Annotated in this window: 58 protein-coding genes (1 of these 58 running past the window's edge); 15 read left to right on the forward strand and 43 right to left on the reverse strand. The window is 51.3% G+C overall.

All coding sequences use genetic code 11. The features are described 5' to 3' along the window. The 3 genes from Q334_RS0107535 to Q334_RS0107545 all read right to left on the reverse strand — a co-directional run. On the reverse strand, positions 1-2,075 hold a 2,075-nt coding region (locus tag Q334_RS0107535), incomplete at its 3' end, for a retention module-containing protein (RefSeq protein ID WP_027312666.1). A gap of 190 nt (positions 2,076-2,265) precedes the next feature. Further along, entirely contained in the window at positions 2,266-3,633 is a 1,368-nt protein-coding gene (gene ppnN, locus Q334_RS0107540) for a nucleotide 5'-monophosphate nucleosidase PpnN (protein ID WP_027312667.1), read from the reverse strand. A 103-nt stretch (positions 3,634-3,736) separates the two neighbouring features. Further along, entirely contained in the window at positions 3,737-4,555 is an 819-nt protein-coding gene (locus Q334_RS0107545; RefSeq protein ID WP_027312668.1) for an EI24 domain-containing protein, read from the reverse strand. A gap of 554 nt (positions 4,556-5,109) precedes the next feature. Here Q334_RS0107545 and mqo point away from each other — a divergent pair. Then, entirely contained in the window at positions 5,110-6,597 is a 1,488-nt protein-coding gene (mqo, locus tag Q334_RS0107550) for a malate dehydrogenase (quinone) (protein ID WP_027312669.1), read from the forward strand. 86 nt (positions 6,598-6,683) lie between these two features. Here the strand turns inward: mqo and alr are convergent, their stop codons facing one another. From alr to Q334_RS0107565, 3 genes are all read right to left on the reverse strand, one after another. Then, complete coding sequence (alr, locus tag Q334_RS0107555; protein WP_027312670.1) at positions 6,684-7,760, reverse strand: alanine racemase; 1,077 nt, start codon at positions 7,758-7,760, stop codon at positions 6,684-6,686. A gap of 84 nt (positions 7,761-7,844) precedes the next feature. Continuing rightward, positions 7,845-8,228, reverse strand: a complete 384-nt coding sequence (locus Q334_RS0107560) for a RidA family protein (protein ID WP_027312671.1) — start codon at positions 8,226-8,228, stop codon at positions 7,845-7,847. Between the two features lie 60 nt (positions 8,229-8,288). Further along, on the reverse strand, positions 8,289-9,545 hold the full coding sequence (locus tag Q334_RS0107565) for a D-amino acid dehydrogenase (RefSeq protein ID WP_027312672.1): 1,257 nt from the start codon (positions 9,543-9,545) through the stop codon (positions 8,289-8,291). A gap of 159 nt (positions 9,546-9,704) precedes the next feature. On the opposite strand from Q334_RS0107565, the gene Q334_RS0107570 reads away from it, so the two are divergent. Continuing rightward, positions 9,705-10,199 (forward strand): Lrp/AsnC ligand binding domain-containing protein, encoded by a 495-nt coding sequence (locus Q334_RS0107570; protein WP_035461112.1) that lies wholly within the window; start codon positions 9,705-9,707, stop codon positions 10,197-10,199. 67 nt (positions 10,200-10,266) lie between these two features. On the opposite strand, the gene Q334_RS0107575 is transcribed toward Q334_RS0107570, so the two are convergent. Further along, entirely contained in the window at positions 10,267-11,034 is a 768-nt protein-coding gene (locus tag Q334_RS0107575; protein ID WP_027312674.1) for a DODA-type extradiol aromatic ring-opening family dioxygenase, read from the reverse strand. Positions 11,035-11,369: 335 nt separating this feature from the next. Between Q334_RS0107575 and Q334_RS0107580 the strand changes: the two genes are divergently transcribed. The 11 genes from Q334_RS0107580 (at position 11,370) to Q334_RS0107635 (ending at position 22,001) form a co-directional block, all read left to right on the forward strand. Further along, positions 11,370-13,292, forward strand: a complete 1,923-nt coding sequence (locus Q334_RS0107580) for a PrkA family serine protein kinase (protein WP_027312675.1) — start codon at positions 11,370-11,372, stop codon at positions 13,290-13,292. Between the two features lie 144 nt (positions 13,293-13,436). Then, positions 13,437-14,717 carry a YeaH/YhbH family protein gene (locus tag Q334_RS0107590; RefSeq protein WP_027312676.1) on the forward strand — a complete coding sequence of 427 codons (1,281 nt, stop codon included), beginning with the start codon at positions 13,437-13,439 and terminating at the stop codon, positions 14,715-14,717. Further along, on the forward strand, positions 14,714-16,231 hold the full coding sequence (locus tag Q334_RS18415) for a SpoVR family protein (RefSeq protein WP_035461114.1): 1,518 nt from the start codon (positions 14,714-14,716) through the stop codon (positions 16,229-16,231). The genes Q334_RS0107590 and Q334_RS18415 overlap by 4 nt, the downstream gene beginning before the upstream one ends. Positions 16,232-16,575: 344 nt before the next feature. After that, positions 16,576-17,223, forward strand: coding sequence for a TIGR04211 family SH3 domain-containing protein (locus Q334_RS0107600; protein ID WP_027312677.1), 648 nt, complete (start codon positions 16,576-16,578; stop codon positions 17,221-17,223). A gap of 33 nt (positions 17,224-17,256) precedes the next feature. Further along, complete coding sequence (locus tag Q334_RS0107605) at positions 17,257-17,583, forward strand: YqcC family protein (RefSeq protein ID WP_027312678.1); 327 nt, start codon at positions 17,257-17,259, stop codon at positions 17,581-17,583. Between the two features lie 10 nt (positions 17,584-17,593). After that, positions 17,594-18,148, forward strand: a complete 555-nt coding sequence (locus Q334_RS0107610) for a septation protein A (RefSeq protein WP_027312679.1) — start codon at positions 17,594-17,596, stop codon at positions 18,146-18,148. Positions 18,149-18,150: 2 nt separating this feature from the next. Beyond that, positions 18,151-18,450: a YciI family protein gene (locus tag Q334_RS0107615; protein WP_027312680.1), complete on the forward strand. Its 300-nt coding sequence runs from the start codon at positions 18,151-18,153 to the stop codon at positions 18,448-18,450. Beyond that, positions 18,450-18,998, forward strand: a complete 549-nt coding sequence (locus Q334_RS0107620) for a peptidylprolyl isomerase (protein ID WP_035461116.1) — start codon at positions 18,450-18,452, stop codon at positions 18,996-18,998. The genes Q334_RS0107615 and Q334_RS0107620 overlap by 1 nt, the downstream gene beginning before the upstream one ends. Before the next feature lie 71 nt (positions 18,999-19,069). Then, a complete protein-coding gene (locus Q334_RS0107625; protein WP_027312682.1) occupies positions 19,070-19,390 on the forward strand; it encodes a hypothetical protein in 321 nt (106 codons plus the stop codon). Continuing rightward, positions 19,387-21,234, forward strand: coding sequence for a bifunctional tRNA (5-methylaminomethyl-2-thiouridine)(34)-methyltransferase MnmD/FAD-dependent 5-carboxymethylaminomethyl-2-thiouridine(34) oxidoreductase MnmC (mnmC, locus tag Q334_RS0107630; RefSeq protein ID WP_027312683.1), 1,848 nt, complete (start codon positions 19,387-19,389; stop codon positions 21,232-21,234). Before Q334_RS0107625 ends, mnmC begins: the two co-directional genes overlap by 4 nt. Positions 21,235-21,332: 98 nt before the next feature. Further along, a complete protein-coding gene (locus Q334_RS0107635; protein WP_027312684.1) occupies positions 21,333-22,001 on the forward strand; it encodes a CBS domain-containing protein in 669 nt (222 codons plus the stop codon). Positions 22,002-22,022: 21 nt separating this feature from the next. Here Q334_RS0107635 and Q334_RS0107640 read toward each other — a convergent pair whose 3' ends face one another. The 21 genes from Q334_RS0107640 to ccmA all read right to left on the reverse strand — a co-directional run bounded on the left by Q334_RS0107640 (position 22,023) and on the right by ccmA (position 41,934). After that, a complete protein-coding gene (locus Q334_RS0107640; RefSeq protein ID WP_027312685.1) occupies positions 22,023-22,235 on the reverse strand; it encodes a YheU family protein in 213 nt (70 codons plus the stop codon). After that, positions 22,229-23,164, reverse strand: coding sequence for a Nudix family hydrolase (locus tag Q334_RS0107645; protein WP_027312686.1), 936 nt, complete (start codon positions 23,162-23,164; stop codon positions 22,229-22,231). Before Q334_RS0107645 ends, Q334_RS0107640 begins: the two co-directional genes overlap by 7 nt. A gap of 82 nt (positions 23,165-23,246) precedes the next feature. Beyond that, a complete protein-coding gene (argJ, locus tag Q334_RS0107650; RefSeq protein ID WP_027312687.1) occupies positions 23,247-24,464 on the reverse strand; it encodes a bifunctional glutamate N-acetyltransferase/amino-acid acetyltransferase ArgJ in 1,218 nt (405 codons plus the stop codon). Positions 24,465-24,617: 153 nt separating this feature from the next. Then, positions 24,618-25,097, reverse strand: coding sequence for a YbjN domain-containing protein (locus Q334_RS0107655; RefSeq protein ID WP_051527614.1), 480 nt, complete (start codon positions 25,095-25,097; stop codon positions 24,618-24,620). Positions 25,098-25,129: 32 nt separating this feature from the next. Continuing rightward, a complete protein-coding gene (locus tag Q334_RS0107660) occupies positions 25,130-25,918 on the reverse strand; it encodes a replication protein P (protein WP_245593668.1) in 789 nt (262 codons plus the stop codon). After that, a complete protein-coding gene (locus Q334_RS0107665) occupies positions 25,869-26,777 on the reverse strand; it encodes a DnaT-like ssDNA-binding domain-containing protein (RefSeq protein ID WP_027312690.1) in 909 nt (302 codons plus the stop codon). Before Q334_RS0107665 ends, Q334_RS0107660 begins: the two co-directional genes overlap by 50 nt. A 30-nt stretch (positions 26,778-26,807) precedes the next feature. Further along, the gene (locus Q334_RS0107670; protein WP_027312691.1) at positions 26,808-27,215 is read right to left on the reverse strand and encodes a CBS domain-containing protein; all 408 of its coding nucleotides are present in this window, start codon (positions 27,213-27,215) and stop codon (positions 26,808-26,810) included. 118 nt (positions 27,216-27,333) lie between these two features. Then, a complete protein-coding gene (gene purU, locus Q334_RS0107675; RefSeq protein WP_027312692.1) occupies positions 27,334-28,188 on the reverse strand; it encodes a formyltetrahydrofolate deformylase in 855 nt (284 codons plus the stop codon). Between the two features lie 62 nt (positions 28,189-28,250). Next, positions 28,251-29,546 carry a UDP-glucose dehydrogenase family protein gene (locus Q334_RS0107680; protein WP_027312693.1) on the reverse strand — a complete coding sequence of 432 codons (1,296 nt, stop codon included), beginning with the start codon at positions 29,544-29,546 and terminating at the stop codon, positions 28,251-28,253. Next, positions 29,543-31,189 carry a glucose-6-phosphate isomerase gene (gene pgi / locus Q334_RS0107685; RefSeq protein WP_051527615.1) on the reverse strand — a complete coding sequence of 549 codons (1,647 nt, stop codon included), beginning with the start codon at positions 31,187-31,189 and terminating at the stop codon, positions 29,543-29,545. The genes Q334_RS0107680 and pgi overlap by 4 nt, the downstream gene beginning before the upstream one ends. 204 nt (positions 31,190-31,393) lie before the next feature. After that, positions 31,394-33,409 carry an NAD-dependent DNA ligase LigA gene (gene ligA / locus Q334_RS0107690; protein ID WP_027312695.1) on the reverse strand — a complete coding sequence of 672 codons (2,016 nt, stop codon included), beginning with the start codon at positions 33,407-33,409 and terminating at the stop codon, positions 31,394-31,396. A gap of 77 nt (positions 33,410-33,486) precedes the next feature. Continuing rightward, entirely contained in the window at positions 33,487-34,872 is a 1,386-nt protein-coding gene (gene zipA, locus Q334_RS19935) for a cell division protein ZipA (protein WP_162157424.1), read from the reverse strand. 147 nt (positions 34,873-35,019) lie between these two features. After that, positions 35,020-36,237 carry a c-type cytochrome biogenesis protein CcmI gene (gene ccmI, locus Q334_RS0107700; RefSeq protein ID WP_027312696.1) on the reverse strand — a complete coding sequence of 406 codons (1,218 nt, stop codon included), beginning with the start codon at positions 36,235-36,237 and terminating at the stop codon, positions 35,020-35,022. 2 nt (positions 36,238-36,239) lie between these two features. After that, positions 36,240-36,695 carry a cytochrome c-type biogenesis protein gene (locus Q334_RS0107705; protein ID WP_027312697.1) on the reverse strand — a complete coding sequence of 152 codons (456 nt, stop codon included), beginning with the start codon at positions 36,693-36,695 and terminating at the stop codon, positions 36,240-36,242. Next, complete coding sequence (locus tag Q334_RS0107710) at positions 36,695-37,225, reverse strand: DsbE family thiol:disulfide interchange protein (RefSeq protein ID WP_027312698.1); 531 nt, start codon at positions 37,223-37,225, stop codon at positions 36,695-36,697. Before Q334_RS0107710 ends, Q334_RS0107705 begins: the two co-directional genes overlap by 1 nt. Continuing rightward, positions 37,218-39,179, reverse strand: a complete 1,962-nt coding sequence (locus tag Q334_RS0107715) for a heme lyase CcmF/NrfE family subunit (RefSeq protein ID WP_027312699.1) — start codon at positions 39,177-39,179, stop codon at positions 37,218-37,220. The genes Q334_RS0107710 and Q334_RS0107715 overlap by 8 nt, the downstream gene beginning before the upstream one ends. Position 39,180: 1 nt before the next feature. Further along, complete coding sequence (ccmE, locus tag Q334_RS0107720) at positions 39,181-39,630, reverse strand: cytochrome c maturation protein CcmE (protein WP_027312700.1); 450 nt, start codon at positions 39,628-39,630, stop codon at positions 39,181-39,183. Continuing rightward, positions 39,627-39,818 (reverse strand): heme exporter protein CcmD, encoded by a 192-nt coding sequence (ccmD, locus tag Q334_RS0107725; protein WP_027312701.1) that lies wholly within the window; start codon positions 39,816-39,818, stop codon positions 39,627-39,629. The genes ccmE and ccmD overlap by 4 nt, the downstream gene beginning before the upstream one ends. After that, positions 39,818-40,582 (reverse strand): heme ABC transporter permease, encoded by a 765-nt coding sequence (locus tag Q334_RS0107730; RefSeq protein ID WP_027312702.1) that lies wholly within the window; start codon positions 40,580-40,582, stop codon positions 39,818-39,820. The genes ccmD and Q334_RS0107730 overlap by 1 nt, the downstream gene beginning before the upstream one ends. 7 nt (positions 40,583-40,589) lie before the next feature. Continuing rightward, positions 40,590-41,297, reverse strand: a complete 708-nt coding sequence (ccmB, locus tag Q334_RS0107735; protein WP_376836808.1) for a heme exporter protein CcmB — start codon at positions 41,295-41,297, stop codon at positions 40,590-40,592. Continuing rightward, the gene (gene ccmA, locus Q334_RS0107740) at positions 41,290-41,934 is read right to left on the reverse strand and encodes a cytochrome c biogenesis heme-transporting ATPase CcmA (RefSeq protein WP_027312704.1); all 645 of its coding nucleotides are present in this window, start codon (positions 41,932-41,934) and stop codon (positions 41,290-41,292) included. The genes ccmB and ccmA overlap by 8 nt, the downstream gene beginning before the upstream one ends. A 208-nt stretch (positions 41,935-42,142) precedes the next feature. On the opposite strand from ccmA, the gene Q334_RS0107745 reads away from it, so the two are divergent. After that, positions 42,143-43,084: a flagellar hook-length control protein FliK gene (locus tag Q334_RS0107745; RefSeq protein WP_162157425.1), complete on the forward strand. Its 942-nt coding sequence runs from the start codon at positions 42,143-42,145 to the stop codon at positions 43,082-43,084. A 14-nt stretch (positions 43,085-43,098) separates the two neighbouring features. Continuing rightward, a complete protein-coding gene (locus Q334_RS18425; RefSeq protein WP_035461119.1) occupies positions 43,099-43,392 on the forward strand; it encodes an EscU/YscU/HrcU family type III secretion system export apparatus switch protein in 294 nt (97 codons plus the stop codon). Between the two features lie 16 nt (positions 43,393-43,408). On the opposite strand, the gene Q334_RS18430 is transcribed toward Q334_RS18425, so the two are convergent. From Q334_RS18430 to fliP, 15 genes are all read right to left on the reverse strand, one after another. Next, positions 43,409-43,828: a DUF2802 domain-containing protein gene (locus Q334_RS18430; RefSeq protein ID WP_245593669.1), complete on the reverse strand. Its 420-nt coding sequence runs from the start codon at positions 43,826-43,828 to the stop codon at positions 43,409-43,411. A 49-nt stretch (positions 43,829-43,877) separates the two neighbouring features. After that, positions 43,878-44,357, reverse strand: coding sequence for a chemotaxis protein CheW (locus Q334_RS0107760; protein ID WP_027312706.1), 480 nt, complete (start codon positions 44,355-44,357; stop codon positions 43,878-43,880). 37 nt (positions 44,358-44,394) lie between these two features. Continuing rightward, entirely contained in the window at positions 44,395-45,198 is an 804-nt protein-coding gene (locus Q334_RS18435; protein ID WP_051527618.1) for a chemotaxis protein CheW, read from the reverse strand. Further along, positions 45,191-46,000 (reverse strand): ParA family protein, encoded by an 810-nt coding sequence (locus Q334_RS0107770; RefSeq protein ID WP_027312707.1) that lies wholly within the window; start codon positions 45,998-46,000, stop codon positions 45,191-45,193. The genes Q334_RS18435 and Q334_RS0107770 overlap by 8 nt, the downstream gene beginning before the upstream one ends. Before the next feature lie 4 nt (positions 46,001-46,004). Continuing rightward, the gene (locus Q334_RS0107775; RefSeq protein ID WP_027312708.1) at positions 46,005-47,168 is read right to left on the reverse strand and encodes a protein-glutamate methylesterase/protein-glutamine glutaminase; all 1,164 of its coding nucleotides are present in this window, start codon (positions 47,166-47,168) and stop codon (positions 46,005-46,007) included. 38 nt (positions 47,169-47,206) lie between these two features. Next, positions 47,207-49,588: a chemotaxis protein CheA gene (locus Q334_RS0107780; protein WP_027312709.1), complete on the reverse strand. Its 2,382-nt coding sequence runs from the start codon at positions 49,586-49,588 to the stop codon at positions 47,207-47,209. Between the two features lie 11 nt (positions 49,589-49,599). Continuing rightward, positions 49,600-50,406, reverse strand: coding sequence for a protein phosphatase CheZ (locus Q334_RS0107785; RefSeq protein WP_027312710.1), 807 nt, complete (start codon positions 50,404-50,406; stop codon positions 49,600-49,602). A gap of 12 nt (positions 50,407-50,418) precedes the next feature. Then, on the reverse strand, positions 50,419-50,799 hold the full coding sequence (locus Q334_RS0107790; protein WP_439897759.1) for a response regulator: 381 nt from the start codon (positions 50,797-50,799) through the stop codon (positions 50,419-50,421). A 90-nt stretch (positions 50,800-50,889) separates the two neighbouring features. Continuing rightward, positions 50,890-51,609, reverse strand: coding sequence for an RNA polymerase sigma factor FliA (locus Q334_RS0107795; RefSeq protein ID WP_027312712.1), 720 nt, complete (start codon positions 51,607-51,609; stop codon positions 50,890-50,892). Positions 51,610-51,662: 53 nt separating this feature from the next. Then, positions 51,663-53,084, reverse strand: a complete 1,422-nt coding sequence (gene flhF / locus Q334_RS0107800; protein ID WP_162157426.1) for a flagellar biosynthesis protein FlhF — start codon at positions 53,082-53,084, stop codon at positions 51,663-51,665. Positions 53,085-53,231: 147 nt separating this feature from the next. Then, a complete protein-coding gene (gene flhA, locus Q334_RS0107805; protein WP_027312714.1) occupies positions 53,232-55,343 on the reverse strand; it encodes a flagellar biosynthesis protein FlhA in 2,112 nt (703 codons plus the stop codon). A gap of 79 nt (positions 55,344-55,422) precedes the next feature. Continuing rightward, positions 55,423-56,562: a flagellar biosynthesis protein FlhB gene (gene flhB / locus Q334_RS0107810; protein ID WP_027312715.1), complete on the reverse strand. Its 1,140-nt coding sequence runs from the start codon at positions 56,560-56,562 to the stop codon at positions 55,423-55,425. After that, complete coding sequence (gene fliR, locus Q334_RS0107815) at positions 56,555-57,337, reverse strand: flagellar biosynthetic protein FliR (protein ID WP_027312716.1); 783 nt, start codon at positions 57,335-57,337, stop codon at positions 56,555-56,557. Before fliR ends, flhB begins: the two co-directional genes overlap by 8 nt. A 2-nt stretch (positions 57,338-57,339) precedes the next feature. Beyond that, positions 57,340-57,609, reverse strand: coding sequence for a flagellar biosynthetic protein FliQ (locus Q334_RS0107820; RefSeq protein ID WP_027312717.1), 270 nt, complete (start codon positions 57,607-57,609; stop codon positions 57,340-57,342). An 11-nt stretch (positions 57,610-57,620) separates the two neighbouring features. After that, on the reverse strand, positions 57,621-57,671 hold the final stretch of the coding sequence (gene fliP / locus Q334_RS0107825; protein WP_370328974.1) for a flagellar type III secretion system pore protein FliP. It continues 564 nt past the right edge of the window; the window shows 51 of its 615 coding nt (coding positions 565-615); its start codon lies beyond the right edge, outside the window; it ends in the stop codon at positions 57,621-57,623.

Genomic DNA, 57,671 nt, shown 5'->3' on the forward strand with positions numbered 1-57,671 from the left:
TTCAGGGTGCTACCGGTGGCCGCACCGCTAACATTGACGGTAAAGATGGCATATTCGCCTTCTTGGATGGTGCTGCCATTTGGATCTAACGCTTGGCTAACCGTCACTCCACTTTCATCATCATCCAATATCTGAGTAGTAACTTGTGGAGTTCTGATTGATACATTTTCGAATGTTGCAGAAGCATTAACTGAAGTAATTTCAATCGTAAATTGTTCAGGAAGCTCTTTGATAGAGTCATTTAGTGTTTGAATGGTAAATATTTGGCCAGCCTGTCCAGGTTGGATAGTAATAGACCCAATACCATTATAATCTTGCCCATCTGTGGCTGTTCCAAAGTAGCGTAAATTGACTGTGATGGGAGCTGAATCTGTAGGTACGGCATGGCTAAGTGAAATTGTATAGTTTCCACTTTGCCCTTCAGTTAACGTTGATACGCCCGCGATGTCCACAAACACCGTATCTTCAACCCCAGGAGGAGTACCAGGTACATCATCAACGATTTGAGTAACAACGCTGTCATTGATAACCGCAACATTCTCAAAAACAGAACTTAATGAAGAAGATTTCAATGTAACGGTAAAGCTTTCTGCGTTTTCTACATAAGGATCATCGATGGTCGCAATGGAAAACTCAACAGAGCTACTTCCCGGCTGAATGACAACGGTTTTCACCCCAGTAAAATCTACACCATCCTGAGCTTTACCTGAGTATTCCAGCTCCAGGGTAACGGCTTGGCCGTTAGCAGGAACAGCTTGGGAGAGCTCAATTTTGTAGTTGCTGGTGACTTCGCCTTCAATTACCGATGCTGGGCCAGAAAAATCAATGCTTACGGTGTCTTCAGCGCCCGGCGTCCGTAGAGGAACGTCATCAATAATACGGGTAGTGACCGGCTCACCAACCACGGCTGTATTTTCAAAGACGGTAGACGCATCAATAGAACTGATGGCAACCACAAATTGGTCATTCAGCTCGACAAAGGCATCGTCCAAAGTTTGGATATTGAAGGATGCTTCTTGCTGCCCTCCAGGAATGACAATACTGGCTACACCTGTGAAGTCGGCACCGTCAATAGCGGTGCCAGAGTAGCTGAACGAAACCACCACTTCCTTTCCTTCAGGGACAGGCTGGCTGAGCTTCACAGTGTAGGCTGCGGTTAGGTCACTCTCAATGACCTCTGCTGGCCCTTCAAGGGTGAAGGTGACCGTATCTTCTGCACCTGGCTGCACTCCAGTACCTGGCGCAACATCATCGGTAATCGTCGTGGCCACTTGGCTGACTCCGGCCTGACCGCCGGTGGAGACATCAACAATGGAAACGGTGAAAAACTCACCATTCTCTACTAAGGCATCATCAAGGATGGGCAGTGTAAAGGTTGCAGTCAATGAACCTGCAGGTATCACCACAGTGACAAAACTGACACTACTACCATAATCGCTACCCCGTAGTGCGGTATCACCCTCAAGGCCAATGGCGATAGTAACCGTGATATCTCTTGGATTTGCCTGATCCAGTGTCAGGGTGTATTCAACACTACCGATGTCTTCCCGGACTGTAGCTGGTCCAGACATATCAACAGTTGAGATAATATCTATCGTATCTTCAGCACTGCTACCTGAGTTTTGCTGCTGATTAGTAGTATCAAATCCGGCGTTGGGCTCACCCTCTAAGCCTAAACGCTGAATACTAACGCTGGAGATACCGCCACCGCCATCGGGATTAGCTTGCCCTGCTGCTGGGGCATTACCCGCTGCAGTTGCCTCGGCAATCGCTGTCGGGTCCACACCCGCCAAGATCGCCGCCTGGATAGCGTCAACATCCGCTGTTGCATCGGTAATATCAGCGGCGGGAGGAATACCCTGGTAAACCGAGCTATCAATCAATGCGATATCATTGCTGCCCAGATCAAGCCGAGTGCCATCATCAAACTGTACGACAACAGTAGCGCCCTCACCGGTCTGCAGCATGTCGCCGCTGTTAATAACATCCCCCAGTGCCAGCACACGCTCCTGACCATCCGCGCCTTTAGCGGTAACTTGCCCGATAAGGGTAGTAACTCGACCTACTGCAGCCATAATTGTCTCCTTTAGACCTGCTGCAGTGACTCACTTAAGTGAGCAAAATAGAGGGTGCAGCTAGGTCGTTATAAATGATTACCCCTAACTAAAGACACTTAGCCCTTTTCGCTCAAGGTACCAAAGTACCTTTTGCCACAATTAAATAAAAAGGCCGCACAAATGGCGGCCTTCGTCAGCTAAATGAGCTTTAGCGTTTTACTTTATAGCAGGGCACATATTTTTCAGCGTTTAACTTCATTCGACGCTGAGCAACAAAGGACTCCAGCATCGTATCCAAACGCGCCATCAGACTGGCATCCCCACTTAACTCAAAGGGGCCTTTCTCTTTGATCGCCTGGATGCCGTACTCTTTCACATTACCCGCCACAATACCTGACATGGCGCGGCGCAAGTTAGCTGCAAGCAGCCAGGATTCCTGTTCATGATGCAAGTCCAGCGCCGCCATATTTTCATGGCTGGGATCAAAGGGGTGCTGGAACTGCTCATCAATCTTGATGATCCAGTTAAAGTGATAAGCATCACTATGCAGTTTGCGGAAATCCGTTACCTGCTGCATACCTTCACGCATAGCCCGAGCAACGGCTGCGGGGTCATCAATGATAATTTGATAGCGCTTTTGCGCCTCCTTGCCCAAAGTACTACCGATAAAGTCATCAATCTGCTTGAAGTACTCCGCAGCACTGGCTGGTCCGGTAAAGACCAACGGGAAAGGTAAATGTTTGTTCTCGGGGTGCAGCAAAATCCCCAGAATGTAGAGGATCTCTTCCGCTGTGCCCGCCCCCCCAGGGAAGACCACAATACCATGCCCCAAGCGCACAAAGGCCTCTAAGCGCTTTTCAATATCCGGCATGATGATCAATTCATTGACTATCGGATTCGGTGACTCGGCAGCAATAATACCCGGCTCAGAGATACCGATATAACGACCATCAGCAACACGCTGTTTAGCATGAGCGATATTAGCTCCCTTCATTGGCCCTTTCATCGCGCCAGGGCCACAACCCGTGCAGATATTTAAACGCCGCAGGCCAATTTCATAACCGACCTTTTTAGTGTAGTTGTACTCTTCGCGACCAATGGAGTGCCCCCCCCAGCAGACTACTGTGTTCGGTTTGATACGCGGGCGAAAAGCCCCAGCATGGCGCAGAATATGGAATACGGTGTTGGTGATTGCCTGGGAATCCGCCACACTCAGCTGGCTGTTAGAGGCCATTTCACCGTGGATATAAACGATATCGCGCAACACCGAGAAAAGGTTATTACGAATCCCGACTACCATTTCACCATCAACAAACGCATGGGCCGGAGCATTTTCAATCTCCAGCTTGAGCCCGCGATACTTCTGCACCACGCGAATATCAAAGTCGCTAAATAGCTCCAACACCTCTTGGGTGTCATCCATTTCACTACCGCAGTTCAAGACAGCCAGGCTGCACTGGCGAAAAATCTTGTGTAAGCCGCCATCGCTCATATCTTGCAACTGCTGTACTTCATATTGCGACAACACATCCATATTGCCTTCTGGTGTGACGATCGCTTTAGCTACCTTGTCCATTTTCCTTCCCCTTAGCATCTCTCAGGATGCTTGGACCAACACCTCGGCCCTGTTATTTACTTTATTTATCTACGGGCACTACTTAAAAAAGCAAGAAAATCATTTATTTAATTAACTTTGATGAAGCATCCAGATCCCCTATCTGCCAACCCAAGGAGTGCTGCTCACGTAACAATAAGTGGGTTAGCACCACAACCCCGACAATAGGCACAAACAAATTCATTACAGGAATAAAACTAAGTGAGTACACCACCGCTGTAGCCCAGAGCACAGGCATATTCAACAACCCTTTACAGGCGCGATACCCCTGCTCGCTCAAGCAGTTTTCTGCCACATCCTGCAAAAGCAGGCTACGAAAATAGAGAAAAAATACCAGTTTAAACCAAAGCAAATTAAGCAAAGGTATCCATAAAACCGGGAGTGACAGCACTAACACCAGCATTAATAACAGCGTTTTCCCAACCACCTTCATAATCGAATGCAACAAACTGCCGTGCGTCTGCAAGGGCCTGGTGGAGTAGTGGCGGCGATGGATATAGCGCACGATGCCCGGGGTTAAAAAAGCGGTTACCAGCATTGCCATTAGCACCATGCCTTCACCCAAGACAAACACCCCCAAAAAAGAGATCAGTAAACCAAGAATGGCCTTGGCCAAAATCGCTAACAGTACCCCAATAATCGGTATTTGCTCTAACCAAGCCTCAGCGTTAGCAACCACCATTTCCGGATTAGTGCTTTCTCCCAACCAGGTCACGCCAGCTCCCACCAGAATGACACCTCCCCATAACAAGACGATCAGAGTCAGAACCAATCCCAGTAAAAAGGGTAACAGCGCCCTCATCAAAATGGGGCCTGAGAATAGATCCTGCAAAACCACAGGTAACAATGCCGAGGACCGGGTAGTCGTCTGCTCCCACCCCATACCGCTCTCCTTTACTCTCATTAAACTTAAGGGCGCATTTAGCTCAGCCCATTGTGCCCAATGGCTAGATATAAAGCCAAAATCCAGACCATGACAGTTTTACTCCAAAATCAAACCAAAGGCGCCAACTTAGCACAAGCTGTCGACACTCCCGTCGCTTAGTAAGCTGTCATAAGGCTGCCATCTTTTTCTGCATCTGTGCTTCTGAGGGAATCCTTGAAAGCCCCATCAACTAGCTGCAAATACACACTTTCTCTTATGAAATAGTCGTAGAGGTAGTTAATTTTGCAGCGCGACACGCTATAATCGCGCCCCGGCTAACAATAAGGACACTCCTGCCAGGTTTAGCCGAAAGGACAAAAAATTGTAGACAATTTTGTCCTCGCACCTGCAGAGAGATGTTCAATGCATTCCCACCGGGATGCCCTCTTTTATCAGCTTGAGCGTTCGGCTCTCCCTTTATCCCAGGGATTGCCCATAACGTCTGAGTCTGATGCATGCCTCCACAAGAGCATGCAAAATTTTTTTCACACTTCAAAAGAGAGTGGCGAGCAATGGCGCAAAACGAAACCCAAACTGTGGACGTGATGCTGGTAGGCGCCGGTATCATGAGCGCCACATTGGCAGTCCTTCTGAAAGAGCTGGATCCGAGTCTCACCCTGGAGATTGCCGAGTTACGCGAGACAGGCGCAGTGGAAAGCTCCAATCCCTGGAATAATGCCGGGACTGGCCATGCAGGCCTATGTGAGCTCAATTACACCCCCGATAGCGCAGATGGCAAGATCGATATTACCAAGGCACTGCATATCAACACTCAGTTCGAAGTGTCCAAGCAGCTTTGGGCCTATCTATGCCAGAAGGAAGGATTCGGCGCGCCGCGCAACTTTATCAACCAGGTTCCCCATATCAGCTTTGTTCGCGGCGAAAAGGACATTGATTTCCTGAAACGACGCTATGAGGTACTACGCCAACACCACGCCTTTGAGTCCATGGTATTTACAGAGGACAAGGAGACGTTGGCCAAGTGGATGCCGCTAACCATGCCCGGTCGCAATCCTGATGAAAAGGTCGCCGCTACTTATTGCGACAACGGCACGGATGTCAATTTCGGCGCTATCACTCAGATGATGCTGAATTACGTCAGTACTCTGGATGGCACCTTGGTGACATACAACCAAAAAGTGTATGAGATAGAACGTTGCGCAGAGGGTTGGCGCATTGGCATCAAACACACCGGCACAGGTGAACATCGCGAAGTCAAAGCACGCTTTGTCTTCCTCGGTGCAGGCGGAGGCGCCCTGCCCTTGCTGCAAATGTCCGACATCCCCGAAAGCAAAGGCTTTGGTGGTTTCCCGGTCAGTGGCATGTGGCTGCGCTGTGATAATCCAGAAGTCGTCCAGCATCACCAGGCCAAGGTTTATAGCCAGGCCGAAGTAGGGGCGCCACCGATGTCTGTCCCTCACTTGGACACCCGTGTAGTCGATGGGCAAACCTCCTTACTGTTTGGCCCCTTTGCCGGCTTCTCCACCAAGTTCCTGCGTCATGGCTCCTTCTTAGACTTACCCCTGTCAGTGCGCTTCAACAATCTTAAGCCCATGCTTGCCGTTGCCAAAGACAACATGGACCTGACCCGTTACCTTATAAAAGAAGTAATGCAGTCACCCGAAGAGCGCTTGCAGGCATTGCGTAAGTTCTATCCACAAGCGAAGAGCGAAGATTGGCGCCTGGAAGTCGCTGGCCAGCGGGTACAAATCATTAAGAAGGATCCGAAGAAAGGCGGCATTCTGCAGTTCGGTACCGAGCTAGTCTCCTCCCAAGATGGCAGCATCGCAGCCCTACTTGGTGCCTCCCCTGGCGCCTCAGTAGCGGTCTCGGTCATGCTCAATCTATTGGAGCGCTGCTTTAATGAACGCTACCAGAGCAATGAATGGCGCAGCAAACTAGCAGAAATTTTCCCGGCACGAGAAAGTGCACTGAAAGAAGATGCCGAGCTGTATCGCGAAATCAGCACGGCCACCAGCAAAACGCTGCAACTTATCTAGTTGCTCTAGCATTGTCACCGCCAATAAATATCCCCGCCATAGCGGGGATATTTATAAGCAAAACAGATTTTTTACTCGCTGACTTTTTATTCGCTATAGTGCACGGGCACCCGACGGGTCAACTTGGTAACCAATTCATAAGGAATAGTATCGCAATAAGGCGCAACCTGATTGGTGCGCAACTGTTCCCCCCAGAGCACCACCTCATCCCCGACCTTAGCCTCATTCAGATCGGTCAGGTCCACCGTCAACATATCCATCGACACCCGTCCCACCAAACGCGTCAAACACCCGTTCACCAGCACAGGCGTACCATCCTTTGCCTGACGAGGGTAGCCATCACCATACCCCAACGCCACCACACCGATGCGCATTGGCTTATCCGTGACAAAACGGCCACCATAACCCACCGGTTCTCCTACCCCCAACTCACGCACCGCAATCAACTCTGACACCAAGCGCATGGCAGGTTTCAGCTGATCCGCTCGCGGATGGGCGACTTCAAACGGAGAGATGCCATAAAGCATCAAGCCTGGACGTAACCAGTCACCATGGGCTGCAGGCCAGCCTAGTGTACCTGGCGAGTTCGCCAAACTGACCGGCCCTGGTAGCCCCTCACAGACCTGCATAAAACGCTCGATCTGCTTCCGGGTGTAATCATGATCCAACTCATCCGCGCGGGCAAAGTGGGTCATTTTTCCTAGCACCCTGGCCTTACCCGAGGCTTGTAAAGCCTGGAAAGCCTGGCGGTAAGAATGGGGATCAAACCCCAAACGATGCATGCCGGAATCCAACTTCAGCCACATATCGACAGGCTGACTAAAGTCATAAGCGAGAATCCAACTCAGCTGCTCTGGGCAATGTACCGCCATACTGAGCTGATGTTGCTCCACCAAAGCCAATTCATCGGCAGCAAAAATTCCCTCTAGTAACCAGATCGGCTGACTGATACCAGCCTGACGTAATTCCAATGCCTCCTCGATACAGGCCACCCCAAAGGCATCTGCCTCCGCCGCCAAGGCCTGAGCAACTCGTACCGCACCATGGCCATAAGCATTGGCCTTGACCACTGCCACTGCCTTCGACTGTGGCGACTGCGCCTTCGCCAAACGGTAATTATGTCGAATGGCGTTTAAATCCACTTCCGCACGTAACGCACGCATACTCCACCCCTGAAACAACACTGGAGGGCAAGCCCTCCAGTGTTAGATGCTACCTATTCAGCAGCTGTAATCGGGCAATCCCTATTACAGAGACATAATGCCTTCTACTTCTACATCCACACCCTTGGGCAGCTCTTTAACGCCAATAGCCGCACGAGCAGGATAAGGAGCATTGAAGTAGCGCTGCATCACTTCGTTTACCGCAGCAAAGTTAGACAGATCAGTCAGGAAGATATTGACCTTCACCATGTCTGCCAGACTACCACCCGCAGCTTCAGCAACCGCCTGCAGGTTTTCAAATACACGCACAGCCTGGGCTTCGAAAGAGTCTTTAACCACTTCCATAGTGGCAGGATCAAGCGGAATCTGACCAGACAGAAACACCAGATTACCCACTTTCACTGCCTGAGAATAAGGGCCAATCGCTGCAGGTGCCTTGTCAGTAGAGATAATGCTTTTGTTGCTCATGTACTGTCCTATTTATTGTGGGGATGGAAGCGGCATTATAGCCGCTTCGATTCAAGTCCATCACTGCGGATAACGAGTGACGTCTAAACCAGTAGGATCAATGTCGGTTTTCGTTTGGCTGATAATATCTGCCAATAACTTGCCGGAGCCGCAGGACATGGTCCAGCCCAGAGTACCGTGCCCGGTGTTAATAAAGAGGTTGGCAATACCAGTCTTGCCAACAATGGGGGTACCATCGGGAGTCATTGGACGCAATCCGGTCCAGAACTCCGCCTGACTGACATCCCCCCCATCAGGGAAGACATCGCTCACCACCATCGCAATGGTTTCACGGCGAGGCTCACGCAGCTCCAGATTATAACCAGAGAGTTCAGCCGTACCCGCTACCCGGATGCGATCCTCAAAGCGCGTAATCGCCACTTTATAGGTTTCATCCATCACCGTGGATACCGGTGCTGCATCAGCATTGGTAATAGGCACAGTCAAGGAGTACCCCTTCACTGGGTAAACCGGCACCTTCACCCCAACATCTGCCAACAGGAAGGGCGAATAGCTGCCCATTGCAACCACAAAGGCATCAGCCTCAATTGCCCCCTGGCTGGTCTGCACTGCACTGATGCGTCCATCACGCTGTTGTAACGCTTTAATATCGGTGTTGAACAGGTACTTAACCCCTAACCCTTCGGTCAAGGTGGCCAGCTTTTGGGTAAACTCGAAACAGTCACCGGTTTCATCACCAGGCAAGCGCAAACCACCGACAAACTTATTACGCACTCGAGCCAACGCGGGCTCTTTGGCAATACAGGCATCCATATCCAGCACTTCATAAGGAACATTGCAGCGCTCCAGCACCTCAATATCCTTCTTAGAGGCAGCCACCTGTTGCTCAGTACGGAACATCTGCAAGGTGCCCTGCTGACGATCGTTATAACGAATACCCAGCTCAGCGCGCAGATCGATAAAGCAGTCACGGCTATATTCAGCCAACCGCATCATCCGCTCCTTATTCACGGCATAGGCAGCTTCCGAGCAATTTGCCAGCATCTGCACCATCCACTTCCACATGGTGATGTCCATTTGCGGATGCAGTTTCAACGGTGCGTGTTTCTGTGTCAGCCACTTCATTGCTTTGACAGGGATACCTGGAGCGGCCCAGGGAGCAGAATAGCCAGGAGAAATCTGGCCGGCGTTAGCATGGCTGGTTTCCATCGCGGCGGCGGCCTGACGATCAATCACTGTGACTTCATGCCCGGCTTTTGCCAAGTAATAAGCATGAGTAACACCGATCACACCTGCGCCCAGAACGACTACTTTCATTATTCTTTACTCCACTCAGCTGTCGCTGCCCAAAGCGTCATGACATAGGTCAAATTTCGGGCTAGTATAGCCAGAGTGGCAGATGATTTTTTTACGTTTTTGCAAAATATTCAGATATTCATCCTGATATTCACAAATTAGTAGTGGGAAAAACTGTGCATGAGCAGCAAAGCCATAGATCGTAAGCTTGACCGCATTGATCGCAATATTCTCCGTGCCCTGCAGGATGATGCCCGCCTTTCTTATGTTGATCTGGCCAACCAGGTAGGTCTTTCCACCACCCCTTGCATGGAGCGGGTAAAAAAGCTGGAACGGGACGGCATTATTCTGGGTTATCACGCCCACCTGAACCCTCGCGCACTTGATGCCAGCCTGCTGGTCTTTGTCGAAATCAGCCTGACCTATAACAGCCCTACCGTTTTTGAAGACTTCCGTCGCGAAGTGATGCGCCTCCCCCATGTCATGGAGTGTCACCTGGTGTCGGGGAACTTCGATTACCTGATCAAGGCCCGCATTGGCGAGATGTCCGAATACCGCGTACTCCTGGGGGAACTGCTGCAAAAACTACCGGGGGTCAGCCATACCCGTAGTTATGTGGTGATGGAAGAGGTCAAAGAGAGCAGCAGCCTGCATGTGCCTGAGCTGAAGCGCTGACATCCCCAGAAAATAAAAGGCGAGCGCTATGATCTTCACCGCTCGCCTCGCTGCTGGTTGTCAGTAGTTAATCACCAAAACGCCACGCACTCAGACTCAAGCTGCCCATCTGCACACGCTGATGAATACGCCGCCCCTGCCCACCCGCACCGGCGGCAAAAAAGAACGGCCAAAGGTGCTCCGCCGTTGGGTGCTGACTGGTAAAAGCAGGTAGCCGCGGTAACTCATCCAGCATCCCAACTGGATCTGCCATGTCAGCAAAATCCGCTAACCAAGCCTCAAATGCCAGTGTATCTGGCTGTACAGTCTCATCCTTCGCCTGCCAATCCAACGCAGCCAAATTATGGGTAGCGCCGCCACTACCAATAATAAGCACCCCCTGCTGACGCCAAGCCGCTAAGGCCTGCCCCAAGCGATAGTGCCAGGCAGCATCCTGCTGAGGCTGCACAGAGAGCGGGATCACCGGCCAAGACTTACCAACTAAAGCCGTACGTAAGGGCACCCAGATACCATGATCTAAATCCCGCTCTTGGCTTTGCGCAGGAATACCCTGGCGTTGCAAACTTTCCACCAGCGCTTGAGCCAAGAGTGGATCTCCCTGTGCCGTCCATTGCAGCTGATACAACGGCGGCGGAAAACCATAAAAGTCATAAATCAGCTGAGGCTGGACACTGCTCCCTAGCACAGGTTGTCGCGTCGGCCAATGTGCACTCATCACTAACACAGCGCGTACCGCCGGTAACGACTGAAAGAGACTACGCCAGCATGCAGTGGTCACATCCTCCGCCAGCGCCTGCGTTGGCGCGCCATGGGAAATAAAAAAGCTGGGTAACATATCAACCTCACCTGCAAATAACTGTAACCAGCTTAATTCCCCCCATTCACACTGAGAATCAGCAAAAAAACCAAGGCATTCATTCCCATTTAGAAACAATAACCTTCATCCATCCTTCCCTTTGATTGATAAAAAACACCAAAAAAACAGCCTTTTACCGTCAACTGCAGATCCTGCTACGACAAAGCAGCCAAGCATTAAGAATTTATCCCAAGTCGGATTGATAAGCCGCGCGCCAACACCTATAGAAACATCAAGACGAGGACGTCGCCGGGAGCCGCATGTGAAGGCCCTGACGGCTAGAACCGACTTAAATGGAAGGGAAGGGTTAAGTTATGAGCATCTTCAACAGTTACAAACAGCGCTTTGATGCCACCCGCCAGGAAGAGTTCAGCCTGCAGGAATATCTGGATCTATGCAAAAAGGATCCGAGTGTTTATGCCAGCGCGGCTGAACGCATGCTGATGGCGATTGGTGAACCTGAACTGGTGGACACCTCGAAGGATCCCCGCTTATCACGCATTTTCTCCAACAAACTAATCAAACGTTATCCCAGTTTTGATGAGTTCTATGGCATGGAAGAAGCCATTGAGCAGCTGGTGTCCTTTTTCAAACACGCCGCCCAAGGATTGGAAGAGCGCAAACAAATTCTTTATCTGCTCGGGCCTGTCGGTGGGGGTAAATCCTCTCTGGCCGAACGCCTGAAAGCCTTAATGGAGCGTGTCCCTTTTTACGCCATTAAAGGCTCACCAGTGTTCGAGTCACCACTGGGCTTATTTAACCCCGAAGAAGATGGCCCCATCCTTGAAGAGGAATACGGTATTGCCCGCCGCTACGTTAAAGGCATCATGTCGCCTTGGGCAATCAAACGGCTACATGAGTTCGGCGGTGACATTGAACAATTCCGGGTAGTGAAGCTCTACCCCTCAAGACTGAATCAAGTTGCCCTGGCTAAGACCGAGCCAGGGGATGAAAACAACCAGGATATTTCCAGCCTGGTGGGTAAAGTCGACATTCGTAAACTGGAAGAATTTGCCCAGAATGACCCTGATGCCTATAGCTACTCTGGTGCCCTTAACCGAGCCAACCAGGGCATCATGGAATTTGTCGAGATGTTTAAAGCCCCCATTAAGGTGCTACACCCGCTGTTGACCGCCACCCAGGAGGGCAACTACAACGGCACCGAGGCCATTGGTAACCTGCCCTATGAAGGGATCATTCTGGCTCACTCCAATGAATCCGAATGGCAAACCTTCAAAAACAACAAAACCAACGAAGCCTTCATCGATCGGGTTTATATCGTCAAGGTACCCTACTGCACGCGCACCTCAGAAGAGGTCAAAATCTACCAAAAACTGCTGGAACACAGCTCCCTGCGTGAGGCTCCCTGCGCTCCTGACACCCTTGCTATGATGGCTCAGTTCAGCGTGCTATCACGTATCAAAGAACCCGAGAACTCTAGCGTCTTCTCCAAAATGCGCATCTATGATGGGGAGAATCTGAAGGATACCGATCCCAAGGCCAAGTCTTTGCAAGAGTACAAAGATAATGCCGGTGTAGATGAAGGGATGGATGGCTTGTCCACCCGTTTCGCCTTCAAAATTCTGTCTAAGGTGTTTAACTTTGATCCTGCGGAAGTTGCCGCCAACCCAGTGCACCTGCTCTACGTGCTGGAGCAAGAAATTGAACGCCAGCAATTCCCTAAAGACACCCAGGAACGCTACCTGCGCTACATCAAAGAGTATTTGGCTCCCAAATACATAGAATTTCTCGGTAAGGAAATTCAGACCGCATACTTGGAGTCTTACTCCGAATATGGTCAAAACATCTTCGATCGCTATGTCACCTATGCCGACTTCTGGATTCAAGATCAGGAGTATCGCGACCCTGAAACCGGCGACATTCTCGACCGCCAGGCGATTAATGAAGAACTGGAGAAAATTGAAAAACCTGCGGGCATCTCCAATCCGAAGGATTTCCGTAACGAAATCGTCAACTTCGTCCTCCGTGCCCGTGCCAATCACAATGGCCGCAATCCCTCCTGGCTCAGCTATGAGAAGCTGCGCAATGTGATCGAGAAGAAAATGTTCTCCAACACCGAGGATCTGCTGCCAGTCATTTCCTTTAATGCCAAGGCTTCTTCTGAAGATCACAAGAAGCACAACGAGTTTGTCAAACGCATGGTGGAACGTGGCTACACCGAGAAACAGGTACGCCTGCTGTCCGAGTGGTACATCCGCGTTCGTAAATCTCAATGACGGCGGGGGAGCACTTGCTCCCCTCAACCGGCCAGCCCCTTCGCCAGGAATCCCCGGCTGGCCCAGGCAAGATCACCAGAGGCGCTGCATTGGCTCAGCCAGTGCAGCTGGCCATGACACTCCGCCAAGGCATGGAGGACGGGCATGACCTACATTATCGATCGCCGTCTTAATGGCAAAAATAAAAGCACGGTCAATCGCCAGCGCTTTCTACGGCGCTATCGTAAACACATCAAGGAAGCCGTAGCGGATGCTATCAATAGCCGCTCCATCACCGACGTGGATAGCGGCACCGACATTACCATCCCGCGTCGGGACATCTCAGAACCTACCTTCCACCATGGTCAAGGCGGGGTAGAAGATCGGGTATTTCCCGGCAACCGCGAGTTCATTACCGGGGACGAAATTCAACGCCCAGGTGGCGGTGGTGGTGGCGGCTCGGGCCAGGGCCAAGCCAGCAACAGTGGTGAAGGTGAAGACGAATTCACCTTCCATATTAATCGTGATGAGTTTTTAGAGTTTATTTTCGAAGACCTTGAGCTCCCTAACCTGGTGAAAAAGCACCTGAAAGAGTCCCAATCCTTCGAATACCGCAATGCAGGCTTTACCAATGATGGTATGCCCGAGAAACTGCACGTAGTACGCACCCTTAAGTCAGCCTATGCGCGCCGCGTTGCGCTATCCGGTAAAGAACGCCGTCAAATTCGTGAACTCAAGGCCGCAAAGGAGCAGATTCTAGCCAATCCCCCTCTGACGGCAGCCTTACAGGCTCGGGTACAGGAGTTGGATGAAGAGATTGAGGCACTTAAGAAGCACATCAAGCGACTGCCCTTTATCGATACCATCGACCTGCGTTACCGCAATATGGTCAAGGTTCCCTTACCCTCCAGCAAAGCCGTGATGTTCTGCATTATGGATGTCTCAGGCTCAATGACGCGGGAAACGAAAGACATCGCCAAGCGCTTCTTCATGCTGCTATTCCTCTTCCTGCAGCGTAATTACAAAGCCGTTGATGTTGTCTTTGTACGTCACCATACCCGCGCCAAAGAAGTGGATGAAGAAGAGTTTTTCTACTCCCGGGAAACCGGCGGCACTATTGTTTCCAGCGCGCTGGAACTGTGTCGGGATATTGTCCAGGATCGTTACTCCCCAGCAGACTGGAACATCTATATGGCCCAGGCGTCTGACGGTGATAACTGGGATGGCGACTCGGCTAACTGCCGCAAAATTCTGGTGAAAGACTTAATTCCCGCAGTGCAGTACTTCTCGTATGTGGAAATTACCACCAACCCACATCAGAACCTCTGGCATGAATACGAACGAGTACAACAGGAATTTCCCGACTACTTCGCCATGCAGCGCATTGAAAGCCCTGCCGATATCTATCCCGTCTTCAGGGAATTGTTCCGGAGGAAGGTATCATGAAGTCCAGAAAATCCCCCCTTACCACCGGCGCCGAATGGAGCTTTGAACTCATCCAAGCTTATGACCGGGAAATTGCCCGAATAGCCAAGGAGTTCAAGCTTGATACCTATCCCAATCAAATTGAGGTTATTACCTCGGAACAAATGATGGACGCCTACTCTTCAGTGGGTATGCCCTTAAACTATCATCACTGGTCCTATGGCAAGCAGTTTCTAGAAACCGAGCAACGCTACAAGCGTGGGCAAATGGGCTTGGCCTATGAAATAGTGATCAACTCCAACCCCTGCATCGCCTACCTCATGGAAGAAAACACCATGTTGATGCAGATCCTGGTTGTCGCCCATGCCTGCTATGGCCATAACTCTTTCTTTAAAAACAACTACCTGTTCCGTACCTGGACAGATGCCAGCGCCATTATCGATTATCTGATTTTTGCCAAACACTACATTAGTAAATGTGAAGAACGTTACGGTGTTGATGCTGTCGAAGAAACCCTTGATTCTTGCCATGCTCTGATGAATTACGGCGTTAACCGCTACGTGCGCCCTCGCCCCATTTCCGCTGCGGAAGAAGAAAAACGTCTACAAGAGCGAGAAGAATATATTCAACAACATCTCAACTCGCTCTGGACTACCATCCCACGCAAAGAGAAGAAGGATGGTAGTGGCAAGCGCAAACGTTTCCCTGCCGAGCCAGAAGAGAACATTCTCTACTTTTTTGAAAAAAACGCCCCCCTGCTTGAACCTTGGCAGCGCGAGATACTGCGTATTGTGCGCAAAGTCGCTCAATACTTTTACCCACAGCGGCAAACTCAGGTTATGAACGAAGGCTGGGCCACATTCTGGCACTACAGCATTATGAATCGTCTCTATGATGAAGGACTGATCAGTGATGGTTACATGATGGAGTTCCTGCAGTCCCACACCAACGTGGTATATCAGCCCCCCTTCGACAGCCCCTATTTTAGTGGTATCAACCCCTACGCCCTGGGCTTTGCTATCTATCAGGATATTAAGCGCATCTGCGAAAAACCGACGGAGGAAGACCGCTACTGGTTCCCGGAGCTGGCCGGTACAGACTGGCTGGAAGCCTTGCACTTCGCAATGCGCAACTTCAAGGATGAGAGCTTCATCTTGCAGTACCTGTCGCCAAAAGTGATCCGTGACTTTCACCTATTTGCCATTACTGATGATGACAAGCAGGTAAACCTAAAAGTCAGCGCTATCCATGATGAAGGGGGCTATCGTAAAGTGCGAGAGTACTTAGCGGCTCAATACAATCTGGGCAACCGCGAGCCTAATATTCAAATCTATGACGTTAATGTTCGGGGAGATCGTTCCCTGACCCTGCGCCACTTCCAACACAATAGCCGCCCGCTAGGAAAGAGCACCGAGGAAATGCTCAAACATGTTCATCGTCTCTGGGGCTTTGATGTCGTACTAGAGACCCTCGACAACGACAAAGTCACCCAAACCTTTCATTGCCCACCGCAAGACAGCAAAGCGAAGAAATAGCCTGACAGGGCCACCCGGCCCTGTTGTTTTTGTGGCCAGTCTGACAAGGGTGCCCTAATACTGGAGGCTAGCTCCAGTTTTACGGGATTTACTCCCAAACTTATCCACAGTTTTTTGGGATAACTTTTGCCAACCGCTCGCTAAGCCACACAAGCCGACCGCTAAGCATTTCAGGTGTTTTCAGATTGCTGACTTTGGGCTAGTCTAGACGCACTTTTTTAGTGGCTGGTCTTCCCGAATTTTTCAGTGTTTTCAAGGCTGTACTTTTATTAGCCACTGCGACCTTGGTCGCAGCTGTACGGGAGCCACCCTTAACTTTGATTCAGGTGTTGTAAGGAACAGCCATGCTGCGCCCTTTAGTTGTCTCACTCAGCCTTTTGCTAATGTTCTCCCCAACCGCCATGGCTGAGAACGAAACCCGTTACATCTCTGATGTGCAATATGTTGCCATTCGCGCAACGCCTTCAACCAACTCCAGCATTGTTGAACGGGGGCTAAAAAGCGGCGAGGCCGTTGAAGTACTGGAGCAACGGGGCCAGTTCACCAAGGTTCAGACAGCCTCGGGTAATCAGGGCTGGCTGCCAAATTACTTCCTGATGGAAACTCCCGCCAGTCGCAGCCTGATCGATAACCTGGAAGGCCAGTTAAAGCAATTACAGACAGACCGTGACAGTCTGCAACAACAGCTGGAAAGCCTGCAGAGCCAGCATCACAATCTGCAGCAACAACTTAGTGAAAGCGAAACCGCCCGCACTGAACTAGCAGAACGCCTACAGTCAGTCGATGCTCAGCTAGCAGACATGCAAACTTGGGAAACCAGCAAGCAAGAAATGGCGCTACGCCTTGATGATGTCCAACAACAACTGCAAAAAACGCAGAAAGCAGGCGGACACTTCGACTGGAACTGGTTCCTGGCTGGCTCGGTCAGTGTTCTGATCGGTATCCTCGCCGGCTTTATTCTGGCCTGGATCAGCCGGCGCAAACGCAGCTAATGAAGCGCAAGCCTCTACTCGAACGGAATAACGATGTCTGATACCCGCACCCAGGTCTATCAAGGCCTGCAGGACTTACAGCAAGCACTGCAACACGCGAATCTCTGGAGCGCTGAGCCCCCCAGTGAAGAAGCCATGAACAGTCAGGCTCCCTTCTGCTGTGATCTGATGTCTTTAGAGCAATGGTTGCAGTGGATTTTTATTCCCCGTATGCAGGCCATTTTGGACGCCCATGCCAAGTTGCCCGCAAACTGCGCGATTCAACCCATGGCAGAAGAGTCCTTCAAAGACTACCGCGCCGATGTAACCCAGATTATCAATGTGCTAGGGCGTTTAGATCACGCCATCAACCAACTCTGAGGGTGATGCGATGAAGCTCTTGCTCGACTTTATCCCAATACTGATTTTTTTCGCGGTCTATAAGATGACCGGCGACATTCTGCTCGCTACTGCCGTGCTCATTCCAGCTACCCTGGTACAAATGCTATATAGCTGGAAAACCCAGGGTAAAGTAGAAACCATGCAGATAGTGACCCTGGTGTTGGTGATACTACTAGGGGGCGCCACCCTGGTGTTCCAAGACAAAACCTTTATTCAATGGAAACCGACAGTTGTGAACTGGCTGTTTGCTGCGGGCTTCCTAATCGTGCCATTGTTTACCAAACGCCCGGTTATCCAACAGCTCATGGGTGCTCAATTACAGCTCCCCAGCGCCGTCTGGCAGCGTCTTAACCTCGCCTGGATGCTGTTTTTTGTGGCGATGGGTATCCTCAACCTCGTTGTGGCCTATCAGTTCAGTGAAGAGGTATGGGTGAACTTTAAGTTATTTGGCATGTTGGGACTGACTCTGGTATTTATTCTGGCCCAGGGCTTTTACCTCGCCCGCCACTTACCTTCTGACAGCCAGCCCAGCCAAGGAGACTAAGCATGTTTTACGCCATCATCAGTGAAGATGTGCCCAACAGTTTGGACAAGCGTTTAGCCGCCCGCCCGGCTCATCTGGAACGTCTGCAGCAACTAAAGCAAGAAGGACGCCTATTACTGGCTGGTCCTCACCCCGCTGTTGATACGGAAGATCCCGGCAGTGCTGGCTTTAGCGGTAGCCTGGTGGTAGCCGAGTTTCCGTCACTGACGGATGCGCAAAGTTGGGCGGATGCTGACCCCTACATCAGCGCCGGCGTGTACGCCAAAGTCACCGTCAAACCCTTCAAAAAGGTGCTGCCCTAATGCGTTTACTTGCCACCGTCATCTTGGCCTGCCTGCTACCTTTGCAAGCTTGGGCTGCAAAGGTAGCAATCCACACCAACCTGGGAACCCTGGTTGCTGAACTAGATGAACAGAAAGCCCCGATCAGTGTTGCCAACTTCTTGCGTTATGTAGACGAAGGCTTCTATACCGGCACCCTGTTCCACCGGGTTATTCCAGGTTTTATGATTCAAGGGGGTGGCTTTACCGAAGAGATGGAGCAAAAGCCAACCCATGAACCTATTAGCAATGAAGCTAATAATGGCTTGTTAAATCTGCGTGGCACTCTCTCTATGGCCCGTCGTCAGGATAAAGACAGCGCCACCAGCCAGTTTTTCATCAACCTCAACGATAACCCCTTCTTGGATCATGGTGTACGGGATTATGGCTACGCTGTATTTGGTCGCGTTGTTGAGGGAATGGATGTTCTGGATGCCATTGGTCAGGTACAAACCAGCCGTAAAGGCTACTTCCAGGATGTACCTGTTGAGCCGGTGATCATTACTGCGGTTGAACGCCTAACCAATTAACAACGTATGACGCTTGAACAAGGCTGTTCTTCCCTTGCCAGGATGCATCGATCCTACACATAGGTTTGACTATGCCTGCAGGTGCCCTTGCTCGTGCACGTGCCAGTTGGAAATGCCTGGTACAACGTCCTGCCCAACCAACCTTAGTTGGGCGAGTACGTTCATTCTCACTGCAAGATATTCACGTTGAGCTCCAGCACAATCTCGTGCCCGGTGAACAGATTAAGCTGCAGGTATTTGCGATTAATCATTTAGGCCGACGCCAGGAATTAACTCTTGATTGTGAATATCGCAGCAGTCTCTTCTTAAGCAACAACCCCCAGGTGGAAGTGGTGCTTGCCTTCAATCATCTTGCTCCCCAAACCCGCCTGTTTCTTGAAAGCCTGTTATGACCTCAGCTACTTCCAGCGCACTTGAGCCGGCCCAGCTAAACTGGGATGAGCAAGGCCGCCCCGAATCAGCCCTGTTTGGCGATGTATATTTTTCCCGCGCAAACGGCTTAGCAGAAACCCAGTACGTGTTTTTGCAACAAAACCATCTCCACCAGCGCTGGCAACAAGCGGATCTGCGTCATTTCACCATCGCCGAAACCGGCTTTGGTACGGGTTTGAATTTTTTATGTGCCTGGCAGCTATGGCGCCAACTTGCTCCTGCCGAAGCACGTTTACACTTTGTCAGTGTGGAAAAATTTCCATTACGCTTGGCTGACTTGCAACAGGCTTTAGCCTTATGGCCCGAACTAGCTGAGTTGAGCGCCCCACTACTGCAGCACTACCCCTGCAATCTAGCCGGTTTTCATCGTCTGCAATTCGACCAGGGCCGCGTCACCCTCACACTAATGCTGGGGGACGCCATTGAGTCCTACCAACGCCTGGATGCCCAGGTTGATGCTTGGTTTTTAGATGGTTTTGCTCCGGCCAAGAATCCGCAAATGTGGCAGCCTGAGCTGTTCCAACAGCTGGCCCGTCTGAGCCATGCCCATACCAGTTTCAGCACCTTTACCGCTGCCGGTATCGTCAAACGCGGCTTACAGGCTGTTGGTTTTCAAGTGGAAAAAGTGCCAGGTTTTGGTCACAAACGGGATATGCTGCGGGGGCATTTCCAGGCCGAGATGCAAACTCAGACCCACACACCTCAGCGAGCTCTGATAATTGGTGCCGGGATTGCCGGTGCCAGCTGTGCCCACGCATTAGCACAGGCAGGCTGGCAAGTTGAGGTTTATGAGCAAGCCCCAGCCCCAGCGCAAGGTGCCAGCGGTAATCCGCAAGGAGTGCTCTATTTAAAGCTGCCCAAATTTGTCAATCTCAGCAGCCAATTGCATTGCCAAGGCCTACTCTATAGCCGACACCTGTTACGGCAACATTTAGCCGATGAGCAAGGCCAGAGCTGGCAAGAATGTGGGGTGATTCAGCTCGCTCTGCATGAAAAGGATCGTCAACGCCAGCTGGCAGCACTTAGCAGCGGCATCTACCCTCATGAATTTGTACATGCAGTTGAGGCAGAACAGGCCAGCCAACTTGCCCAGATCAGCCTCAACCAGGACGGTCTGTATTACCCACTGGCAGGCTGGGTCAATCCACCTCGCTTCTGCCAGCGTTTGCTGCAACATGACCGTATCCGCTGCCATTACAACAGTTTGATCAGCCGCATTACGTTCCATCAAGGTCAGTGGCATCTCTTCCAGGGCCAGCAACTCGTTGCTCAGGCTCCGATCCTGGTAGTGTGCAATGCCAGCGCCGCTACCGCCTTTGTCCCCTGTCAATCTCTGCCCCTAGGCTCGATTAGGGGACAGGTGAGCTATGCCAAGGTTGAGCAACTGCCCCAACCCGGCCCAGTAAAGGTTATTTGCCAGGAAGGATACATTAGCCCTGCCCGCGATAATCACTACTGTTTTGGTGCAAGCTTCGACCGAAGTCGTAGTGAAGCGGAATGGGTAGAAGCGGACCAGCAAGAAAACCTGGCCCGCTTAGGGCGAATGCTGCCGGACTGGTATGACAGCTGCCAAACTCTGCAGTTGCAGCAAGGCCGCGCCAGCGTACGCTCCACTACCCCAGATCACCTTCCTCTGGTGGGCGAGCTTCAACCTGGCCTATTCCTTAGCCTGGGACATGGTAGCAAGGGATTAATCACCGCTCCACTGGCAGCGGAAATCATTACTAGCCAGCTAAGTCATGCTCCCAGCCCCGTCCCGCGCGAGCTGAGTGAGGCGCTTTCCCCCCTACGCTACCAGCCTTAGCTCTTGGCCAAAATCAACCAAAGACGCCAACATTGGCGTCTTTCCTTCAGATTTATTTAAGCTGGCCGTTAGCTAAGTTATGGACTCTGGAGGTGCCTATGGTGTTCTACATCCACGAGCAAGGCCAAAGACGCGTCACCCCGTTGCGCAGCATTTTGCCCGAACCTAAGGTGCAAAATGTGCAGGCCGGTGCAGGTCAAACAATCAGCCAAGATGAGCGGCACCAGCAGGAGCCGGTTAAGCAGACTTCGACTTTTACCGAAGCCTTAGCACGCCAACAACAGCGGCGAGCCCTCTCTGCCGGCTATCCACTGAAGGCATACCAGCAGGTTGTTGAACAACCGCGCCAGTCTCAAGAACTCTGGGTAAAGGACGTGATGCTACGCCCCGCTCCTGTCCTGCCCGAACAGGCATCTGTTGAGCGTATCCGTGAGGCAATGCAAGCTAATCACTGGTTTTTTGTCGTGATTGATGAGGAGGAGCGTCCAGTCGGTCTGCTCTCTAATAATGAGCTCGGTCAGTGGATGCTGGGGCACTATGGGCAAGTGTTTGAAACCCAGGCCCCCAATGCTGGCAATCTTTGCCAAAAGCGCTTTTACAGCTGCTATCCCCATAGCCTAGTACGGGATGTCGCCAGTCTGTTTCTACAAGAGCATCTCTCGGCGATGTTAGTACTAGACCAACAAGGGCAACTACAGGGGTTAGTGACCCTCCCCATGCTCCTCCAAGCCTTGCTTAATCTCTCGCACAATGAGCGCTGGGCTTAAGCCACTTACCCTTTAACCAAGCTAGAGCTTATCCGGCTCTAGCAAACTAATTTCTTGTTTATGCTCACTCCAAAACAGCACCAGCTTACCCTGCTGCAGCGCTAAACGCAGCTGGCTAACCTTGCTAGCTAAACTGAGTTCAACCTCACCATAGTCCGTACCATCACGGCTGGCGAAATCTTCCAGAATGGCGGTCAGGGTAGAGGCTTCCAGGCTATGCCAGGGAATCAGCATTGTAATCCCCTAATGGCGGCGATACCCTGAGCCCCCGCCTCCCTGGCTTGGGGTAAGTCCTGCTCAAGCAGCCCTCCCAAGGCATAGACCGGCAGCGCCGCAGACTCAACCCAGGACTGCCATTGTGGCCAACCTAAGCCAGGTTGTTCTGGGTGACTAGCGGTGGCTAATACAGGCCCCAGCAACGCAAAATCAACCCACTTCTGCGCTAGCGCCAAGGCATCCGGACTATGGCAACTGGCACTGCACCAAACCTCAGTTGGTTGAGGACGCTGCCGACAAGCGCGCAACTCCGCCTCCGTCAGATGCAATCCCAATCCTGGCTGATGTTGATAAGCCTGCACGGGAACATTCATCATCAAGGTAACCCCCACTTCAGCACAGAAGGGGGCCAAACGCCGCCCCAACGCCAAACGCTGTGCCACTGGCCACTGCGGCTGACGGAGTTGCAACAGCTTACGCCCCGCCGCCAGCTGCGCCAGACACCAGCGTTCAAGCTGCTGTTCATCTTCACTTAATGGCGAGATTGCCAACAACGAGGGGAGTTTCAACGCCTGAATTATGGGCACATTCGCGGCGGGAAAGTCTTCCGCCTGCATCTGGTCGGGATGCAACCAACGCAGTGGTTGCCCCTCTTTGCCATAAGGCTCTCCGCCATATGCGGTTACTTTAAAGACCTGCAAGCGCACATGCTTATCCGGATATTGATGATGTAGATCGATCAGTGGCTGCCAGGCTTGTGCTTCTACCCCCAACTCTTCCTGCAGCTCGCGCACTAAGGCGGCTTCACTCGCCTCCCCGGCCTCCACTTTGCCTCCCGGAAACTCCCAACGCCCACCTTGATGAACATGATCTGGGCGTTTCGCCACCAAAATCAGTCCCTGGGAGTTAGCAATGGCCGCGGCGACGACATGGATCACTTTTGTCATCTGTTACCCTCAACACATTATCCAACGTAAAAATAACAATGCCCCTGTCAAGGGGCATTGTGCAGATGCTAACTCAAGCGTTCTAGCTACGGTAGTCCGCATTAATAGCGACGTACTCCTGGGTTAAATCTGTTGTCCAGACCGTCTCTGTGCAGTAACCGCGTGCTAAATCTACATGAATACAGAACGCCTCCTGGCTCATTACGGCCTGTCCTTGTTCTTCGGTATAGCTGGCCGCTCGCCCACCATGTTCCACAATACACACCTCATCCAGACAGATGCGCAGAATATTTACATCCAGATTGGTCACCCCAGCATAACCTACCGCCGCCAGAATGCGCCCCCAGTTAGGATCACTGGCAGAAATAGCGGTTTTTACCAAGGGTGAATGAGCAATCGCGTAGGCCACCTTAAGCGCCTCTTCGGAATCCATCGCCCCTTCAACTTTAATGGTGACAAACTTGGTGGCACCTTCACCGTCCTTGACGATGGCATGGGCCAAGTCTTGCATCAACCTAAACAAGGCTTGCTGAAACTGCTGGAAGTCTGCGCTGCCTTCACTCAAGTGCACACCACTGGCACCACTCGCGACCAATATGCAAGAGTCATTGGTGGAGGTATCACCATCAATGGTGATGCGATTAAAGCTTTGATTGGCCCCTTCACTAACCAGGGTCTGCACCTGCTGCGCACTCAAGCCGGCATCGGTGGCAATAAAACCAAGCATGGTCGCCATATTTGGCTTGATCATCCCGGCGCCTTTGGAAATACCTGTAATGGTGACCGTCTTGCCCTGTAACTGCAGCTGCACGCTGGCTCCCTTGGGACGGGTATCAGTTGTCATGATGCCCCAAGCCGCCTCTTCCCAGTTATTTTCAGCCAGATTAGCCAGGGCCTGAGGTAATGCCGCCTCAATCTTCGCCACTGGCAAAGGCTCACCAATCACACCGGTTGAAAAGGGTAATATCTGTTTCGCCTGACTACCTGCCAACATTGCCAAATGCTGGCAGCAGCGCTTGGCATCTTCCATTCCCTGCGGGCCTGTTCCAGCATTGGCATTGCCAGTATTGATCAACAGATGGCTGATGGCTTCCCCAGCACCAAGGCGCGCTTTACATAATTGCACCGGTGCCGCACAGAATGCATTCTGGGTGAAAACCCCTGCTACCTGTGCACCAGGCTGTAGTTCAAACACCACCAGATCTCGTCGGCCCGGGCGCTTGATACCTGCTTGAGCGACTCCAATGCGGACTCCCGCAACCTGGTGCATAACCGGAAATGTATCAGGACCGACTGCCATCACAATGCTCCAATGCTGTAGTTAAAGCATGATAAAAAGTTTGGCGCCACAATAACAAAAGGTTTGTATAAATGCAGCGCCCCAGGCCTATAACTTTGTCTGTCCTGCAATAGTGCCGCTGCGTCCTTGTTACTATCGGGCCGAAATTAATCCTTAATGCCAAGCTGCGACTTGCTCTTGCTCACTCGCTTCATCCTGCAACAAATAGCCTAAACGCACACATTCGGACGAAACTTCAGCCACCGCCTGCATGCTGACCTGAAGAAAGTCCCGTAGGTGATTGCGGCTTATTCCAGCATTCGTTAGCAACGCGGAGGACAGTACCAAACGAGGCAGACTATTATCCTCAAGATCCATAAACACCTTGAGGTGCATCGAACTCATGTTAAAACGGGCAAGCTCGGCCTGCACAATCAAGATCGCACTAGGACGAATATCTAACTCACAGCTCAATAACAGGGCATTGGACTCAATAAATAGACGCGCTTCCTGCACCCCATCTAGCGCCTGTAAACGGGTAAGATGTAAACCTTGACACTCGCCACAGAGGTAATGCTCCCAGCCAAGCTGATCTAACCAGATCGCTACACTGGCTGTGTCGAGGTCATGGGTGAGTTTTGTTGATACGGACATAAGGCTTCTCAATGGATCCCACTGCCTGCCAGTTAAACCGCCGGCACCTTAGTAGGAAGAATGATATCGGTGCGCTGCCACTGCTGTAATAACTGCTCAGCACGACGATAAAGCTGCTGATAGATAGGCGAGCCTGGCTGCTTACTCAAATAAAACAGCAAAGTATGGGCTTGCTCCGGAGCCAATCCCTGCTGCTTTCCCCAATTTTCAATAAAGGCAAAGCGGTGATCCGGCGTCTTATCCGGTAGCTGTAATGGGGCCGGAACCTGAAAACGCTCCCCTTGGTGCCAACGCTCACTCAAGTGTTGATAGTGCTGACTAAAGATTTTAAACATTGCTCGGGCATCTTCCCGACGTAAGCGATACCAATCACTCGCCCGGCCAGCATGGTAAACCAACGGATGACTCCACTGATGCTCTCGTGGATGATCTGCGTATTCACACGCTTCCAAATAAGCTTGTTGCACCTCTGGCAATACCTGGCCACGTAGCTCCTGCACGATGGCCAGAAACTCAGCAATAGTCGGCATCCAGTTTAAACGCTCTTTGCAGCGATCAATCGCCGCCACCAACTCAGCCTCAGCGATCCCCCGTAAACTGAGCGCCCACTCTCGCTTAGCGAGTGCAACAGACTGCTGCCCAGAGAACATGCTTTCAAATTTGTGACCATAGATTGCCGCAAAACGGGCAAACACCAGGTTCACTAAGCGCTTCAGCTCGGGGTCTAATGCGGCTTGGCGTGACTCGGCTTGCGCAGGAGCAATACCCTGCTCACCAGTCGAGGTTGTGGACGTCGTAGAGGAAACGTCTGACCTGCTCACGAGACTCTCGAGCACGTTGTCGACCTTCTGCATGACTTCCCACTTCCTCCTGATTAACTGATTGCTGACGGCCAGCATTTTGCTGGGCCTGATGCTGCACCCAGTCACGCTTGACCCACTTCATAAAGGACTGATCCCAGGCACCGGCACTTTTACGCTTAGCCGGATCCGACCAATAGGCGATAAACTCATCCAAACACTGCTCAGCAAAAGTCTGGGGTATGCGGTGATGTTGCTCCAACATACGCACCGCATTTTCTGATGGACGCCAGTTTAGCTCCAGGCTAAACATCTGTTGGTGCTGTTGCTCGCGTCGGCTAAAGAGCGCCTCCAGCTCATCACGGGGTTGCTCCTGCGCTCGCCGAGGCCACCCCACACTGCCGCCAAAATTCGGCGCTGGCACTTCTGTGGGTATGGTTGTAGAACTATCCTGAGGTTGCTTTAGACTGGCCGCTAATGCCTGTAACGGTCTTGCACCTGCCGAACTAGCTGACATCGGTGGTGCTGTCTGCACCATCGTGGCAGGCACTTGAGCGACAGGCTCACTCACGGCGTCATTAGCCTCTAGGCCTTCGGAGTTGACCTTTTCCAGCAGCACCACCTCAATATGGCCATGCTGCACTTTCGCTTCGATCAGCCCTGCACTGACCAGTCCCTGGGTAGCAATGGCTAATTGCTCTTCATCCCAAAAAGGAGCCAAACCACGCCACTGGGCGGGGGTTAAACTAATCACAGGCTCACTGGCATAACGCCCCAAGCAGCTTTGGTAGAGCGCATAGAGCACAGCCTCGGATAATCCGAGGCGCTCAGCCAGTGATAATGAAATCAGCAAGGCATCTGCTTGCAGCGAATTGTTCACTTACATCACCAGCTTTTGGTTTGTGCACCGTTAACCCATATTGGCAAAATCACGAATGGCGCGCAGCACATCGCGACGACTAATCTGCCCTACCAAACGAGTCCCTCGCACTACAGGCAAACGGCGCCGACCTTGGTTAATGAAAATTTTGCAGATTTCCAGAATATCAGCATCAGCAGCCACACTCTGGATGTTGCGTGCCATGAAGTCTCCTACACGCCCCCCTAACTCAGTTTCGTGATAGGTGTCATTGAGGATGCCACGCAAGCAATCCACCTCTGACAACAGGCCAATCAGGTCACCGGCTTTATTTACTACCGGTGCTCCCGATATCCTGTGGGTCAGCAGAATATTAATAGCCTCAAACAAGTCCGTATCTTCGGTAAAAGTAACCGGATCGGATGTCATGTAATCGCTTACTTTGACTGACTTCAACATAGCCTGGCCTCCTGTTCATCAGGGTAATAAGGGATTCACCGACACAGGATGAATCCACTCCCCCTCATTACTAACTATAGCCGCTCAATGCAAAGTCACACCCTTACTGGCCAATCTCTTAGTTAAACACCACGGTTTTATTGCCGTGCACCAACACACGATCTTCCAGGTGCCAACGTAAACCACGGGCAAGCACTGTCTTTTCCACATCACGTCCCAAGCGCACCATGTCCTCTACCCGATCACGGTGGCTAACGCGGATCACATCCTGCTCAATAATGGGGCCGGCATCCAGCTCTTGGGTAACATAATGGCAGGTAGCTCCGATCAACTTCACCCCACGCTCCATAGCCTGGTGGTAAGGCTTCGCTCCTACAAAGGAAGGCAAAAAACTATGGTGAATATTGATGATGCGATTGGGATAACGCTCACACAGCACTGGCGGGATAATCTGCATATAGCGCGCCAATACAATGGCATCCGCTTCGCTCTGCTCAATCAACTCCTGCACCTTGATAAAGGATTCCGCCTTGGACTCAGGGTTAACCGGCACATGATGGTAAGGAATACCATGCCACTCCACCATTGAACGTAGATCATCATGGTTGGAGATCACGCAGGGAATCTCACAATCCAACTCATTACTATGGTAGCGATAAAGCAGGTCACTTAAGCAATGAGCCTCACGGCTGGCCATCAGCACCACACGCTTGGGCTTGTTTGAGTCCGTCAGGCTCCACTCCATATTGAAGGACTGAGCAATGGGGCGAAAGGCTTCACGTAGCTGCTCTAAACTAAAGGGCATGGTGCTTGCCTGAATTTCATAACGCATGAAAAACCAGCCCGCACCGGCATCTGAATGTTGATTCGCTTCAGCTATTGAGCCGCCATGACTGGAGATAAAATTACTCACCATAGCGACAATCCCGACCCGATCAGGGCAAGACACAACCAAGCGATACCGACGTTCCATAATACCTTCTTCAGTTAAATGACAATCAAAGGGCCGAGCATCATAGCAAAAGCACAAGGGCTCTAGCCACGCCCGATACCACGGTAAATAAAGCCCCGTGCCTGCATCAGCTGAGGCTCATAAATATTTCGTCCATCCAGAATCAAGGGGGTGCTCATCTGTTGCAGCAAACGTTGATAATCGGGGCTCCAGTAGTCCTTCCACTCCGTCACCAACATCAGCGCATCCGCACCTTCCGTCACCTGATAGGGATCGCTGCTATAGCACAAGTCCGGCCGATCACCATAGTGCGCCCGTAGTGATTCCAGCGCCATGGGATCATGCACTGCAACCTGACACCCCTGGGCCCACAAGGCTTTTAGCAGAACATGAATAGGTGCATTACGGATGCTAGCCGTATTGGGTTTAAAGGCAGCTCCCCAGATTGCCACCCGACGCCCCTGCAACTCGCCATTAAAGTGCTGCCACAACTTACGGAACAGCACCTCTTTTTGCTGCTCATTGATATTCAGTACCGAACCTAACAGGTTACTGTGGGAGCCACTACGGGAGACCTGCTCTGCCAGGGTAATAATGTCAGCGGAAAAGCTCGCCCCACCAAAACCACAGCCAGGATAAATATAGTCAGGCCCGATACGACGATCCGCCCCTACCCCTTGGCGCACCCGCTCAATATCAACCCCCAGGGTCTCGGCCAGGTTCGCCATTTCATTCATAAAGCTCAGCTTGGTGGCAAGCATGCCGTTCACCACATATTTGGTGAACTCAGCTTCACGACTACTCATCACCATCAAGGTGTCACGATTGCGATTAAAAGGCCGCAGAATATCGCGCATCAGCACCTGCGGCCATTGCGCATCCACCCCTAATAGGATGCAATCCGGACGCTGAAAGTTGGCTAGCGCCGCGCCCTGGCGAATAAAGTCTGGCATCGCCACCACCGCCAACTCCTGCTGATAGCCACGGCGTTGCCAATCAAGGCTCAATACCTGCTGTAAGTGTTCACAGGTACCAACCGGAGCAGTGGTTTGATTTACGATCAATAAGGGAGCATCCGCTAACTCATGGGCACAGAGCCAGTCGGGTAACCACTGATGCGCATCCGGCTCAGGCGCCAGCCAGTGAACATCCTGCCCAGGCAGCAGCGCATGAGCTGCCGCCCCCACCTGTAACCGTCCAGCCAGCTGCTCTTTATTCAGTGCCGGTAATAAACCAGGTTCATCCTCTAGGGTACGGCGCCAGTTTTCATCAGCATGCTCCCCCGGTAAGGGAACCAGATGAACGTCATTGCCGACATAAGCCAGGCTCACCGCAGCCACCACACCATTCAGGGTCAAACCATAGACGCTGATTTTCATGCTTGTGTCTCCTGATAGGCACGCACTGCAGCCAACAGACCTTCGGTGGAGGGATCAAAGCCGCTACCCTGCCCTTCAATCGCCGCCAGGGTTTCTTTAGCAATCTGCTTGCCCAACTCCACTCCCCACTGATCAAAGGGATTGATATTCCAGAGTACAGCGCTGGTGTATACCTTGTGCTCATAAAGCGCGATCAGTTGTCCCAGGGTATAGGGAGTTAGCGCCTCAATCAGCAAGGTAGTAGAGGGTTGGTTACCTGGATAGTGACGATCTGCATCCACCTGCTGCTGGTTACCCAGGGCTTGATTACCCAACATCAATACTCGCGACTGTGCCAAGCAATTGGCTAAATTCAAACGCTGCTGATACTGCAAGCGCTCTCGGGTCTGCTCACTCCAATGACTATGCTGATAACGCTGCACCGGCATAACAAAGTCACAGTTAACCTGGTGGGTACCCTGATGAAGCAGTTGGAAGAACGCATGCTGGGCATTAGTGCCCACCTCTCCCCATAAGATCGGGCAGGTTGGGTAATCAACCTCCTGGCCCTGACGGTCGGCGCGCTTACCATTACTTTCCATTTCTAGCTGGCTTAAATAAGCGGGCAAATACTTCAGACGGCCATCATAGGGTAAGATCGCATGAGTCTGACTTGCTAAAAAGTTGGTATTCCATACATCCACCAAGGCCATGCGGACAGGTGCATTTTCGGCCCAGGGCGCACGGGCAAAGTGTTGATCAAGCCACTGAGCCCCCTTCAAAAATTGACGAAAGCCTGACATCCCCACTACCAGCGCGATCGACATGCCAATCACAGACCATAGTGAATAGCGCCCCCCGACCCAGTCCCAGAACTCCAGCTGATGGTCTTTGCTAATGCCCCACTGACTCATCTTGGCCGGCGCCGCCGAGCAACCAATAAAATGCTGACGCTTGAGCAAAGCCTCGTCCTGGCACGCTTGGCCTAGCCAACGCAGCGCTGTATCAGCATTGGACAGGGTGTCGATGGTGGTAAAGGACTTCGAAGCCAGAATAAAAAGCGTGGTCTCAGGATGCAGACGCTGCAATAACTCGGCCAGCTGAGAGCCATCCATAGAAGAAGCAAAATGGATCCGCAGACTCTTGGCTTGGCTAACGCGAAACTCCTCTAATGCATGGCAAGCCATCATCGGCCCTAAGTCAGAGCCTCCCACCCCCAGGTTCACCACATCAGTAATGGCACGCCCGCTAAAACCGCGCCACTGGCGCTGGTGAATACGCTCTACCAAGGTTTCCATTTTGGCCAGCTGCGCTTCAACCAATGGCTGCAAGTCCTGACCATTTACCACAAAAGGCTGGTCAAAGCTCCGTAATGCCATATGTAGAGCGGGGCGCTTTTCACTGGTGTTAACCGCCTCCCCTTGAAAAAGCTTAGCGATCCAGGGAGCCAACGCCGACTCATCACACAGACGGTACAGACCTTGCCAGGCCTCAACGGTCATGCGTTGTTTAGAGAAATCCAACAACAACGCCGGCAAGCGCAAATGCATAGTATTAAAACGCTGGGGATCCTGCTCAAACAGCTCCGCCAGATGTTGTTGCTTCACCAGACTCGCCTGCTGTTGCAGTTGAGTCGCCAGAGGACCACTACTGAGTAATCCCATAGAAAGACATCCTGTAAAAAGTGCCATGAGGGGTTGGCGTCAAGCGAAGCTTAGTAACCCCGCTCGCGCCCTATGACTGCTTAGCAGTTCTTCATTGTTCCGACCCTTAGGTCAGGTGTTATTGCCTCTTGGAGGCTTGTCATTGCAATTCTATTAGCAACATAACTCTCTCATTAGGCTGCTACCTACCGCCCGGCATCGGGCTTATTGCCATTGTGCTAGTAGCTCAAGCAAGGCCTGCTCGTCCCGCACTTCGACCCCTAAAGCCTCGGCTTTAGCCAACTTCGAGCCGGCGCCTGGGCCCGCGACGACCCAAGAAGTTTTTGCCGATACACTACCGGCCACTTTCGCCCCTAAGCTTTCCAAGCGTTGCTTGGCTTCGTCCCTTGTCATACTGGTAAAGGTACCAGTTAAAACAACGGTTTGCCCCGTGAGAGGCTGGGCTTCTTGGCTCACTGCAACATCGGCCCAACGCACACCCGCCTCCTGCAAACGGCGAATCACACTGAGGTTATCCTCCTGACGAAAGAAAACGGCTAAGTGTTTGGCTACTACAGGCCCAATATCCTTAATCTGCATCAGCTCTTCTTCACTGGCCTGCATCAAGGCTTCAAGACTACCCAATGCTTGCACGAGCGTACGAGCCGTGGTTTCACCCACCTCACGGATTCCCAGTGCATAAATGAAACGGGCAAGGGTAGTGTCTTTACTGGCCTCAATTGCCAATAGTAAGTTTTGTGCAGACTTCGCTCCCATCCGCTCCAGTGCCATCAGCTGTGCTTTTTGTAGAGCATACAGATCAGCCGGGGACTTTACCCATTCCAGGTCGACCAGCTGTTCAATCAGCTTTTCACCCAGGCCTTCGATATCCATTGCCTTGCGACTAGCAAAATGACGAACAGCCTCCTTACGCTGTGCAGGGCAGCTAATTCCCGCCGAGCAACGAATCGCCGCCTGCTCCGGCTCGCGCTCCACCTCTGCAGCACAGACAGGACAGTGACTGGGTAGCTGCACAGGTTTGGCCTGGGCGGGGCGCTCAGCGCTCACCACCTTAACGATTTGCGGAATAACATCCCCTGCGCGGCGGATAATGACCCTATCCCCCTCATGCAGATCCAGACGGGCAATTTCATCAATATTGTGCAAGGTGGCATTGGCAACCGTCACCCCACCGACAAAGACTGGTTGTAAACGGGCCACTGGTGTCAGGGCACCGGTACGCCCAACCTGAAACTCAACTTGCAACACCGTTGTCGTGGCCTCTTGGGCTGGAAATTTATAGGCCGTGGCCCAACGGGGAGCACGAGAAATAAACCCTAGCGCTTGTTGCCAATCCCGCCGATTCACTTTGAACACCAGGCCATCAATCTCGTAACCCAAGTGTTCACGCTGACTGAGCATCTTCTGATAGTAAGCCGCTACACCCTCGGCCCCACTCACCACCTCAATCAACTCATTGATTTTGAAACCCCAGGATTTAAGCAGGCTAAGTGCCTGAGCCTGCGTGGTCACCGATACTTCTGGCTGCGCATACCCTAGGGAATAGCAATAACAAACTAATGCTCGCTTGGCTGTCACACTCGGATCAAGCTGCCGCAAGCTGCCAGCTGCAGCATTACGAGGGTTAACAAATACCTTCTCCCCCTTAGCCATCGCTAATGCGTTCATGGACTCAAAGCTGGCCTTAGGCATGACAATTTCACCACGAACCTCCAGCACAGCAGGCCAATTATCACCACGCAAACGCAGTGGAACCGACTTCAGTGTCCGTACATTGGACGTGATACTCTCTCCTGTCTCACCATCACCCCGTGTCGCCGCCCGCACCAGTACGCCTTGCTCATACACCAAACTCACCGCTATGCCGTCTAACTTCGGTTCTGCGACCAGCTCTAGCTCCGCGATAGCAGGCAACGCTAAACGCTCTTTGGCTCGACGCAAAAAATCATCCATTTCCTCAGCAGAAAAAACATTATCTAAGGAAAGCATTGGGGTCAGGTGACTGACACTCGCAAAGGCTCCGCTCGGCTGTCCTGCCACACGCTGACTAGGAGAATCTTGTGTAACCAAATGAGGGTATTCTGCTTCCAGAGTGCGCAGACGTTGCAACAGACGATCATAATCCGCATCGGCCAGGATGGGGTCATCCTCTACATAATAGGCATGATCACAATCACGAATTTGCTGGCGTAATTGCTCAAGCTCGTTCTGGATATCCACCTAAAATTCCTCGGGAGATTAAAATGCACAGGGCCGGTATTTTAACCGGCCCTGTTAGATGGCGTTAGTACTCGTGCTTACATATGTTGGCGACGATGCTGGGTCGCTAGGCGCCGCCTTTCATATTCTCGAATGCGTTGGCGACAATGTTCGATGGTCTGGGGACGCATCACACTGTGATTCTCATCCTTTAACTCACCACTGAGGTTTTTCGCTACACATTGCGCTGTAGCTACCATGCATTCAAAGGCATTCATCAGATCATTTGCTCCAGGCAGCGACATAAAGAAAGTCACCCCCGGAGTTTGTAGCTGCTCGATTCGATCCAGATCAAAAGAACCAGGCTCTGTCATGTTGGCCATACTGAATTGCACCGGCCCCTTACTCACACCCAGCTCATGGCGATGGAAGACACTACGCTCACCAAAGCGCATACCACAGGCAAAGACCACCTGTAACAGCTGTTCACCATTGAAACCACGGGGATCATTGGCGCTCACACTAATGACGATATACTCATCCGCAGGCGTGCTATATACCCCTGCATCCATCACTCTAATTCGCGCCTGGCGCTTGAGCTCTGCCAGAGGATCATTACGCATGGGAACCACACGTGCGCCCTCACCAGTGGGAATCACACTTTCTTCCACCACCACTTCAGACTGGGCAGCCTGCTGAGCCTTCTCCTCGGCGAGTTGCTCCTCAGCACGCAATTTCTCTGAACTCAATAAGGGCTCTTCCACTTCCATCAATTCAGTGATGGGGCGATCCCAAGGATCGACTTCAGCAGCACTTTGCTGCTGCTCCTGCTTGAGAGGGGCCTGTTCCTGAGGCATAACTGGCTGCACGGCATCAACTGTACTATCCAGCTGCATTTTTGACGTTGAGTCAGCCTCTATTTCAACTCGCTGATGCTCTGTTGATGCAGGCTGAGTAGTGGGGGCTGATTTAGCCTCCAATGGCTGGAAGTGCTTGTATTGAATATGGCTATGAGCAACACCGGCATTCGAGGATACTTCAACAGAGGGCTGGACAGAGGCCTCAGCGCTACCAGTTGGGCTAACCGTGCTTGAAGAAGCGTGCGTCACTCTGGTAACAGGAGCCGCAACCTCTGCCGGGTGGTCCAGCAATGGGTCAACGTGCACTTCAAGGCCAGCCAAGCCCTTAGCAGATACACTGGGCTCTTTATGCTCACGCTTAGCTTTAGGTTTGCCTTTGATTCCCTTCAGACGCTCTAGAGCAGAGGCAAATGTCTGAGGGTCGGCCTGACGCACACGTGCACCACCATTAGGCAACTCAGAACGATACACTTCCTCCTCGTTTGTCTCGGGGAGGTGGGCAACGTTTTTGTCGATTTTGACTCGTAAAGGATTACGCTCACGCTGACCACGAAAACGTCGTAAGCCATCGATCGCTATCAAAACAATGGCGACCATTCCTAATACAATGAGCCATTCGCGCAAGCTGATTTCCATCGTCTAAATAACCGCTTTTTGTCGTAGCTGTTGCCACTCTATGCGGCACATCCAAGCGATGTGCCCATATAGACGTTTGGTATAATCATAACTCGCAATAAACAAGGTGCAAGGGCATAGTCAAAAATTGTGCAATTATTGTTGTATCTGGTCTATTTCCAGCACTTTATTTTGCTCAAGCTGATCTTTTTTAAAGATCACCCGACTATTTGCAAATAAATCACCAGGGGCTAACGCAACACCTTGGCCTTTTAAAATTCGCACCTCTACTTCTAACTCTTGCTCAAGTGGGATACCCGCCCCCGTCATTGACTGATTATTATCCAGCTGTAATGTCAGCGGCCAATTTCCCAACGAATATTTAGCTGCGGCCAATGGCATGTTTTGCCCGGGCAAACGAATTAGTGCAAATAGAGTTTCGCTTCCCCGCAACTGGTTCTGCAAGCCTTCAGCCAGGCTAACCTCTAAGCGCAACACTGGCCCCACTTGATTGACAGCCGGAGCCTCAACGCTTTGCCCCAGTGCTTGCTGCGCCCGGGTAATTCCTACCTGCAAAGCCTCACGAGTCGAGCTGCTTTGCGTACCCTCTAACGCTCTCTGCCAAAAAGCAATTGCCTCCTGAAAAAGCCCCTGATCAAAGGCTGCGATTCCTAATAAACTCATTACTAAGGCATTATTAGCATCTTCTGCCAGGGTCTGATCAATAGCCGCTTTAACGTCTTGAGTAATACGATTACCGGATGCAAAGAAAAGTGCTTGAGCACGCTGGCCTAATACCTGCTTACGAACAGGTGCATCTGCTGGTAGTTGTTGCAACAGGTTTTGATAGCTGGTTGCAGCTTGTTCGAAGCGCCCTAACTCCATTTGTACGCCAGCCAACATAAACCAGTCTTCTAAGCCGCCCTGCCCTTGGGCCAAACGCTGCTGTAAGTTTTCTGCCAACTGTGCCGACGGTAAGCCGGCCTGCTCCTGTAACCACTGTCGTTGTGCTAAAGCAGGCGCAGCGCCTAATTTATGGTAAAGCCCCAGACTCACCAGAGCAGTCAGCGACACCAGCACAAACACCACAATCAAATGCAGGGGCCGACGCCGTTCTGCTACACCAGTTTCCTGCTGCGGCATGTCCGCCAATAGCGCCTGCTCAGTCTCTAGCTTGAGTGCCTGATAATCTTGCTCACTTAACTGCCCACGCCGCCACTCCAGTTGAAGATCCTCCAACTTTTGCCGGTACAGCAGGATGTTAGTCTGTTGGCGTAAATTCTGCTGATGACGTCCATATTGAAATAACGGCATTAGAATAAACCCCGCCCCCAACAGCACCATGAGGGCGATGGCAATCCACAAGGTCAACATAATTATTCCTTCTGGGAATCTAATAACTGCTGCAGACGCTCACGCTCCTGCGCAGATAGCTTATTTACCTGCTGACGACGGTGACGTCGGGCAAAAATCCAAACAACCATCCCGCCCAGTCCCAACACTAAAAAAGGACCAAACCATAATAACCAGGTGCGGGAGTCTACCTTGGGACGATACAGGACAAAGTCGCCATACCGAGCCACCATAAACTCTTTGATTTCCTGATCCGTGGCACCTTCATTTAGTAAACGCACGACTTGATCACGCAGATCTTTAGCGATACCTGCATCAGAGTCGGCAATATTCTGGTTTTGGCATTTAGGGCAGCGCAGCTCCCACGTCAGGGTTTGGTATCGTTGTTGCAAAGCCGGGTCATTAAAAGAGTGCACTTCGATCGCACTCCAGACTGCCGGGCTAAGTAACAGTAAGCCGAGTAACAGGACACGCCACATCAGGGGTTGTTCTCCAGCTGCTGATAAAGTGGCGCAAGTTTTTGTTGCCATACCTGATTATCCACCACCCCTACATGACGATACTGAATCACACCTTGCGCATCGACCAAGTATGTTTCAGGTGCTCCCGTCACCCCCAGGTCTAGCCCCAGGCGGCCACTTTCATCAACAATATTAAAAATATAAGGATCCCCCTTCTCGACTAGCCACTCTCTGGCTTTAGCCGTCTCGTCTTTATAGTTCAGGCCAATAATAGGGATACCCAACTTGGCTAACTCCACTAAATAAGGATGCTCTACATGACAAGACGGGCACCAAGTAGCCCACACGTTAACCAATACAGGGCCTTTCACATTGCTTTCAGTTAAGACTCCTTGATCAGGGTTCAATGCAGGCAGTGAAAAACTGGGAAATGCCTTCCCCAAGAGTACTGAAGGCAACTCTTGGGGATTTCGCGGTAGAGAATCCCAAAACAGATAACCCAGCGCAAAAGCAATGACCAAGGGAATAGCAACCAGAAATTTACGCATGCTGACCTGCCTCCACTGTCTCAGCTGCATCACGACGCTGTCGTTGGCGTGCCAAAGCATAACGCCGGTCCATCGCCGCAATCAGACCGCCAATCCCCATTAATAACCCACCCAGCCAAATCCAACGCACCAAGGGCTTGATATGCACCCTAACAGCCCAGGCTCCATCTTCTAATGGCTCACCCAAGGCGATATAGATATCCTCAAACAGGCTCGGGCGTATCGCTGCTTCAGTCATCACGGTGTTTTGCACCAAGTATTTGCGCTTTTCCGGATAGAGCTCAGCAATACGCTTGCCATCTCGGTAGATCTGGAAATGCCCACGATCAGATATGAAGTTAGGCCCCTCAAAATGGTGGGTACCGATAAACTTGATATCAAATCCCAGCACCGCGACCTTATCGCCGGCCTGCATACGCATATCTTGCTCCTGCGCATGCAATGACACCCAGGTCACCCCCATAATGGTCACGGCCAAGCCCAGGTGGGCCAGATGCATTCCCCAAAATCCACCAGACTGACGCCAACGCGTAACCGCGATGCGCTTACCCATTTCCAGCAAGGTGTTGGCCACTATCCACAAAGCCATTAAGGTTCCCAGGGCAGACAGCCATACCTCTTGTTCAAGCAGCAGACACAGGGTCCCACCCAATAAAGTGATCAGCAAAGGCCATAGTAGTTGGCGTCGCCACTGACTCCCTAGGTGACGCTTCCAACGTACCGCTATTCCAGCCCCCAATAACACAGACAAGATGGCAGTCAAGGGCACAAACAACAGATTAAAGTACGGGGGCCCCACTGACAGCTTACCCAGCTCCAAAGCATCACTCACCAAGGGATAGAGCGTGCCCAGCAAGACCACCACAGTCATCACCAGCAACAGCAGGTTGTTAAGCAGCAGCATGGTCTCTCGTGAGAACAGCTCAAAGGACGCCTGACTGGACAGCGAGGCGCCACGCCAAGCGTAAAGCAGGAAAGAGCCCCCCACCGTAATGGCTAACAGCATCAAAATGAAGTAACCGCGGCTAGGATCCGAGGCGAAGGCATGCACAGAAGTAAGCACACCAGAACGCACCAGGAAAGTGCCTAACAAGCTCAGAGAAAACGCCAGAATCGCCAATAACACTGTCCAGCTTTTAAATTCTCCACGCTTCTCAGTGACCGCGAGGCTATGCAGCAACGCTGTCCCCACTAACCAAGGCATAAAAGAGGCATTCTCAACCGGGTCCCAGAACCACCAGCCTCCCCAGCCCAGTTCGTAATAGGCCCACCAGGATCCTAGCGCTATCCCTATGGTTAAAAAGGTCCAAGCGGCATTAGTCCAAGGACGAGTCCAGCGCACCCAGGCTGCATCCACCCGCCCACTTAGCAAAGCCGCGATAGCAAAAGCAAAGGCAACCGAAAAGCCAACATAGCCCATATACAGCATCGGCGGATGCATGATTAGGCCAATGTCCTGCAATAACGGATTGAGGTCACGCCCATCGGCAGGAACATTGGGCAATAGCCGCGCAAACGGACTGGAGGTCAGCAGCATGAACAACAGGAAACCAACCGAGATCAATCCCATGATCGCCAGCACTCTGGCCTGAATATCCAAGGGCAGATGCTGACTACGCCAAGCCACCGCAAAAGTCCAACCAGATAAAATCAGCACCCATAGCAACATGGAGCCTTCATGGCCGCCCCAGACTGCACTGAATTTATAGTACCAGGGTAGCTGCGAGTTAGAGTTGGAGGCGACATAAGCCACACTGAAGTCATCAGTTACAAAAGCCCACACTAAGCACGCAAATGACAATGCGATGAAGACAAACTGACCATTCACCAGCGGAACGGCAAAGCGCATCCAGAAAGCATTACCGGACCAGGTTCCCCATAACGGTACCAGCGCCAACAATACCGACAGGCACAGCGCCAGAATTAAAGCCAATAAACCCAACTCAGGAATCATTTCAATTACCCTTGTTTGCCGCAGCAGCCTCACTGGCTTTTAAGGCTTCAGCCACCTCGGGTGGCATATAGTTTTCATCATGCTTGGCTAACACCTCATCCGCGATGAAAACCCCCTGCTCATTCATACTGCCCAGCGCCACTATGCCCTGCCCTTCACGGAACAAGTCCGGCAAGATGCCACTAAACTCAACCGCTATAATCTTGTCGTAATCGGTCAGCTCGAAGCGCACCAGTAGCGACTGGGGATCGCGCTGCACACTGCCATCTACCACCATCCCCCCAGCTCGAATACGTACTCCAGCTGGAGCTTCTCCAGCCACAATCTGCGCAGGGGAATAGAACAAATTAATATTCTGGCTCAATGCATAGAGAGTCAGACCTACCGCAATGGCTACCCCCAACACCAACAAGAGTACGGCTACTAACCGGCGTTGACGTTTCACATTCATAGAGGCCCCTCCACATCACTGCCAAACCGCTCTAAACGCTTACGTTGCTGCTGTTGGTAGTGTTTACCGGCCCGCAAAGGCAGCCAAACATTCAAGAGTAAAACCAAGAACGCTACCAGATAGCTAATCCACACATAGAGGCCATGCCCATCCATATGTAAAAAGGCTGCAAAATCAGAGAAGTACATCAGGATGGCTCCTGCTTCAATAAGAGAGTCTGCACCCAGCCACTCGCTCGCTCACGTTGTAAAATTTCATTACGTGTACGAATAAAGAGCACAAAGGTAAAAAATAAGTAGAAGCCAATCACCATCACCAGCAGTGGCAACCACATTTCAACTGGCATCGCGGGCTTTTCAGTAAGCGTGAAGGTGGCGGGCTGATGAAGTGTATTCCACCACTCCACCGAGTATTTAATGATGGGAATGTTCACCACCCCTACCAAGCTCAAAATAGCAGTAGCCTGGGCGGCCAGCTGACGATCACTAATAGCAGAGTGAAGCGCCATAATTCCCAGATACAAAAACAACAGAATCAGCATGGCAGTTAAGCGAGCATCCCACACCCACCAAGCTCCCCAAGTTGGCTTACCCCAGACAGCACCGGTCAAAAGTGCTAAAAATGCGAAGCTAGCGCCGATGGGCGCACAACACTTTGCCACCATCTCAGCCATCTTCATTTTCCAAATCAAACCAATAGCCCCCGCAACAGCCATCAGCACATACACTGACTGGGCTAAGAAAGCAGCGGGCACATGAATATAGATAATGCGAAAACTATTGCCCTGCTGATAATCTGCCGGTGCAAACGCTAACCCCCACACTGTTCCGACCAGCAAAAATGCCAGGGACAGCCCTGCGAGCCAGGGCAACCAGCGACCACTAAAATCATAAAACCACTTAGGTGAGCCTAGCTGATAAAACCACTTCGGCATCAGTTGTGCTTTTGCCATGCCATTACTACCCATTTGCACTAATACGTAATGCAGCCGCTATCGCCCAGGGTGCCAGCGTAAGCGCCAATACCAATAGGGCGGCTAACACCGCTAGCTGTCCTGTGATTGCCATCCCCGCGCTGGCAGCGGTTACACTACCTGCCCCAAATACTAAGACTGGGATATAGAGCGGCAGAATAATTAGTGACAACAGGATACCTCCACGCTTTAGCCCTACCACCAAGGCCGCACCTATTGCCCCCAAAAGACATAACGTCGGGGTGCCCAACAACAGGCTCAAAGCCAATGCTGAATATGCCTGCTCCGGCAAATTTAACATCAGCGCCAATACCGGCGCCGCCAAGGTGAGGGGGAGTCCGGTAACTAGCCAGTACGCCACCACCTTAGCAGTGACTAGCCAAGCCAAGGGCAATTCACTTACCAGCAGCTGTTCCAGCGCCCCCTCATCAAAATCCCCTTTAAACACCATATCCATGGATAACAAAGTGGCTAAAAGTGCGGCGACCCACAAAATACCGGGCGCCAGCTGTGCCAAAAACTTAGGTTCCGGACTGACTGCAAGAGGAAACAGTGTCACGACCATCACAAAGAACATCAAGGGATTGAGCCACTCCAGGCGATTGCGCATCGCCAAAGTAAGATCCCGCTGCAACAAGCACCACCAGCCCCGCCACCAACTTCCCTGCGGCCCCTTTTCTGACGCTTCAGTCAAGCTGAGCTCCTCCCTTACCATCCAAACTCAAGCGTCGACAGCTAAAATCTGCAGATAATTCATGGTGGGTGGTAAAAATCACACTGCCTCCCGCGGCAGCCTTTGCCTGAAGATGCTGCTCAAGTGCTTGCACCCCTTTACGATCGATCGCCGTAAAGGGTTCATCTAAAACCCATAAAGGAGCTGTGGTCATATACAATCGCGCAAGATTAACCCGGCGCTGTTGCCCTGCTGAGAGTTGGTAGCAAGGTACATCTTCGTAACGAGCCAACCCTACTTGACTTAATGCCTGGCGGGCTTGTTCAGCCTGTAAATGAGGTTGCAACCCCGCTAACCAACGGAGATTCTCTAAAGGAGTCAGAGCAGCCTTTATGCCCGTACCATGGCCACAATAAAGCATTTGGGAGAAATACTCCGCCTGTACCTCTGCCAACGGCTGCCCTTGCCAGTACAATTCGCCAGCACTTAGGCGCAACAAACGGCCTATACACTTGAGCAAGGTGGTTTTGCCCGCACCATTGGGCCCTTCCACTTGCAGGACTTCCCCCGCTGCCAAACTAAAACTAAGCTGTCGGAATAACAGGCGATCATCCCGCTCCATTCCCAATTGCTTGGCTTGCAGCAATATGGCCGTCACCCTGCTCTTTCTCCTTTTGCCAGAAAGGCGCAGATTATATAGAAATAAAACCAGAGCGTCCTGACTTGGCACAACAAAGCGCATGAACATTAGTCTGCCAGCATTACTCCAACCCAGCTTGATACTGACATCCAAGCCTGAAGGTGCTTTAGCATCAAAACCTTCGTCGCAGCCTGCTACAGGCTCAGTATTCAAAGCTCAGGTATTAATGAGCCTGCCTATGCCCAATGGCGGCAGCCAGGTTCAATTGCGTACTGCTAACGGACAACAACTACAAGCATTTAGCCAATTACCTTTGCAGAGCGGTCAAGAGGTCACTTTACGTGCACAAACCCCTACCCAGCTACAGCTGGTTGGTGGTGGGCTCAGTCAAGAACTTAGTACCCTGCAACAGGGACTACGCCAAGCCCTACCGCGTCAACTGGAACCCGGGCAACTACAGAACTTACTAGCCCTACTCAAATTACCGGCACAGAGTTTAGGCATCAGCCCTCAAGCTTGGCAGGCGCTGCATAGACTAAGCGAAGGACTGCCGAATAGGGAGAGTTTGAAACAGCCGGACACACTTCGACAAGCTGTGCAAGACAGCGGTTTCTTTAGCGAAACACGTTTACTGAAAGGGCAGGATGTAAGCCGCGACCATAAGGTCCAACTGCTACAACTGGCTGCCCTGCTACCCGACAACCACCCGCTTAAAAAACTGGTTGAAGGTCGTCTGGCCAAAGTGCAAGTCAGCCAAATTCAAAATCTACTGCGCCAAGAACCGCAACAAGACTCCCAGCAGTTACAACTGCTCATCAATAACCAGCAACAACTCGAAGCCTTAGACTGGCGGATTCAGCGGCGTGAGCACAGCTTGGCGGAAGAAGAAGAGCCCCAGCGTCATTGGCAGATCGATATCGAACTGGAACCCGACCAGGAAGGAAAGCTGCACTTACGCCTTGATTGGCAACACTCCCTAGCGATCACACTCTGGGTACCTAATCAGACTTGGCAACAGCGCATTTCAAAAGCTGATTGGGATCAGCTGGCCCAGCACTTACAGCAGCGTGGTATTCCGGTGCAGCTCTGCCAATGCTTTATTGGCGAGCCCCCTAGCAGCGCTCAAACAAGCAACACCCATACGCCGTTGATTGATACACGTGCCTAAGCAGAGCATTAAATATGAAAAAAAAGGTCAAACTTGCTACAGCACTAGAATATAAGCACGGTGAGGATCGAGCTCCTCGCGTGACTGCCATCGGTAGTGGCTATATTGCTGAAGCCATCATAAAACTTGCCCAAGAACACAACATTCCGCTACATGAAAGCCCTGAAGTAGCAGCCATGCTAAGCCAATTGGAACCTGGTGATGAAATTCCCGAACAGCTCTATATTGCAGTCGCTGAGATTTTGGCATTCATCTACAACCTGAGTGATGCCAAACAACGAGAAAAGGGGCTAACGCCCCCCACTTAAAACCGCACTCAAAAAGCTAAGATTGACGAACACGCTTACGCGGCTCAGGACGCACTTCTCGATGTAATAATGCAATCAGTTCGGCCTCTGGACGCCCAATCCCACAGTTGACGATCACATCATCCACAGAAGCCCCCATCTCCATTAGCTTGGCCGCTTGAGTAATAGCTGCACCACCGCTCTCACGCCCCTCCATTCGTTGCTGACGCTCGACGGTTTGGTTCAAACGCTTTTCCACATCAACTAAGCGTTGCCCCACACCAATGGTGCTATGACTCATTAAATCGACCTCGCTACGCAACAGGGTCAACAGGGCCTGATACTGACGTTGCTGCTGCACCAAACGCACACAGGCCCAGATCGCTAAGATCAGGGCCAAGATCGCAAGCACACCTATGCCGATTAATACTCCAGCGCTAAACGAGGCTGTCATCATTATCCTATCCGGGGTTGCCGCCATACCTTGCAGCAGGGCTAATCACTGATCAGAGATTGGCAATTTCAGCCCACTCATCTTCTGTCATCAGCTTATCTAGCTCAACCAGAATGAGCAAACGGTCATTCTTATGGCAAACCCCATGGATAAACTTAGCACTCTCTTCATTACCTAAGGCAGGAGGACTCTCAATTTCAGATTGGCTGAGATAGACCACCTCGGCCACGGCATCCACCAGTATCCCCACCACCTGATGATTCACTTCGATGATAATGATACGAGAGTTATCAGTAATTTCAGCGGGCACCAGACCAAAACGCTGGCGAGTGTCGATTACCGTCACCACATTGCCACGCAAGTTGATAATACCCAGCACATAAGAAGGGGCACCTGGCACAGGAGCAATGTCGGTATAGCGCAACACTTCCTGTACCTGCATTACGTTGACACCGTACACTTCCCGATCCAACCGGAACGTCACCCACTGCAAAACAGTATCGTTGGTCACTTTAGAATGATTGCTGGCCATAGCTTATCCTCGGTATTACAAGGCGCACTCGAGGCGCTCACCTCAACTTATTATTGGAGTTCCCAGCCACCTGGCCGGCCTGCTTAGGAAAATTCTTATCGTCCGCGTTTAATAACTGCCCTAACATGGCAATGTCCATTACCGCACACATATGGTCTATTACCGTACCAGCCAACCAGGGACGCTTACCCCGCTCAGTGCGCCAGCGAATCTGATCAGGCTCTAGGGTGATCGCTTCTGCCACTTCATGACAAGCTAACCCCCAGTCACATCCTTCGATCAAAATCACATAACGCATGCCCTGGCGATAATCTTCCTGATACTTCTCTGGCATCACCCATAAGGCGGTATCTACTACCTTGATCATGCGTCCACTATGGCCCGGCAACAACCCCATAAACCAGGGTGCCTGCCCAAATAAAGGCGTCAACCCTTTCTCCGAAAGTGTCAAAACCCCTCCAAGGGATACTAAAGGCACTGCGAGCTTCAAGCCTGCGACATTGAACATCAAACACTCAAACCGTCCCTGCCCCCATTGTGGACGCTCATTTGCCGGCGGTGGTATGGCCCCCGCACCATTACCCTGTTGCGGGAGTGGCTCAAACTCATTTGGCTGCGCCGCTGGCTTAGCAGGTGTAAGCTCTTTTTTCGGTGCAGGTGCAGGTGCAGGTGCAGGTGCAGGTGCAGGTGCAGGTGCAGGTGCAGGTGCAGGTGCAGGTGCAGGTGATTCGACCACAGCCGGTTCATCCTCCACAACCGGCATATCATTCAGCAGTGCATCCAGATAGGTTTCTAAGGCTAGCTTGGCTTCCGATTGGGTGGTGGACTTAAGCTTACTCATAGGCTTCCTCTAACACAGAGGCAGGCACCTGCTCATCCTCACCAGACAAACTTTTCAACAGCATATTGTAAGCCCGTACTCCACGACTGCCCGCATCCAACGCTGAGGGCACAACCCCTGCAGTGCTCGCGTTACGAAATTTAGTGTCTATCGGGATAACTGCATTAGCCACATATTCAGGGTAACTATTACGAATCATCCTCAAGCTTTGTACGGACGCCTGTGTGCGTCTGTCATAAAAAGTTGGCAATACCGTAAAGGGCAGTGGTCTTTTCCGTGCCTTATTAACCAACAGCAAGGTCCGCATCATTCGCTCTAGCCCTTTGATGGCCAAAAACTCCGTCTGTACAGGAATGATCAACCGCTCACAAGCTGCCATAGCATTGACCATTAGTACTCCTAATACAGGTGGACTATCTAAGATCACATGGTCAAATTGATCCCATAAACTGACAAGCGCCTTCGATACCACCAACCCCATGCCATCTTGACCGGTGGCTTGACGCTCCAATGTGGCCATAGCCGTGGATGCACCAATCAAAGAAATATTAGGGTGACTGGTTTCCAGCAACAAAGACTCTGCCAAACCCTGCCCTAATAACTGACTTTGCTTAAACAAGTCATAAGCACTACCTTCGAGCTGATCCGGGTCATAACGAAAATAGCTCGTTAAAGAGCCATGGGGATCCAAGTCTAACGTAAGTACAGACTTGCCTTGATCGGCCAGCAGTCCCGCTAGAGTTACTACCGTTGTTGTCTTACCAACCCCTCCTTTTTGGTTGGCTACCGCCCAAATACGCATGTCCTTACCCCTGCACGGCCTTTACGATTCGACCGCCCATTTCTTCCAGGTCGAGAATCTCATCGGCTAAATTCGCTTTGACGACTGCCATTGGCATTCCATAAATAACGCAGGTTCGTTCACTCTGGGCCCAAACCAAACTACCCGTTTCTTTCAACATTCGTGAACCTTCTCGACCGTCAGCCCCCATCCCCGTTAATACTAAAGCCAATACTTTGCCTGGGAACTGCTTCGCTGCTGAACCAAAGGTAACATCGACTGACGGCTTGTAATTCAGACGCTCATCGCCCGGTAAAATGCGCACCCTCGCACCTTGCCGCTGCTCCACCATCATTTGTTTTCCCCCTGGAGCAAGTAATGCCACCCCTGGGCGAAGCTCATCACCATCCTCAGCCTCTTTAACCTGAATCTGGCAGAGTTGGTTAAGTCGTTCTGCAAAAGCTTTGGTAAAGGCGGCTGGCATATGCTGAACCAATACAATCGGAACTGGAAAAGATGCAGGCAGCTTAGTCAACACTTCCTGAAGCGCAACAGGCCCTCCAGTAGAAGTACCTATCGCCAATAATTGTACTTTCTTACCCAGGGCTCTACTGATAGGTGTAGGAGGGGGAGCAACCGGTGCCGGACGAGGTGGCGTAGCGCTTGTAGTACTCGCAGGGCGGGCAGCACGTAAAGCCGACACCCCGGTAGAACCAACCGGACTTGGAGCCTGAGCGCTGCGGGGCTGCGCGCTGGAGTAGTCGCTCACACTGGGAGCAAACGCGCGACGGCGGCTAGTTGCTACAGCATAAACCTTATCCCGTAAGCTTCGCTCCATTTGCTCACGATTACGGGAAAAGTCATCAAAATTTTTCGGCAAATAATCTACCGCTCCAGCCTCTAAAGCCTGAAGCGTAATACGTGCTCCTTCGTATGTAAGAGAGGAAAACATCAACACCGGCGTAGGACGCCGCTTCATGATCTCGGTAACAGCAGAAATACCATCCATCGACGGCATTTCATAATCCATGGTAATAACATCAGGTGACAATTGAACCGCTTTATCAATTGCCACCCGACCATTGTCTGCAGTACCTACCACACGAAAACGCGGATCAGCCTCCAGTATTTCCGTTACTCGCCGACGAAAGAAAGCCGAGTCATCTACCACCAACACGGTGATGGGCATTATTAAACTCCTACCTAAGGCGAACTAACGCCCATTACTCAGGAACGAGAAGCATAATGCTTCAAAAGACTAGGCAAATCCAAGATCAACGCAATACGTCCGTCACCGGTAATGGTTGCTCCAGAAATACCTGGCGTTCCGTGTAACATCTTGCCAAGGGGTTTAATCACGACTTCTTCTTGCCCTACCAGCTGATCAACAACAAAACCAACTCGCTGAGTGCCCACATTCACGATGACCACATGACCGGTTTTAGCACGCTTTTCATCCCGGGGCATATCAACCAACCAACGATGCAAATAGAACAGGGGCAGGGGCTTCTCTCTCACCACTACCACTTCCTGGCCATCCACCACATTGGTCTTAGTCAGATCCAGATTGAAGATCTCATTGACATTCACCAGCGGCAAAGCAAATGCTTGATTATCCAGCATAATCATCAGGGTCGGCATAATGGCCAAGGTTAAGGGTACCTTGATCTCTATACGCGATCCTTTGCCTTTTATTGACTTAACACTGAGTGAGCCATTGAGCTGGGTGATCTTTGTTTTCACCACATCCATACCCACACCACGACCAGATACATCCGAAATCTCGGTCTTAGTGGAGAAGCCTGGTGCAAAAATCAGATGGAAACACTCTGTGTCAGAAAGACGCTCTGCAGCATCGGCATCTAACACGCCTTTCTCTACCGCTTTTTGACGCAATTTTTCCGGATCCATACCTGCGCCATCGTCATCGATGGACAACAAAATATGATCCCCTTCCTGCTGGGCAGAAAGTATCACTGTCCCACCACGAGGTTTACCGGCTTGTTCCCGGACATCAGGAGACTCTACGCCGTGATCAACTGCATTGCGTACCAAGTGGACAAGCGGATCAGCCAAGGCTTCTACTAGGTTCTTATCCAAATCGGTTTCTTCACCGATTAACTCCAGATTCACCTCTTTTTTCAGTGTTCTGGCCAAATCACGCACAACCCTGGGGAAACGACCAAACACCTTTTTAATCGGCTGCATTCGGGTCTTCATCACAGATGTCTGCAAATCACCCGTGACAACATCCAAGCTCGCCACTGCTTTGGCTAACTCTTCGTCGTCATTCTTCATACCAATTCGCACCAAGCGGTTACGAACCAATACCAACTCACCCACCATATTCATGATGTCATCAAGGCGCTTGGTATCAACACGCACCGTTGTTTCTGCAGCAGGCGCTTTATCTGCTGCAGCCTTGGCCGGCGCGGCAGGAGCTGCTGCCGGTACGCGGGCAGCGGGCGCCTCCACTTTTGCGGGTGCCGCAGGTGCTGCAGGCTTAACAGGTGCGACTGGCTTAGTAGCCGCAGGCGCAGGCGCAGGTTTAGTCACAGGCGCAGCAGCTGGTTTGGCTGCGGCAGCCGGCTTAACCGCAGGCGGAGTTGCTGGTTTGGCAGGCTCCGGAGCTTTTACTGGTTTTGTTTCAGGTGCAGAGGCTGCAGGTGCTTCTTCTCCCTGGAAGTGCGCAAACGCGCCTTTCCCCTGCCCCTGCAACTCATCCATTAACTTATCGAACTCATCGTCTGTAATGAGATCTTCATTGCCACTTTTGCTCTCGCTGACAGGTGCGGCAGCAGGCGCACTGGGCTCTTCTTCAGCTTGCTGGGGTACGCCAGCATGCTTACCTTCTCCATGCAGCTGATCGAGCAAGGCTTCAAACTCATCATCAGTGATGTCACCTGAGTCTTCGGCCACCGGCGCGGGGGCCACAGGTGTAGACTCCGCCACCACAGAGGGGCCTTTTCCTGCACCATGCAGCTCATCTAGCAGATGCTCAAACTCATCCTCAGTGATTTCATCTCCACTAGCGGTAGTTTCTTCTACCTCAGACTGAGCAACTTCCGCCGCTTCCTGTTCATCTGAAATCACCTGGAGCAAGTGCTCAAACTCATCGTCAGAGATATCGCCAGACGGCTCTACCTCTGACGAAGTCTCTTCCTCTACAACATATTCAGGCTCTTCGTATGCTGCCTCTGCCGCCACGGCATTCTCATCTTCCGGCTCAGCCAAAAGAGATAATGCATGGAGTAAGTTTGGATCGGCAGGAGTCGGCTCTTGCCCAGAGCGCACCTGCTCAAACATAGCATTAACAGTATCAAGAGCCTGAAGGACGACATCCATCAGCTCAGAAGTCACTCTGCGTTTACCATTACGCAGAATATCGAAGACGTTCTCCGCTATATGACAACAATCCACCAGGGCGGTGAGTTGTAAAAAGCCAGCTCCCCCTTTGACTGTATGAAAACCACGGAAAATGGCGTTCAGCAGATCACGATCTTCAGGACGCTGTTCCAGGTCCACAAGTTGCTCAGAGAGCAGCTCAAGAATTTCGCCTGCCTCGACCAGAAAGTCCTGAAGAATTTCTTCATCTACTTCTAAGCTCATCCGGCCGCTCCTCAGAATCCGAGACTCGACAACAGGTCATCTACTTCGTCCTGGCCGGATACCACATCCTTTTTGCCGGCACTAGGCAGCTGAGGACCTTCGCCTTTCTGCTTGTGTTGCTGATTTCGTTCTTCAACATCAACCATGTCATGCTTGATGCCAGTAATACAATCAACCTTACCAGCCATGCGCACCATGCTTACCAAGCTACGCTCTACTTCTGTCACGAGCGTAATAACACGCTTGATCAATTGACCAGTTAAGTCCTGATAACCCTGAGCCATCAGGATTTCAGTTAGATTGGAGTTCAGGGTAGTTGAGCCTTTTTCGACCTCAGTCAAGAAGTCGGAAGTACGCTTGAATAGCTCACGAAACGCCTGAGCATCCATTTCCCGCTTAACTAACTTCGACCAGTCTTTACGCAGCATTTGTGCCTGATTACCAAGCTGATCCGCCAAGGGCACACACATATCCACCATATCCATGGTGCGATTAGCCGCATTACTGGTGAGTTCAAGTACATAGCTCAGGCGCTCAGACGCATCAGCTATGTTGTTGACTTCCGCCGCATTGGTTGCATTAGCAACAATCGGATTGTGTTCCATATCGTTATGGAACGACTTGATTGACTCATGCAGCGCTCGTGTCAGCTTACCCACTTCATGATAGAGCGCCTCGTTACGCGCTTCACTCAAACGGTGGATGACCTGAATGGCCCCGCTGAAATCGCCATTTTCAAGCTGCCCCACAATCTCATCAGCCCCTTTACGCAGGGTCTGCTCAAAATCGTGCAGCTCTACTGTTTCTTTTCCCGTCATATCAGGGCTACCTTATTGAGCGGCATCAATACGTTCGAAGATTTTTTCAATCTTTTCCTTCAGAACGGCTGCCGTGAAGGGCTTAACCACGTAACCATTTACCCCCGCTTGAGCAGCTGCAATGATCTGCTCTCGCTTAGCTTCTGCTGTCACCATCAGCACTGGAAGGCGGCAAAGTTTAGGATCAGCACGCACTGCCTTAAGCAAATCGATACCTGTCATGCCGGGCATATTCCAGTCCGTCACCAGAAAATCGATATTGCCACTCTTCAGAATGGGCAACGCTGTACTGCCATCATCAGCTTCCACAGTGTTGGTGAAGCCGAGGTCGCGCAGCAAGTTTTTGATAATCCGTCTCATTGTGGAGAAATCGTCGACAATGAGAATTTTCATGTTTTTATCCAAGGCAACCTCCGTCATGCCTCAACGGCTGAGCCCAATGCTCTTAAAACTAGTTTAGCTTCAATTCTTTACAAGAGGAGCTTAAACAGAATCACGCCATCCCGCCAACTTAGCACGCAAACGCATCGCTGCCTGACTATGTATTTGGCATACACGCGATTCACTCACCCCCAATACTGCACCAATTTCTTTTAAGTTCAGTTCCTCATCATAATACAACGATAAGACTAACCGCTCCCGCTCAGGCAGCGTTTCAATGGCCGCCGCTAAGCTACTAGCAAACTCTTCTTGTGTGTGCGCATGCTCTGGAGAGGCTTCCACCCCTGCCACTTGCATGGCCGGTTCATCTTCATCCTGCCCAGTCAGGGCATCGAAACTAAACAGCTTCGTACAAGCACTGTCCTGTAACATGCTATGGTATTCAGCCAAGGAAACTCCAAGCTCGCTGGCAATTTCCTGATCCTTCGCTTCTCGTCCGGTACGCGCCTCAATCGACTGAATTGCTTCACTCACACGTCGCCCATTACGATGCACCGAACGAGGAGACCAATCTCCCTTACGCACTTCATCTATGATGGCGCCGCGGATACGGATACCAGCATAGGTCTCAAAACTTGCTCCCTTACTAGCATCATACTTCCGTGATGCTTCTAACAAACCGATCATGCCGGCCTGAAGGAGATCCTCCAAAACCACATTGGAGGGTAACCTCGCCATCAAGTGATAAGCGATACGCTTTACCAAAGGCGCGTACTGGGTAACCAAATCCTGCCCTGATGCTAAAGACGAAGGAGTGTACATGCCTTTCCTTTCTTACCCCGAAAACGCTGATTCGTCATACTCTATATACTGACTCAACCCGCTCGCCCAAGGCTTTGAGCAAAATGCTGGCTGATAGATACACTTTCTGTCGCCTGATCGACAATATGCAACGCTCGACTGACCAAACTGGCAGACTTCGCCAGAGCTAAATCATCTGGCACCCGCTGACCATCGGTAATGTAGGCAATGCGCAACCCCTGCTCAATCACCACACTAAGAGCCTCTCCTAAGTTCAGGGCTTCATCCGCTTTTGTAAGCACACCACCATCTACCCCTAGAGGTCGATAACTCTGATAAGCAGCTCTTAACACCTGCAATTGGCTGGTACAAGGCAAAACCAGGAGTTTACGCATTTTTAAGGAAACCTGGTTGAGCTGACGCAACTGTTTATCACGATGCACATCCTGCGCGCTCATTCCGGCAGTATCAATCAGCACCAAGGTTTTATCACGAAGAGAATGTAAAACTTCATTGAGAGAGTGACGCTCATCCACCACTCTGACCGGTACATCAAGAATATGGCCAAACACTCGTAACTGCTCATGGGCAGCAATACGATAGCAATCTGTCGTAACCAATGCCAAACCAGCACTGCCATGTTGCAAAACATAACGAGTAGCTAATTTGCCAATAGTAGTGGTTTTGCCACTCCCCGTTGGCCCAATCAGCGCCAGCATCCCACCGCGTTCAGCCAAGTCATCTGGGTAAGTTAAAACCTGCTCCGCCAACTTAGCTAAAGTGTGTTTCCAAGCTTGGCGTACGTCCGCCTCACCTTCTGCCAGCTGCGAAAGCTTTCGCGATAAGGGAACCGCTAACCCAAGCTTATGCAGGCGCGTTTGAAGCTGAATTTGCACATTTTTATGTGGGTCCTGCCCACTGGGTTTAGGCCGATGGAGTTGACGCTCCAACAAGCCTCGCAACTGTTCAATTTCTGACTTCATCGCCGCGATCGTCGATGAAGGCTCTTCACGGGCTACACCAGTTTGAGAGTGATATGTAGGAGCTGGCTCTGGCTGCGCAGGAGGCGCTGCCGGCTCCTGCATTGCCGTTGAATGAGATCTAGGCTCTGTTTGGCGACGCGATTGACGCTCTTGCTCCAGACGCGCTAATAGCGTGGCAATGGACTCGGTATCCAGTCCCCGTTCTGAGCGCATTGGCTCACCTGGCGCATGAATACGCCCTTGCTGGCCTTGTCGCTCTTGCTGAAAACGTTTTGCTAAGGGAGAAGGACTCTTACCAGCACGGATAGAAGCACTGGAATAGACATCTGTTGGAGCCTCTGCCGCATCATCTATAAGTAAACGAGGATCAGTATATGCATCAGGTGTACGACGTTCTGATTGGGGAGCAGCACTAGGTGAGCTTTTGGTAGCGGGAGCTGCTTGGCTAGCAGGTGGCTCATAATCAATCGCCACCATGATTTCAATACCACCAGCCACGCGCTTATTAGACAAAATAACAGCGTCAGGGCCAACTTCCTGTCGGACCTGTCTCATTGCTTGTCGCATATCAGGGGCAAAGAAGCGCTTAATCTTCAATGCGTCCCCTCCTGCTATGAGTTCCGCTCATATGCTGCTAAGTCTACCCGCGCCACACTGTTGTTATGCTTGACCGCCGACGGTGGCCACTATTGTTATCTGTTTGTTCTCAGGTATTTCTTGATAAGAAAGCACATGAATGCTTTGTACGCCATAACGTACAAACTTTGCCATCAATGGCCTTATCGGGGCAGCCACTAGCAATACTGCAGGGCGACCAGCCATTTCTTGCTGCTGAGCCACTTCTTGCAACGATCGCTGCAAACGCTCAGCCATGCCCGGCTCAAGTATAAGCCCATCCTCCTGGCTTTGCTGACTCTGTTGGAACGAACGCAATAATAATTGTTCCAACTGAGGGTCCAGAGTAATAACCGGCAAATCCTGCTGATTACCATTTATGTTCTGAATAATCATTTTTGCTAGGGCAATTCGTACCGCAGCAGTTAACTGCACCGGATCCTGCCCCCTTGGCGCGGCCTCTGCTAAGGCCTCAGCAATAGTACGAATATCCCTGATCGGCACCTGCTCACGCAACAAATTTTGCAATACTTTCAAGACAATACTAACCGATAGCATGCCAGGCACCAAGGACTCGACCAGCTTCGGTGCTGTTTTAGCCAGATTATCCAAAAGATGTTGCACTTCTTCGTGGCCTAGCATTTCTGCCGAACTTTCATGCATCACCTGATTTAAGTGGGTTGCAATGACAGTACTAGGATCAACCACTGTATATCCCAAGGTCTGAGCATGATCTTTTTGTCCCGGATCAATCCAGACTGCATCCAAGCCAAAGGCAGGATCTTTAGCTTCTATTCCGCGCAAACTACCAAACACTTGGCCAGGATTAATCGCCAACTCTTTATCGGGATAGATTTCCGCCTCCCCTACAATTACTCCCATAATGGTGATTCGATAACCACCAGGCATTAAGTCAAGATTGTCGCGAATATGCACAGAAGGCACCAAGAAGCCTAAATCTTGGGAAAGCTTCTTCCGCACTCCCTTAATGCGGGTTAATAACTGACCACCCTGAGATTTATCCACTAACGGAATTAAACGGTAACCAACTTCTAAGCCAACCATATCGACTGGCCCCACATCATCCCAACTCAAGTCCCGCTGCTCCGGCGCATCCGCCACTACGGTCTGACGCCGCTGGTCTTCCAGCTCCAGACGAGCCTGTTCTTGGTTACGTTTATGCACCCAGTAGGCTCCGCCCCCCGCCAAGGCAGCTAAGCCAATAAAAGCCAGATGAGGCATACCAGGGATAATTCCCATAATCAGCATAATCCCAGCCGTAACTGCCAATGCCTTAGGCGAGGAAAACATTTGCCGACTAACTTGCTGCCCCATGTCTTCAGAGGTGCTAACACGCGTCACTATCACTGCCGCAGCGGTAGATAGTAATAAGGAAGGTATTTGTGCGACCAAACCATCACCGATGGTTAACAAAATGTAGATACGAATTGCATCATTGAAACTAAGCCCATGCTGCAACATGCCAATGAGCAAACCACCAATAATGTTGATAAAAAGAATCAGGATACCCGCCACCGCATCGCCACGGACAAACTTACTGGCACCATCCATAGAGCCATAGAAGTCCGCTTCCTGGGTAATATCCTGTCGCCGCCGCTGAGCCTCTTCCTGGTTGATTAACCCAGCATTCAAATCAGCGTCGATAGCCATTTGCTTACCAGGCATAGCATCCAGAATAAAGCGTGCGCTCACTTCAGAAATACGGCCTGCTCCCTTGGTGACCACCACAAAGTTAATAATCATCAAAATGGCAAAAACGACCAAGCCCACCACATAGTTGCCACCGATCACAACCTCACCGAAGGCGGCAATCACCTTGCCAGCTGCATCTCCCCCTTCATGACCATAGAGTAAGACAACTCGCGTTGAGGCAACGTTCAGCGCCAGGCGCAATAAGGTGGCAACCAAGAGGACAGTAGGAAACACCGCAAAATCCAGTGGTCGCATGGCATAGACACTGACAAGCAGAATCACCAGCGACAGTGCGATGTTAAATGTAAAAAAGACGTCCAACAGAAAAGGCGGCATCGGCAATGTCATCATTGCCAGCAATACCAGCAATAAGATAGGAACGCCGAGACTACCGCGGCTCAAACTGCGGAGATGGGTACTGAGTTGGGCTCGATCTAAAGCCATGAAATAGCGCTACCAGCAAACGTGCCCTGTAAGCATACGTAATTCAGACTCACTGGCAAGCGCCGCACTGCATTGCCACTTAGGTAGGGCGCTCTTCATCCCGACGCAAATCATCAGGAATCGGCAAGTTCTTAGGCACCACAGGCTTTGGCCCCTGGCGACGGCGCCAAGCACGCAAATGGCTGACATAAGCTAATACCTGGGCCACGGCGATGTAGAGCCCCCCAGGTATTTCTTGATCCAGCTCGGTAGTGTAGTAAATGGAACGTGCTAATGGAGGAGCGGAAAGCATCGGCACATTATAAGCTTCGGCGATCTCACGAATTTTAGCGGCGATCATGTCCTCCCCCTTGGCAACCAAAATCGGCGCCCCCTTACCACTATACTGCAGCGCCACCGCAAAGTGCGTCGGGTTAGTAATTACCACATCCGCCTTGGGCACATTCGCCATCATTCGCCGCATTGACATCTCACGCTGCAAACGCCGGATACGTCCTTTAACTTCCGGGTTACCCTCGGAATTTTTCATCTCATCGCGCACTTCTTGCTTGGTCATTTTCAGCTTTTCGGTATATTGATACAGCTGAAAAGGCACATCTAACATGGCGATTAACACCATAGCAGAAGATAAAAATAGAAATCCCCACAGCAGCATGTCTGCGCCATGAGCCATTGCCACCTCAACGTCCTGACGCCCCATCAGCAGCAAATCATCTTGGCTGAACCACAAGAGCGCAACTGCCACAGAAGCCACGATGACAAACTTGCCTATCGCCTTTAACAACTCAATCAGCGACTGCACCGAAAACATACGCTTAATCCCTGACAAGGGATTCATCCGCGACAACTGCGGCATCAACGCCTCGGAGGAAAAATTCCATCCACCAACCAATACGGTTGCGGCAATGGAAATCGCACCTAATGCCAACACCAAGCCTGAAACAGCTAACGTTGCCTCCCATGCCGAAGCCTCAAAATGCAAAAACATTGAGTGAGTATCCTTGATACCCTTTTCATCCAGCTCTAGGTTAAAACGCAGGATACGGCTAAACACATCCACCATATGGCCACCAAACATAAAGACAAAAGCCACACTAGTGAGGAGCAGCAATACCGTTGTCAGCTCCCGTGAGCGGGGCACATCACCTTTACCACGCGCCTCTTCCAGGCGCTTGGATGTCGGCTGTTCGGTCTTTTCTTGACCTTCTTGTTCAGCCATGGCCGCCTCCTATCAAGGTGGGCATCCAATTAAACAGGAAGTCCATAAAGGTACGGTGCTGCCAGATGGTATCGACCAGCCCCGCCCAAAAAATAAATAACCCAAAGATTAGAGTAAAAGGAAAGCCAATCGCGAAAATGTTCAGCTGGGGAGCTGCCTTGGTGATAATGCCAAAAGCGAAATTCACCAACCCCAAAGCAATGATGCCCGGCAGAGCCAGGCTTAACGCGCTAGCAAACATCCAGCTTCCGCCTTGGGCTATGCGCCAGAAAGACTCGCTATCAGGCCATTGCCCTACTGGTAACCAGACAAAACTATCCGCCAGCATCCCCAGAATGACCAAGTGCCCATTCATGACCAAAAAAAGCAACGTACTCAATAACAGATAAAACTGACTCAGCGCCACAACCGACATCCCATTCACGGGATCATTAACTGCAGCGAAGCCTAACCCCATTTGCATCGCCAAAAACTGCCCAGCCAGCACCACAATCTGAAACAGAATCTGCACCACAAAACCAAGCAAAATACCAATCAATAACTGCGCGATGCCCTGCAACCAGACCTGTAAGCCAAAATGCCCAACATATCCACCTTCTGGAACAATCGGCACTAGAATCAAGGTAATCGCTAACACTAGAAAGACTTTGACTCGGGCTGGCACCATACGGGCACCAAAAATAGGGGCAGCAACCACAAATCCTGTTACACGGAAAAACGGCAACAAAAAGGCCAACACCCATTGTTCAACCGCCGCCAAATCAAGACTAATCATGGTTAGCCAATGAGTACGGGGATATTCATAAAGAGGTAGTTAAACAGATCCATAATCTGCCCAACGATCCAGGGACCGGCCCACATAATGACCCCAATGGTCACTAATAAACGGGGTAAAAAGCTCAGAGTCTGCTCGTTAATCTGAGTTGCAGCCTGAAAAACGGACACCATCAACCCCACTAACAAGCTGGGCACAACAATCACACTGACCAACACAATAATCAGCATAAAAGCTTGGCGATAAAGATCGAGTGCGACTTCTGGACTCATCATTTACCCCACTAGAGGCCATAACTGGCAGCCAAGGTTCCCATGATCATGGCCCAGCCATC

Origin of the sequence: Balneatrix alpica DSM 16621 (assembly GCF_000619885.1) — a bacterium.
Taxonomy (GTDB): Bacteria; Pseudomonadota; Gammaproteobacteria; order Pseudomonadales; family Balneatricaceae; genus Balneatrix; species Balneatrix alpica.

Coding starts and splice junctions, on each gene's coding strand:
- purU (WP_027312692.1), bottom strand. CDS start 28,188: ATGGAACGTCGGTATCGCTTGGTTGTGTCTTGCCCTGATCGGGTCGGG.
- ccmI (WP_027312696.1), bottom strand. CDS start 36,237: ATGTTGACCTTGTGGATTGCCATCGCCCTCATGGTGCTGTTGGGGGCG.
- Q334_RS0107640 (WP_027312685.1), bottom strand. CDS start 22,235: ATGCTGATTCCCTGGCATAGCCTGGAAGCCTCTACCCTGACCGCCATT.
- Q334_RS0107820 (WP_027312717.1), bottom strand. CDS start 57,609: ATGAGTCCAGAAGTCGCACTCGATCTTTATCGCCAAGCTTTTATGCTG.
- Q334_RS0107790 (WP_439897759.1), bottom strand. CDS start 50,799: ATGAAAATTCTCATTGTCGACGATTTCTCCACAATGAGACGGATTATC.
- Q334_RS0107645 (WP_027312686.1), bottom strand. CDS start 23,164: ATGACAAAAGTGATCCATGTCGTCGCCGCGGCCATTGCTAACTCCCAG.
- mnmC (WP_027312683.1), top strand. CDS start 19,387: ATGACCTCAGCTACTTCCAGCGCACTTGAGCCGGCCCAGCTAAACTGG.
- Q334_RS0107565 (WP_027312672.1), bottom strand. CDS start 9,545: ATGAAAGTAGTCGTTCTGGGCGCAGGTGTGATCGGTGTTACTCATGCT.
- Q334_RS0107780 (WP_027312709.1), bottom strand. CDS start 49,588: ATGAGCTTAGAAGTAGATGAAGAAATTCTTCAGGACTTTCTGGTCGAG.
- Q334_RS0107680 (WP_027312693.1), bottom strand. CDS start 29,546: ATGAAAATCAGCGTCTATGGTTTGACCCTGAATGGTGTGGTGGCTGCG.
- Q334_RS0107590 (WP_027312676.1), top strand. CDS start 13,437: ATGACCTACATTATCGATCGCCGTCTTAATGGCAAAAATAAAAGCACG.
- Q334_RS0107655 (WP_051527614.1), bottom strand. CDS start 25,097: ATGTCCGTATCAACAAAACTCACCCATGACCTCGACACAGCCAGTGTA.
- Q334_RS18430 (WP_245593669.1), bottom strand. CDS start 43,828: ATGATGACAGCCTCGTTTAGCGCTGGAGTATTAATCGGCATAGGTGTG.
- ccmE (WP_027312700.1), bottom strand. CDS start 39,630: ATGAATGTGAAACGTCAACGCCGGTTAGTAGCCGTACTCTTGTTGGTG.
- Q334_RS0107715 (WP_027312699.1), bottom strand. CDS start 39,179: ATGATTCCTGAGTTGGGTTTATTGGCTTTAATTCTGGCGCTGTGCCTG.
- Q334_RS0107560 (WP_027312671.1), bottom strand. CDS start 8,228: ATGAGCAACAAAAGCATTATCTCTACTGACAAGGCACCTGCAGCGATT.
- Q334_RS0107605 (WP_027312678.1), top strand. CDS start 17,257: ATGTCTGATACCCGCACCCAGGTCTATCAAGGCCTGCAGGACTTACAG.
- Q334_RS0107610 (WP_027312679.1), top strand. CDS start 17,594: ATGAAGCTCTTGCTCGACTTTATCCCAATACTGATTTTTTTCGCGGTC.
- Q334_RS0107795 (WP_027312712.1), bottom strand. CDS start 51,609: ATGTACACTCCTTCGTCTTTAGCATCAGGGCAGGATTTGGTTACCCAG.
- alr (WP_027312670.1), bottom strand. CDS start 7,760: ATGCGTGCGTTACGTGCGGAAGTGGATTTAAACGCCATTCGACATAAT.
- Q334_RS0107635 (WP_027312684.1), top strand. CDS start 21,333: ATGGTGTTCTACATCCACGAGCAAGGCCAAAGACGCGTCACCCCGTTG.
- Q334_RS0107545 (WP_027312668.1), bottom strand. CDS start 4,555: ATGGGGTGGGAGCAGACGACTACCCGGTCCTCGGCATTGTTACCTGTG.
- Q334_RS0107600 (WP_027312677.1), top strand. CDS start 16,576: ATGCTGCGCCCTTTAGTTGTCTCACTCAGCCTTTTGCTAATGTTCTCC.
- Q334_RS18425 (WP_035461119.1), top strand. CDS start 43,099: ATGAAAAAAAAGGTCAAACTTGCTACAGCACTAGAATATAAGCACGGT.
- fliR (WP_027312716.1), bottom strand. CDS start 57,337: ATGATTAGTCTTGATTTGGCGGCGGTTGAACAATGGGTGTTGGCCTTT.
- Q334_RS0107625 (WP_027312682.1), top strand. CDS start 19,070: ATGCCTGCAGGTGCCCTTGCTCGTGCACGTGCCAGTTGGAAATGCCTG.
- Q334_RS18415 (WP_035461114.1), top strand. CDS start 14,714: ATGAAGTCCAGAAAATCCCCCCTTACCACCGGCGCCGAATGGAGCTTT.
- Q334_RS0107770 (WP_027312707.1), bottom strand. CDS start 46,000: ATGCGTATTTGGGCGGTAGCCAACCAAAAAGGAGGGGTTGGTAAGACA.
- Q334_RS0107670 (WP_027312691.1), bottom strand. CDS start 27,215: ATGTTGAAGTCAGTCAAAGTAAGCGATTACATGACATCCGATCCGGTT.
- Q334_RS18435 (WP_051527618.1), bottom strand. CDS start 45,198: ATGAGTAAGCTTAAGTCCACCACCCAATCGGAAGCCAAGCTAGCCTTA.
- Q334_RS0107620 (WP_035461116.1), top strand. CDS start 18,450: ATGCGTTTACTTGCCACCGTCATCTTGGCCTGCCTGCTACCTTTGCAA.
- Q334_RS0107785 (WP_027312710.1), bottom strand. CDS start 50,406: ATGACGGGAAAAGAAACAGTAGAGCTGCACGATTTTGAGCAGACCCTG.
- Q334_RS0107775 (WP_027312708.1), bottom strand. CDS start 47,168: ATGCCCATCACCGTGTTGGTGGTAGATGACTCGGCTTTCTTTCGTCGG.
- Q334_RS0107710 (WP_027312698.1), bottom strand. CDS start 37,225: ATGCGTAAATTTCTGGTTGCTATTCCCTTGGTCATTGCTTTTGCGCTG.
- flhA (WP_027312714.1), bottom strand. CDS start 55,343: ATGGCTTTAGATCGAGCCCAACTCAGTACCCATCTCCGCAGTTTGAGC.
- argJ (WP_027312687.1), bottom strand. CDS start 24,464: ATGGCAGTCGGTCCTGATACATTTCCGGTTATGCACCAGGTTGCGGGA.
- Q334_RS0107570 (WP_035461112.1), top strand. CDS start 9,705: ATGAGCAGCAAAGCCATAGATCGTAAGCTTGACCGCATTGATCGCAAT.
- ppnN (WP_027312667.1), bottom strand. CDS start 3,633: ATGGACAAGGTAGCTAAAGCGATCGTCACACCAGAAGGCAATATGGAT.
- ccmD (WP_027312701.1), bottom strand. CDS start 39,818: ATGTACTTCTCTGATTTTGCAGCCTTTTTACATATGGATGGGCATGGC.
- flhB (WP_027312715.1), bottom strand. CDS start 56,562: ATGGCTGAACAAGAAGGTCAAGAAAAGACCGAACAGCCGACATCCAAG.
- Q334_RS0107760 (WP_027312706.1), bottom strand. CDS start 44,357: ATGGCCAGCAATCATTCTAAAGTGACCAACGATACTGTTTTGCAGTGG.
- mqo (WP_027312669.1), top strand. CDS start 5,110: ATGGCGCAAAACGAAACCCAAACTGTGGACGTGATGCTGGTAGGCGCC.
- Q334_RS0107705 (WP_027312697.1), bottom strand. CDS start 36,695: ATGTGGCGTGTCCTGTTACTCGGCTTACTGTTACTTAGCCCGGCAGTC.
- Q334_RS0107575 (WP_027312674.1), bottom strand. CDS start 11,034: ATGTTACCCAGCTTTTTTATTTCCCATGGCGCGCCAACGCAGGCGCTG.
- Q334_RS0107580 (WP_027312675.1), top strand. CDS start 11,370: ATGAGCATCTTCAACAGTTACAAACAGCGCTTTGATGCCACCCGCCAG.
- Q334_RS0107615 (WP_027312680.1), top strand. CDS start 18,151: ATGTTTTACGCCATCATCAGTGAAGATGTGCCCAACAGTTTGGACAAG.
- pgi (WP_051527615.1), bottom strand. CDS start 31,189: ATGGGATTACTCAGTAGTGGTCCTCTGGCGACTCAACTGCAACAGCAG.
- Q334_RS0107730 (WP_027312702.1), bottom strand. CDS start 40,582: ATGGCAAAAGCACAACTGATGCCGAAGTGGTTTTATCAGCTAGGCTCA.
- Q334_RS0107745 (WP_162157425.1), top strand. CDS start 42,143: ATGAGCCTGCCTATGCCCAATGGCGGCAGCCAGGTTCAATTGCGTACT.